53 protein-coding genes and 1 pseudogene (1 of these 54 running past the window's edge) are annotated in these 57,671 nt (G+C 31.4%); 13 read left to right on the top strand and 41 right to left on the bottom strand.

Annotated features, from left to right (window positions below; genetic code table 11):
• The 5 genes and pseudogenes from KTF99_RS06120 to KTF99_RS06100 form a co-directional block, all read right to left on the bottom strand.
• Positions 1 to 40 carry the 5' portion of a hypothetical protein gene (locus KTF99_RS06120; RefSeq protein WP_029481935.1) on the bottom strand. It extends 785 nt beyond the left edge of the window, so only the first 40 of its 825 coding nucleotides appear in the window; the start codon lies at positions 38 to 40; its stop codon lies beyond the left edge, outside the window.
• 1 nt (position 41) lies between these two features.
• Positions 42 to 728, bottom strand: a pseudogene (locus KTF99_RS06115) (ATP-binding cassette domain-containing protein); the annotation flags it as partial.
• Between the two features lie 79 nt (positions 729 to 807).
• The gene (locus tag KTF99_RS06110; protein WP_022008110.1) at positions 808 to 1,488 is read right to left on the bottom strand and encodes a response regulator transcription factor; all 681 of its coding nucleotides are present in this window, start codon (positions 1,486 to 1,488) and stop codon (positions 808 to 810) included.
• A 133-nt stretch (positions 1,489 to 1,621) separates the two neighbouring features.
• Entirely contained in the window at positions 1,622 to 3,400 is a 1,779-nt protein-coding gene (locus KTF99_RS06105) for an ABC transporter ATP-binding protein (protein ID WP_009008518.1), read from the bottom strand.
• Entirely contained in the window at positions 3,393 to 5,123 is a 1,731-nt protein-coding gene (locus tag KTF99_RS06100; RefSeq protein WP_003535104.1) for an ABC transporter ATP-binding protein, read from the bottom strand. Before KTF99_RS06100 ends, KTF99_RS06105 begins: the two co-directional genes overlap by 8 nt.
• An 82-nt stretch (positions 5,124 to 5,205) precedes the next feature.
• Here KTF99_RS06100 and KTF99_RS06095 point away from each other — a divergent pair, with 82 nt between their 5' ends.
• Positions 5,206 to 6,015 carry a MerR family transcriptional regulator gene (locus KTF99_RS06095; protein ID WP_003535106.1) on the top strand — a complete coding sequence of 270 codons (810 nt, stop codon included), beginning with the start codon at positions 5,206 to 5,208 and terminating at the stop codon, positions 6,013 to 6,015.
• A gap of 65 nt (positions 6,016 to 6,080) precedes the next feature.
• Here KTF99_RS06095 and KTF99_RS06090 read toward each other — a convergent pair whose 3' ends face one another.
• The 5 genes from KTF99_RS06090 to KTF99_RS06070 form a co-directional block, all read right to left on the bottom strand.
• Positions 6,081 to 6,833, bottom strand: a complete 753-nt coding sequence (locus KTF99_RS06090; protein WP_003535107.1) for a ChbG/HpnK family deacetylase — start codon at positions 6,831 to 6,833, stop codon at positions 6,081 to 6,083.
• Positions 6,811 to 7,497, bottom strand: coding sequence for a hypothetical protein (locus KTF99_RS06085; RefSeq protein WP_008792417.1), 687 nt, complete (start codon positions 7,495 to 7,497; stop codon positions 6,811 to 6,813). The genes KTF99_RS06090 and KTF99_RS06085 overlap by 23 nt, the downstream gene beginning before the upstream one ends.
• A complete protein-coding gene (locus KTF99_RS06080; RefSeq protein WP_217215492.1) occupies positions 7,494 to 9,332 on the bottom strand; it encodes a BglG family transcription antiterminator in 1,839 nt (612 codons plus the stop codon). Before KTF99_RS06080 ends, KTF99_RS06085 begins: the two co-directional genes overlap by 4 nt.
• A 65-nt stretch (positions 9,333 to 9,397) precedes the next feature.
• Entirely contained in the window at positions 9,398 to 10,681 is a 1,284-nt protein-coding gene (locus KTF99_RS06075) for a PTS sugar transporter subunit IIC (protein ID WP_029481952.1), read from the bottom strand.
• Positions 10,682 to 10,770: 89 nt separating this feature from the next.
• A complete protein-coding gene (locus KTF99_RS06070) occupies positions 10,771 to 11,088 on the bottom strand; it encodes a PTS lactose/cellobiose transporter subunit IIA (RefSeq protein ID WP_254210098.1) in 318 nt (105 codons plus the stop codon).
• A gap of 160 nt (positions 11,089 to 11,248) precedes the next feature.
• Between KTF99_RS06070 and KTF99_RS06065 the strand changes: the two genes are divergently transcribed.
• The 3 genes from KTF99_RS06065 to KTF99_RS06055 all read left to right on the top strand — a co-directional run bounded on the left by KTF99_RS06065 (position 11,249) and on the right by KTF99_RS06055 (position 14,047).
• Complete coding sequence (locus tag KTF99_RS06065; protein WP_008792420.1) at positions 11,249 to 12,664, top strand: leucyl aminopeptidase family protein; 1,416 nt, start codon at positions 11,249 to 11,251, stop codon at positions 12,662 to 12,664.
• Positions 12,665 to 12,791: 127 nt separating this feature from the next.
• Positions 12,792 to 13,421, top strand: a complete 630-nt coding sequence (locus KTF99_RS06060; protein WP_003535116.1) for a hypothetical protein — start codon at positions 12,792 to 12,794, stop codon at positions 13,419 to 13,421.
• Complete coding sequence (locus tag KTF99_RS06055) at positions 13,418 to 14,047, top strand: LytR/AlgR family response regulator transcription factor (protein WP_022008113.1); 630 nt, start codon at positions 13,418 to 13,420, stop codon at positions 14,045 to 14,047. Before KTF99_RS06060 ends, KTF99_RS06055 begins: the two co-directional genes overlap by 4 nt.
• Positions 14,048 to 14,153: 106 nt before the next feature.
• On the opposite strand, the gene KTF99_RS06050 is transcribed toward KTF99_RS06055, so the two are convergent.
• From KTF99_RS06050 to KTF99_RS06020, 7 genes are all read right to left on the bottom strand, one after another.
• The gene (locus KTF99_RS06050; RefSeq protein WP_003535119.1) at positions 14,154 to 14,633 is read right to left on the bottom strand and encodes a GNAT family N-acetyltransferase; all 480 of its coding nucleotides are present in this window, start codon (positions 14,631 to 14,633) and stop codon (positions 14,154 to 14,156) included.
• A 240-nt stretch (positions 14,634 to 14,873) separates the two neighbouring features.
• Positions 14,874 to 15,236: a transcriptional regulator Spx gene (gene spx / locus KTF99_RS06045; protein ID WP_003535121.1), complete on the bottom strand. Its 363-nt coding sequence runs from the start codon at positions 15,234 to 15,236 to the stop codon at positions 14,874 to 14,876.
• Positions 15,237 to 15,269: 33 nt separating this feature from the next.
• Positions 15,270 to 15,761, bottom strand: coding sequence for an HD domain-containing protein (locus tag KTF99_RS06040; protein WP_003535122.1), 492 nt, complete (start codon positions 15,759 to 15,761; stop codon positions 15,270 to 15,272).
• Positions 15,761 to 16,528: a nucleoid occlusion protein gene (noc, locus tag KTF99_RS06035; RefSeq protein WP_003535123.1), complete on the bottom strand. Its 768-nt coding sequence runs from the start codon at positions 16,526 to 16,528 to the stop codon at positions 15,761 to 15,763. Before noc ends, KTF99_RS06040 begins: the two co-directional genes overlap by 1 nt.
• An 8-nt stretch (positions 16,529 to 16,536) precedes the next feature.
• Positions 16,537 to 17,238 carry a 16S rRNA (guanine(527)-N(7))-methyltransferase RsmG gene (gene rsmG / locus KTF99_RS06030; protein ID WP_009008511.1) on the bottom strand — a complete coding sequence of 234 codons (702 nt, stop codon included), beginning with the start codon at positions 17,236 to 17,238 and terminating at the stop codon, positions 16,537 to 16,539.
• Positions 17,239 to 17,240: 2 nt separating this feature from the next.
• Positions 17,241 to 19,103: a tRNA uridine-5-carboxymethylaminomethyl(34) synthesis enzyme MnmG gene (mnmG, locus tag KTF99_RS06025; RefSeq protein ID WP_003535126.1), complete on the bottom strand. Its 1,863-nt coding sequence runs from the start codon at positions 19,101 to 19,103 to the stop codon at positions 17,241 to 17,243.
• Between the two features lie 64 nt (positions 19,104 to 19,167).
• Positions 19,168 to 19,719, bottom strand: coding sequence for a manganese efflux pump (locus tag KTF99_RS06020; RefSeq protein WP_003535128.1), 552 nt, complete (start codon positions 19,717 to 19,719; stop codon positions 19,168 to 19,170).
• A gap of 101 nt (positions 19,720 to 19,820) precedes the next feature.
• Here KTF99_RS06020 and KTF99_RS06015 point away from each other — a divergent pair, with 101 nt between their 5' ends.
• Both KTF99_RS06015 and KTF99_RS06010 read left to right on the top strand, forming a co-directional pair.
• Positions 19,821 to 20,447 carry a hypothetical protein gene (locus KTF99_RS06015; protein WP_008792424.1) on the top strand — a complete coding sequence of 209 codons (627 nt, stop codon included), beginning with the start codon at positions 19,821 to 19,823 and terminating at the stop codon, positions 20,445 to 20,447.
• A 609-nt stretch (positions 20,448 to 21,056) separates the two neighbouring features.
• Positions 21,057 to 21,305, top strand: coding sequence for a hypothetical protein (locus KTF99_RS06010; RefSeq protein WP_029481954.1), 249 nt, complete (start codon positions 21,057 to 21,059; stop codon positions 21,303 to 21,305).
• Positions 21,306 to 21,420: 115 nt separating this feature from the next.
• Here the strand turns inward: KTF99_RS06010 and KTF99_RS06005 are convergent, their stop codons facing one another.
• On the bottom strand, positions 21,421 to 21,750 hold the full coding sequence (locus KTF99_RS06005) for a hypothetical protein (RefSeq protein WP_003535133.1): 330 nt from the start codon (positions 21,748 to 21,750) through the stop codon (positions 21,421 to 21,423).
• A gap of 169 nt (positions 21,751 to 21,919) precedes the next feature.
• Between KTF99_RS06005 and KTF99_RS06000 the strand changes: the two genes are divergently transcribed.
• On the top strand, positions 21,920 to 22,831 hold the full coding sequence (locus KTF99_RS06000; protein WP_003535135.1) for an AEC family transporter: 912 nt from the start codon (positions 21,920 to 21,922) through the stop codon (positions 22,829 to 22,831).
• A gap of 281 nt (positions 22,832 to 23,112) precedes the next feature.
• Here the strand turns inward: KTF99_RS06000 and KTF99_RS05995 are convergent, their stop codons facing one another.
• Both KTF99_RS05995 and KTF99_RS05990 read right to left on the bottom strand, forming a co-directional pair.
• Positions 23,113 to 24,042, bottom strand: coding sequence for a G5 domain-containing protein (locus KTF99_RS05995; RefSeq protein WP_003535138.1), 930 nt, complete (start codon positions 24,040 to 24,042; stop codon positions 23,113 to 23,115).
• An 11-nt stretch (positions 24,043 to 24,053) separates the two neighbouring features.
• Positions 24,054 to 24,812, bottom strand: coding sequence for a TatD family hydrolase (locus KTF99_RS05990; protein WP_003535140.1), 759 nt, complete (start codon positions 24,810 to 24,812; stop codon positions 24,054 to 24,056).
• Positions 24,813 to 25,619: 807 nt separating this feature from the next.
• On the opposite strand from KTF99_RS05990, the gene KTF99_RS05985 reads away from it, so the two are divergent.
• From KTF99_RS05985 to KTF99_RS05975, 3 genes are read left to right on the top strand one after another with little or no spacing between them, the layout of a single operon-like run.
• The gene (locus KTF99_RS05985; protein ID WP_003535141.1) at positions 25,620 to 28,430 is read left to right on the top strand and encodes a cation-translocating P-type ATPase; all 2,811 of its coding nucleotides are present in this window, start codon (positions 25,620 to 25,622) and stop codon (positions 28,428 to 28,430) included.
• A gap of 14 nt (positions 28,431 to 28,444) precedes the next feature.
• Entirely contained in the window at positions 28,445 to 29,092 is a 648-nt protein-coding gene (locus KTF99_RS05980; protein WP_003535143.1) for a potassium channel family protein, read from the top strand.
• A 12-nt stretch (positions 29,093 to 29,104) separates the two neighbouring features.
• Positions 29,105 to 29,770, top strand: a complete 666-nt coding sequence (locus tag KTF99_RS05975) for a potassium channel family protein (protein WP_003535145.1) — start codon at positions 29,105 to 29,107, stop codon at positions 29,768 to 29,770.
• A gap of 293 nt (positions 29,771 to 30,063) precedes the next feature.
• On the opposite strand, the gene KTF99_RS05970 is transcribed toward KTF99_RS05975, so the two are convergent.
• From KTF99_RS05970 to KTF99_RS05925, 10 genes are all read right to left on the bottom strand, one after another.
• On the bottom strand, positions 30,064 to 30,825 hold the full coding sequence (locus tag KTF99_RS05970; protein WP_003535148.1) for an ABC transporter ATP-binding protein: 762 nt from the start codon (positions 30,823 to 30,825) through the stop codon (positions 30,064 to 30,066).
• Positions 30,815 to 31,798, bottom strand: a complete 984-nt coding sequence (locus KTF99_RS05965) for a FecCD family ABC transporter permease (RefSeq protein ID WP_029481958.1) — start codon at positions 31,796 to 31,798, stop codon at positions 30,815 to 30,817. Before KTF99_RS05965 ends, KTF99_RS05970 begins: the two co-directional genes overlap by 11 nt.
• Entirely contained in the window at positions 31,785 to 32,672 is an 888-nt protein-coding gene (gene isdE, locus KTF99_RS05960) for a heme ABC transporter substrate-binding protein IsdE (protein WP_008792429.1), read from the bottom strand. Before isdE ends, KTF99_RS05965 begins: the two co-directional genes overlap by 14 nt.
• Positions 32,650 to 33,552 carry a heme-binding Shp domain-containing protein gene (locus KTF99_RS05955; protein ID WP_003535153.1) on the bottom strand — a complete coding sequence of 301 codons (903 nt, stop codon included), beginning with the start codon at positions 33,550 to 33,552 and terminating at the stop codon, positions 32,650 to 32,652. The genes isdE and KTF99_RS05955 overlap by 23 nt, the downstream gene beginning before the upstream one ends.
• Complete coding sequence (locus KTF99_RS05950; RefSeq protein WP_029481961.1) at positions 33,543 to 35,063, bottom strand: NEAT domain-containing protein; 1,521 nt, start codon at positions 35,061 to 35,063, stop codon at positions 33,543 to 33,545. Before KTF99_RS05950 ends, KTF99_RS05955 begins: the two co-directional genes overlap by 10 nt.
• A 228-nt stretch (positions 35,064 to 35,291) precedes the next feature.
• A complete protein-coding gene (locus KTF99_RS05945; protein ID WP_029481962.1) occupies positions 35,292 to 36,104 on the bottom strand; it encodes a hypothetical protein in 813 nt (270 codons plus the stop codon).
• Positions 36,105 to 36,214: 110 nt separating this feature from the next.
• Entirely contained in the window at positions 36,215 to 36,991 is a 777-nt protein-coding gene (locus KTF99_RS05940; protein WP_008792433.1) for an ABC transporter ATP-binding protein, read from the bottom strand.
• Positions 36,991 to 37,965, bottom strand: a complete 975-nt coding sequence (locus tag KTF99_RS05935; RefSeq protein WP_008792434.1) for a FecCD family ABC transporter permease — start codon at positions 37,963 to 37,965, stop codon at positions 36,991 to 36,993. Before KTF99_RS05935 ends, KTF99_RS05940 begins: the two co-directional genes overlap by 1 nt.
• Positions 37,959 to 38,954: a FecCD family ABC transporter permease gene (locus KTF99_RS05930; protein WP_029481963.1), complete on the bottom strand. Its 996-nt coding sequence runs from the start codon at positions 38,952 to 38,954 to the stop codon at positions 37,959 to 37,961. The genes KTF99_RS05935 and KTF99_RS05930 overlap by 7 nt, the downstream gene beginning before the upstream one ends.
• Positions 38,947 to 39,855, bottom strand: coding sequence for an ABC transporter substrate-binding protein (locus tag KTF99_RS05925; protein ID WP_003535163.1), 909 nt, complete (start codon positions 39,853 to 39,855; stop codon positions 38,947 to 38,949). Before KTF99_RS05925 ends, KTF99_RS05930 begins: the two co-directional genes overlap by 8 nt.
• A gap of 134 nt (positions 39,856 to 39,989) precedes the next feature.
• Between KTF99_RS05925 and KTF99_RS05920 the strand changes: the two genes are divergently transcribed.
• On the top strand, positions 39,990 to 40,976 hold the full coding sequence (locus tag KTF99_RS05920; RefSeq protein ID WP_003535165.1) for a helix-turn-helix transcriptional regulator: 987 nt from the start codon (positions 39,990 to 39,992) through the stop codon (positions 40,974 to 40,976).
• A 100-nt stretch (positions 40,977 to 41,076) separates the two neighbouring features.
• On the opposite strand, the gene KTF99_RS05915 is transcribed toward KTF99_RS05920, so the two are convergent.
• The 4 genes from KTF99_RS05915 to KTF99_RS05900 all read right to left on the bottom strand — a co-directional run bounded on the left by KTF99_RS05915 (position 41,077) and on the right by KTF99_RS05900 (position 47,922).
• On the bottom strand, positions 41,077 to 44,424 hold the full coding sequence (locus KTF99_RS05915; RefSeq protein ID WP_217215490.1) for a hypothetical protein: 3,348 nt from the start codon (positions 44,422 to 44,424) through the stop codon (positions 41,077 to 41,079).
• A 214-nt stretch (positions 44,425 to 44,638) separates the two neighbouring features.
• Positions 44,639 to 45,523 (bottom strand): LysR family transcriptional regulator, encoded by an 885-nt coding sequence (locus KTF99_RS05910; RefSeq protein ID WP_029481966.1) that lies wholly within the window; start codon positions 45,521 to 45,523, stop codon positions 44,639 to 44,641.
• 46 nt (positions 45,524 to 45,569) lie between these two features.
• Positions 45,570 to 46,769: an MFS transporter gene (locus KTF99_RS05905; protein WP_009008499.1), complete on the bottom strand. Its 1,200-nt coding sequence runs from the start codon at positions 46,767 to 46,769 to the stop codon at positions 45,570 to 45,572.
• A 262-nt stretch (positions 46,770 to 47,031) separates the two neighbouring features.
• A complete protein-coding gene (locus tag KTF99_RS05900; protein WP_020994134.1) occupies positions 47,032 to 47,922 on the bottom strand; it encodes a MurR/RpiR family transcriptional regulator in 891 nt (296 codons plus the stop codon).
• 163 nt (positions 47,923 to 48,085) lie between these two features.
• On the opposite strand from KTF99_RS05900, the gene KTF99_RS05895 reads away from it, so the two are divergent.
• Positions 48,086 to 49,234 carry an MFS transporter gene (locus tag KTF99_RS05895; RefSeq protein WP_009299341.1) on the top strand — a complete coding sequence of 383 codons (1,149 nt, stop codon included), beginning with the start codon at positions 48,086 to 48,088 and terminating at the stop codon, positions 49,232 to 49,234.
• Between the two features lie 104 nt (positions 49,235 to 49,338).
• Here the strand turns inward: KTF99_RS05895 and KTF99_RS05890 are convergent, their stop codons facing one another.
• The 7 genes from KTF99_RS05890 to rnmV all read right to left on the bottom strand — a co-directional run bounded on the left by KTF99_RS05890 (position 49,339) and on the right by rnmV (position 55,278).
• Positions 49,339 to 50,295, bottom strand: coding sequence for a ribose-phosphate diphosphokinase (locus KTF99_RS05890; protein WP_029481970.1), 957 nt, complete (start codon positions 50,293 to 50,295; stop codon positions 49,339 to 49,341).
• A 9-nt stretch (positions 50,296 to 50,304) separates the two neighbouring features.
• Positions 50,305 to 51,684 (bottom strand): bifunctional UDP-N-acetylglucosamine diphosphorylase/glucosamine-1-phosphate N-acetyltransferase GlmU, encoded by a 1,380-nt coding sequence (gene glmU / locus KTF99_RS05885; RefSeq protein WP_003535179.1) that lies wholly within the window; start codon positions 51,682 to 51,684, stop codon positions 50,305 to 50,307.
• Between the two features lie 99 nt (positions 51,685 to 51,783).
• Positions 51,784 to 52,641, bottom strand: a complete 858-nt coding sequence (ispE, locus tag KTF99_RS05880; RefSeq protein ID WP_003535180.1) for a 4-(cytidine 5'-diphospho)-2-C-methyl-D-erythritol kinase — start codon at positions 52,639 to 52,641, stop codon at positions 51,784 to 51,786.
• Between the two features lie 4 nt (positions 52,642 to 52,645).
• A complete protein-coding gene (locus KTF99_RS05875) occupies positions 52,646 to 53,389 on the bottom strand; it encodes a sporulation peptidase YabG (protein WP_003535182.1) in 744 nt (247 codons plus the stop codon).
• A 26-nt stretch (positions 53,390 to 53,415) separates the two neighbouring features.
• Positions 53,416 to 54,222: a 16S rRNA (adenine(1518)-N(6)/adenine(1519)-N(6))-dimethyltransferase RsmA gene (gene rsmA / locus KTF99_RS05870; RefSeq protein WP_022008126.1), complete on the bottom strand. Its 807-nt coding sequence runs from the start codon at positions 54,220 to 54,222 to the stop codon at positions 53,416 to 53,418.
• Entirely contained in the window at positions 54,222 to 54,761 is a 540-nt protein-coding gene (locus KTF99_RS05865; RefSeq protein WP_051397582.1) for a hypothetical protein, read from the bottom strand. The genes rsmA and KTF99_RS05865 overlap by 1 nt, the downstream gene beginning before the upstream one ends.
• Positions 54,748 to 55,278 carry a ribonuclease M5 gene (gene rnmV / locus KTF99_RS05860; RefSeq protein WP_008792443.1) on the bottom strand — a complete coding sequence of 177 codons (531 nt, stop codon included), beginning with the start codon at positions 55,276 to 55,278 and terminating at the stop codon, positions 54,748 to 54,750. Before rnmV ends, KTF99_RS05865 begins: the two co-directional genes overlap by 14 nt.
• Before the next feature lie 961 nt (positions 55,279 to 56,239).
• Here rnmV and KTF99_RS05855 point away from each other — a divergent pair.
• Positions 56,240 to 57,583 (top strand): MATE family efflux transporter, encoded by a 1,344-nt coding sequence (locus tag KTF99_RS05855; RefSeq protein WP_003535189.1) that lies wholly within the window; start codon positions 56,240 to 56,242, stop codon positions 57,581 to 57,583.
• The last annotated feature ends 88 nt before the right edge of the window (positions 57,584 to 57,671 follow it).

The raw sequence follows: 57,671 nt of genomic DNA, 5'->3' as shown, positions 1-57,671 counted from the left end.
TAAAAATCCTAAATAAATCAGCTTTAATGATATTCAACATTCTATTCACCATCCCTAATAATATTTTTAAAATACTCTTCTAACGATACTCCAATTTCACTAATTGCATAAAGTTCAATTCCCTTTTCAACTATTGCCTTACTAACAATGTGTTGTGCATCTAAATAATCATATAGACGAATTTCTTGATCATTTAAGACTTTGTAATTAGCTGTCTTTAGTTCTTCTTCTAATAAGACACTAGCTTTTTTTATATCATTTACCTTGAGTAATAAACAACGACTACACTCATTATCTAACTGTTCTTTTGATAATTCTTTAACGATCTTACCACCTTCAAGAATTCCAAACTTATTTGCTACTAAATACAGTTCTGATAAAATATGACTAGAAATCAAAATCGTTATATTTTCTTGTTGTAATTGCAATAACGTTTCTCTAATCTCACTAATTCCTAATGGATCTAAACCATTGATTGGTTCATCTAAAATTATAAAATCAGGATTATTTAAAATTACCAAAGCAATTCCTAAACGCTGCTTCATTCCTAATGAAAACTGTTTAAATTTCTTTTTACCAGTATTATTTAATTTAACCTTTTCTAGTACTTCCTCAATCTTGTGACGATCAATAATTCCTTTTAAAATACAGTAATACTTTAAATTATCATATGCTGATAAATTAGGATAAAACGCTGGACTTTCAATCATACATCCCATCCTATTTTTACTATCCCTCCTACCCTTTTACTGTATAAAAAAAGAGTTAAATAACTCTTAATCAATTCTTAAATAAGTCTTAATTCCGTTATCCTTTTATTTTATAACCAATTCCCCAGACTGTTTCTATATACTCTTGATTTGGATTAGCTTGTTTTAACTTACTACGAATCTTACTAATATGAACATTTAGCGTATTATCATCACCTGAATCTTCGTGGTCCCAAACCATTTCAAATAAAATATCTTTTGTAAAAACACGAGTTGGACTTTCTAATAATATTTTTAATAGTTTAAACTCAATTTTAGATAAATTTATTTTTATCTCATTACAAGTCACTTTATAACTATTTTCATCAAGAATAATATCTTTATAAGTAATTAGAGCTGCTAGAGCTGATGAAAAAGCTACTTGCCGATGCTTTAATTGTATCTTTACTCTTGCTAAAAGTTCATTATTATCAAATGGTTTGATCAAATAGTCATCAGCTCCCAAAGCAAATAGGTCAAGTTTTGTATCCATTTTATCGATTGCAGTTAAAATAATCACCGGTAAATCTTTCTTCTTTTTGATTTCCTTAATTACTTCCTGACCACTAAGACCCGGTAACATCAAATCCAAAAGTACTAAATCTACATGTTCATCTAATAAAAGTAATGCCTCTGTCCCAGAATAAGCACTAACACTTTCGATACAATTTAATCTTAATAGATCATGGATCATATTATTAATATCATTGTCATCTTCTACGATCAATATTTTTACCATTGTTATACTACATTCCTTCACTTACACAGTGATAGTATAACACAATATACCTCTCCAAGACATATTGGTTTTAAGAGCTTATCTTTGTATTTCTAATAAGAAAAAGAAGTATCTAAGTTTAGATACTTCTGGATTATGAATTATGAGCAAATTGTGAATTATACAATTTTTCATACTCACCTTGTTTTGCTAATAATTCTTCGTGTGTTCCTTGTTCGACGATATCACCATTATTGATTACTAAAATCAAGTCAGCACTCTTAATAGTTGATAGACGATGGGCAATAACAAAACTTGTCCGCCCTTTCATAACCCGCTGCATTGCTTCTTGCAGCATTTTTTCTAAACGGGTATCAACCGATGAAGTCGCCTCATCAAGAATCAAGATTTGAGGATCTTTTAAGATTGCTCGGGCAATCGTTAATAATTGTTTCTCCCCTTGCGAGATGTTATTGGCTTCTTCATTTATATGTGAATTATATCCATCTGGCAGAGTTCTAATAAAATGATGAACATTGGCCATTTTAGCAGCATTAATAATCTCATCTTTGCGAGCATCCAAACGACCATAACGAATGTTATCATAAATTGTTCCAGAATATAGCCATGTATCCTGTAAAACCATTCCAAACATAGAACGTAACTCTTCCCGTGGTAAATCACGAATATCAACGCCGTCTATTTTAATACTACCACCTTTAACATCGTAAAAACGTAATAGTAAATTAATAATTGTTGTTTTTCCTGCTCCAGTCGGTCCAACAATTGCAACCATCTGACCACTTTTAACATTAACATTCAAATCTTTCATTAAGTTTTCTTCATAATAACCAAACTTAACATGTTCAAAATCAACATTTCCAGCCACTTCGCTCAAATGTTTAGGCGGATTAGCTTCCGGTACTTCTTCCGGTTCTTCCAATAACTCAATCACCCTTCCTAGTGCTGCAAAAGCAGACTGAATTTGTGATGATAAGTTAGATATTTGCGATAAAGGATCATTAATTTGCCAAATATAACGAATAAAAGCTTGTAACTGCCCAACTAAAAATGTTCCTGCAATTACATCAGCAGTTCCCACTACAGCAACTGCCCCAATTGCTAAATAAGTAACTAATGCATTTAAAGGTGCAATCGTTGATGAAACGAATTGTGCTTTAAAGGCATTTTCTTTTAAATTTTCATTAATTTTTTTAAATTTTTCAACTGATTCCACTTGTTGATTATATAATAAAATTTCATTATATCCTGTATACATTTCAGTTACAGTACTATTTAATTCACCAAGCGCATCTTGTTGATTTTTAAATAATTTTTGACTTTTTCCTACAACTAGCTTAGTTACTAATAGCGATAATGGAATAATCATCGTTCCAATAATTGCCATCTTAGGATTAATCATATACATCATTGTTAACGCTAAAGTAACAGTTAATACTCCACTGACGATCTGCGTAAAACTTTGTTGTAGAGCGTTAGAAATAGCATCAACATCATTAGTAATTCGACTTAAAACATCTCCAAAATGATGATTATCAAAATATCTTACTGGTAATTTACGAATCTTATTTTGTAAAGCATTACGAAGATCTTCCATTGCTTGCTGAATTGCATTCGTCAAATAAACTACTGAAATCATTTGAGCAACTGTTTTAATAATATAAATGACTACTAAACTAAGTACAATTTTAATAATTGCCCCAAAGCTAATATCCACACTTGTTAAACTACTGCTTTTAGCAACATCGCTCGCTAATTGAGTAGTGATCATTCCTTCAAATGTTGGTGCTAAAACCATTGAAATATTGAAAGCAAAAATCATTAGGATAGCAATAATAAATTGCCATTTATACGGCTTAATAAATGGTATTAAACCCTTTAAACTTTTTTTAAAACTATATTTTTTATGCATTTGCTAATTCCTCCTCACTTAATTGAGAAGTTGCAATCTCATGATAAATTTGACATTCCTTTAATAATTGATGATGTGTTCCTTTTCCTACGACCTTACCTTCATTTAAAACAATGATCTGATCTGCCTCCATAATACTAGAAATTCTTTGAGCTACAACTAGCATGATTGATTCGGTCATTTCTTTTTTTAACTCTTTCCTTAAAATTGCATCTGTTTTAAAATCCAATGCTGAAAAAGAATCATCAAAGATATAAATTTGAGCTTTACGAACTAATGCCCGAGCAATACTTAATCGTTGTTTTTGACCACCCGAAACATTTGTCGCTCCTTCACTGATTTCTTCATCAAAGCCATTTTCTTTTTCCATTATAAATGGATAAGCCTGCGCAACTTTAGCAGCATATTCTACTTCTTCATCACTAGCATCCTTTTTCCCAAAACGAATATTATCAGCAATTGTCCCACTAAATAATACTGCTTTTTGAGGAATCACACCTAATTTATCTCGTAATTCTAATACATCATAATCACGAATATCTTTCCCATTGATTTTAATACTTCCACTACTAACATCATAAAATCTTGGTACTAAATTCACTAATGTACTTTTACCAGAACCAGTACTTCCAATAAAAGCAATCATTTCGCCTTTGTTCGCTTTAAAAGAAACATCCTGAAGAACCGGCTCCTCACCATCAGGATAAACAAAAGTTACATGATCAAACTCAATACTTACTTTTTCATCAAAATCGCTATCTGCAGGTTTATTTTTAATTATTGGATCTAAATTGAAGACTTCTTCAATTCGTTTCGCTGACACCTCAGCCCGAGGATACATCATAAACACCGTACAGAAAAGCATAATCGAAAACATCGCATGGAATAAATAATCCATGAAAGCAACAAGCTGTCCAATTTCTAAAGAACCAGTAGAAATTAGATGAGCTGCTACCCAATATATTGACAAACCAGCAACATTCATCAGCATAAAGAAAATTGGCTGTGTCATGGTCATAATTTTAAATAATTTTTTTGAATATTTAGTAAAGCGATGATTTGTTTCTTTAAACCGTTTTTGTTCATATTGATCATTATTAAAAGCTCTAATTACTCGAATCCCGCTAAGATTTTCTCTCGAAATACGATTCAAGTCATCTAATGAACTTTGTTGATTTTCTGAAATTGGTTTAGTAATCTTCGCTACTACGACAACCCCAAGGATAATCAACGGAATTGTAGCAGCAATAATATATGATAACGGTAACGAAGCCCGCGCTGTCATAATAAAACTAAAAATAAACATAATTGGTGTCATCAAAGCTGTCCGAAGCAATACGTTAACAAATTGTTGAATTTGAAAAGCGTCATTATTCGTCCTTGTAATCATTGATGATGTCCCAATCTGATTAAATTCATTAGCTGTAAATTGTTGTACTTTAGCAAAGATATCATTTCTAATATCACGAGTAATTGCAGTTGATATTTTTGAACAACAATATCCTAGGGCAATGGTTCCACCCACACCGATAAGTGAAACTAAGGCAATACAGCCACCCATCATATAGATGAAGCTAACGTCTTTATTAGTAACCCCAACATCTATCATTGTTGCTACAATGGTCGGAATTCCTAATTCAACTAAAATAAATCCAAAAACTGAAATTACATTAAAAAAGAATAGTAATTTGTAGTTTTTTAAATACTTTAAGATTAATTTCATATTTTTCTCCTTTCATTGTATTGTGAAGCAACATATCATATGATAAACTATAAGGTAACCTTATAGTCAAGGAGTTATTTAAATGAAAGAAAAATTATTAACATGTGGAACTTTTGCTAAAATATGCGGTGTTGAAAAACATGTTCTTTTTCATTATGACGAGATTAATTTATTTAAACCAGCATATGTGAATGATAAAGGTTACCGCTATTACTCGTATCGTCAATATGATACATTTAAAGTAATTATTGCTTTAAAAAAACTCGGAATGTCGTTAAAAGATATTCAAATATATCTTGATCAGCGCAATCCCCAATTATTTTTAGAGTTATTGAATCAACAAGAAGCTAAATTGCTTGAGTATATTAATGAAATGCAGCAGATTCACGAAATGATCAAAAATTTTCAAACATTTACAACTGATGCTTTAAATGCTAATTATGATGAAATCAAAGTAACTTATTTAAAAGAAACTAAATTATTATTATCTGCTAATCTCGAAAACACTACCTCTAAAGGCTTCGCTGACTTTATGAATGATTACACATCTTTTATTGAAAATAATCATATTATTACTGGCGAATTCGTTGGGGTAATGATGAATGTCGAAAATATTCGTAAAAATCAATTATCTAACTACTCTTATTTATTTACAACAACTAATAATCTGAGTGAACAAATATTTGTTAAAAAGGGTGGTAATTATTTATGTGGCTATCATCATGGAAGTTATGATGGTCTCCGTGACTCATATCAAAGAATCCTCGATTATGCAGAGCTTCATAAAATTAAATTAGGTAAATATGCTTTTGAAGAATATATTATTTTTGATATTTGTGAAGCTTCCAAAGATGAATACTTAACTCGTATTACAATTGAAATAGCAGAATAAAAAAGTAGGTATAAGACTCCCAAGTTAAATAACCAATGGGCAGGAAGATCTTAAATTACCTACTTTTACTTATAATTTTTAAAATTTACTAATTCTATCTTATTTTTATTTAACCATTCACTTAACCAATCGGAACAAAGAAAATCACATTCCATAGGTCTAATAAGAGTAAAAGACGAATGTTCCAAAATATACTGATCTAAAAAACCAGGATGGAAAATAGCTACTGCACAAGGATTATTTTTAATAATATCTAAATGCTCTTCCATATATGTACGAGGATCATACAATCCATGTTCATCTAGGCTCATAAATCCTAATCCAGTAATTCCAAATTCTTTTTCCCACTCTTTATCCAAGCTAGGATTTTCAAAGAATAAATTATTTCTTTGAGCAACATTTTTTAAAGCAATAAAGAAATTATTAGAAAATACTGCATGACCTTCAAAATAATCTGGGTCTCTACCTGTGATTGCTCGAAACTTCGCTAATTGAGCTTCCAGCTCAATTTCACATTCAGCAACATTGATCGTATCTACTTGACGAGCCCGAATCTCTTTACTGGAACAAAAATTACCATTTTTCTGGACTAACGACGGAATCAATTTAGGATCACTCAACGGTTTTCCAACACAAATATTACTGTGCTGTCCTAATGCGATATCTAAATCTTTAACCAACTCATACCCATGCTTAGCACTTGCCATATTAGGCATCATTCCAACACTAGTGATTACACCATCTACTACACTTTTATAAATACCATAATTTACGCCCTCGCTAAACCCGAGGTCATCAGCTCTCATTATTAATTTCATATTTCTCAATACTCTCCTTTACTTTTTTTCTTTTTTTATCTATTTCCTGATTATAAACTCGTTTGATATAATCCAATACTTTTCGTCCGTCAAACGAAGCATATAAACTAATAGGCGGAACTGTTATAATTGTCAGATTCTCTTTTAAACGTCGCTCAAGATTTACTTCTTCATAACGAATTTGAGGCTCCAATAAAATAATGTCATAATTTTTATCCTCAAACTGCTCTGTAGTTAGCGATTCAATCTGCCAATCCTTTTCATCACCAATTACTTTTTTCTTCATATCTAGAACAATCAAATCAGACATTGCTCCAGCAACACTATGTAATAATAAAACTTTAAACGGATGTTTTTTAGTAAACTCATTTAATAACATAATTGCTTTATCTAACACAATTTTACCTGCCATCTTAGTATAATCATAACTATCAATCAGCATTAATGGAATATTAACTTTTTGACAGAGCGGCACAAATTCATTTTGTAAATATGCAATATGTGGAGCCAATAAAATAATATCATAATCTACCAGCAAAACTTGGCCACTGACAACATCACTACATTTAATTTGATATTCGTTATAAATGTCTGCTGCTTCCATTTTTTTTACCAAAAGACTAGTCGACATCCCACCACCACAAACCAAAAGAATTTTTTTCATAGCCTCTCTAACCTTTCAATGATTTCTTTAAAATACTGATAATTAGGATTATTGATTAAATTCCACTGAATTGTACTATCGCTAATAATATTGGAAATTATTTTATAAAAGTCATCTAATTCTTTAATTGCTTTATTTTCAATTGCAGATAATAAAATTATTCTAATTTTATGTTTCTTCCATAATAATGGTTTCTTTAAAATCGTAACAGCTACAAAAGTAGCATTAGAAACCGGTTTATTAGAATGCGGAAAAGCAATTAAATCATTGAATTCAGTTGTTGCCAACGCCTCTCTTTGAAGCACATACTGTTCAAAATCTGCAGGTAGATCATAACTTTTTTTGCACTCATTAATTATTTCATGAATTGCCTCTTCTTTGGAACTAAATGATTCATATGTAAAAAAGAGCTGTTCTGGAAAATAATCTAGTATATTAGCCTGATTTAACTGCTTTAAATTATTTGTTATTTTAATTGTATCCCTTTGATTAATAAGATTATTAATTAAAAAGATTGGAATATTTACTTTAATTGCTAAAGGAACTGTCGTAAAGATACAATCAAACTTAGTTAAACTAATGTTTTCCAGCTCATGCAATGAGCATACTTCAAGATGTTCAATATAATCATTGAAATTTTCTTTAAAGAAATATTCTAATAGACGCGCGCTCCCCACCCCGCTAGAACAAATGACCAAAATATTATTACGATGAAAATTATACTTTTTTTGTTCTAGAGACAAATTAATATGTAAAGCAAAATAAGCTATTTCATCTTCTGATAAAGTACAGTTAAAACGTTGATTGATTACAACACAAGCTTTAACCGCTAATTCATAAGCCATAATCAGCTTACTTTTAATCTCATCCTTTAATGGATTATGCATAAAGGTACCGTACTGAATCCGTTTTACTAATGGAATCAAATGCAAAGATAATGCTAATTGGAGATTTAAATCTGCTTGAAATGGAATATTAGCAACTTTTTCAATTATCATTAACATTTCTTTTACAATATCTAAGATTTCTTGATTTATATAATTATTAGAAAGTTGTTTACTGTTTTTACCACAAAGATGCATAGTTAGATAGGCAACCTCTTCAATTCGATACTCCATTGCCATTATTTTATTCATCAACTCCATAATTGCACAACCTAATGAATATTCTTTCTCTTCTTTAATTTCCTCAAGCCATTCAGAATCAATATTAGCATATTCTTTTTTCATGACCCGATAATAAGCAATATATAAATGCGCAACTAGGTTATCTAATACATCATCACTAATTACATAATCAGCATTTGCAATAGATGAAATTACAATATCTCTAATTCGCTGAAGAATATCAAAGTCCATTTGATACTCTTCGAAATGAGCAATTGCACGTCGTTTATTAATTTCATCACCTTCTAAGTACATACCATAATATGCTTTAGTTGCAATTGTAAGATCAAAATCATGTAAATATTCTCTTAATTCTTTTAAACTTTGTTTTAATTGTGTTCGAGATAAATAAAGTTCATCACATAGATCATCGATTTTAAGATAATTATTACAATCAATAAATCGATTAAACAAATAAGCTAATCGTGATTCCTCTTTACCATTTTGATCTCTTTGTAGATATGCTAAAAAAGTTTCTGGTGTTTCAATTGTTAAACGATAACCAAAACTTCCTGATTCTATTTTAGCACCGCAGATATCTTCATTAATATTCTTAATAATAGTGCGAACCGAACGAGTACTCATTTTAATTACGCTTGATAAATTTGAACCACTGACAGTTTCATGATTCATTAGTTCCAAAATTATCATCTTTTGATTCTTATCCATCATCCGCACCTCCGTTTATATTTTATCATAAAGTATGATAAAGAGGCTGGAAATCCAGCCTAATTTTATTCCTTGATCTGTGCTTCTTCTTTAAGAGCGATGTTATCTTGTGTTTTAAAAAATGGATAATATAAAATTGCAGATACAATAATTAAAACAATTTCTAAAATAATTCCTGATACTCCGCAAATTAACCAGCCATCTAATAATACCGGTGTTCCTGTCGCTCCCATTGCAATTCTTGGTAATGAAACCAGACCACTCTTCATTGCAAAATAAGTAATTAAAATATTAATTTGTGGTACTAAGAAATATGGTAAAGCCATAATTGGATTTAAAATCAGCGGTAATCCAAAAACTATTGGTTCATTGATACTACAACAAGATGGTAAAATTGCTAACCGTCCTAACGTTTTATAGCGATTACTTTTAGCAAGTAACATATCAATAGATAATCCAAGCGTATTACCAATACCACCTAACATTAAGAAATATAACAACCCAACAGTAATAATATTTTGCATTGGTGCCCCTGATGCAAAGGCTGCTTGATTTTCAACTCCAGCCTGCATAAATAGCATCATTGAGAATGGTATCGTTACTTGACCACCATGAATACCAAAGAACCAAAAAACAGACGCTAACAAAGTTAAGACCATATAAGTAATTAAGCTACCTGATAATGCTGATAATGGAGTCGCAATAATACCATAGAACCATTCACTAAACGTTACCCCTGTTAATGAAGCAAAAGTTCCGTTAATGATTAGAAATACTGTCGTTATAACAAAGCCAGGAATTAATGCATTAAACGATTTGGCAACTGTTGGTGGTACGCCCTCGGGCATTTTGATGATCCAGCCACGTTTAACAACAAACGTATAAATATAGCCAACTAAGATTCCTACGATCAAGGCCGTAAATAATCCCTTTGAACCTAAATAGTCAAAAGCAATATAACTTGTAGTTGTTTCTTCAACGACAATATTTGCTAGTGGTGTCATAATAAAGAAAGCTAAAATTGACAACAAACCGGCAGGTATGGCATCTGTATTCATGCCTTCATTTCTTATAAAGGCATACGCAGCAGTAAAAGATACATATACTGCTAACATATCAGTTGTAAATTTACCCACTAAACTTAAAACTGTTCCGACCCCCGAGTCAGCTAAAAATTGTTGATATGCATCTAGTGATAAAGTACTCAGCAGAGTAAATATTGCTCCTAAAATAATTAGTGGCATTATTAAATTAAAAGCTGTTGATATTGCTTTTAAAATTTTATTACTCCCTATCTTTGTTGCTAATGGTGCTAAAACATTCTCCATCTTGTCCATTAATTTTTGCATTAAAACTATCCCCTTTCATATTTACAATATCATTATATAATACCCTAATAAAACTAGAAGTCTGTTAATTTCCTGTTATTGTAGGAAAATTATATTTTCTTATAAATATCGATAAATTCTTTAATCAGTGATTTATATAACTGAACTGAAATTAACATATCTTCGGCATGCACTAATAATAAATCTAAATCACTTGAAACTGTTAAACATCCAGCATGAATCTTACTTGCTTCAAGTAATGTTTCGTTACCCTTAATTAAGTATTCATTAGCCTTGACAAAGTTTTGATCTTTGACATATGCTAAGATCTTTTGATAAGCTAGACTGCTTTGCTGGGTTAATTGTATGATTGATATTGTTTCCTGCTCGGTATTATTTATCATATTATCAACTCCTGCTTTTATCATACAAAACCTTCATTTGTATCTAAAGACAGGATATTTCCACTTAGGCGGAAATATTGACAAAGAACTTTTAGTAATTATTTTAATGATACCAAGAAACAAGCAGTTTACCTTTCATTTATTAAGAAAAAATGATAATCTTATAAGTACGGAGGTAACATACATGAAACAAATAAAAAATATAAATATTGAAACTTTAGAAAATAATTTAATTTATCCAATCTATGAAGATCAACTAATTGATCCACAATTAAATAAAGTTCTAGATTACAATCTTGATAAACTTGTTAATAAGAAGTTTAAAGAACTAACTGTAATTCATACTTTAGGAAAATATAAATTTGAAACAATTACATTTATTGGTTTAGGTTCTTCAAAAAAAATAACAAGCAAACAAATAAGAGATATTGCTGCTTTAATTAAATTAGATGAACATGCTACTATTTATCTTGAAGGGATAAACACTGATCATCTTGATATTCATACAATTACAAGAGCTTTTATCGAAAGTTATTTACAAAATTCATATCAAGAACATAAAATTGGTCATGAGCCAAAAGTAATTCATGAATTTGATATAATATTTAGCCAGGCTGAACTTGAAAATGATATCCAATTAGGGAAAGTTTATGGTGAGGGAATTAATTATGCGCGGATGCTTAGCGATACACCATCAAATTTAATGACACCTGATACCCTGGTTGATGAAGCGATAAAGCTTAGTCAAAAATATCCACAACTAGAATGCACAATCTTAAATAAAAGTAATTTAGAAAAAATGGAAGCTGGAGGAATTTTATCAGTTAATCAAGGCAGCAATATTCCTGCTTATATGATTTGTTTAAAATATAATAATAGTGACGATCCTTATACTGCTGTAATTGGTAAAGGCTTAACATTTGATTCCGGTGGTTATAATCTTAAAAGTGACAGTTATGGTATGAAATATGATATGTGTGGTGGTGCTGATGTTTTAGGAGTAATGCAAATCTTAGCAGCTAGTCAGGCCAAAGCAAATGTCTATGGAATCATTCCAACAACAGAAAATCTTGTTAGTGACAAAGCTTACAAACCTCAAGATGTTATTACAACCCTCTCTAAAAAAACAGTCGAAATCGTTAGCACTGATGCAGAGGGACGATTAATTTTATGTGATGCTATTACATATGTCCAACAACTTGGAGTGAAGAAAATCATTGATCTTGCAACCCTTACCGGCGCTTGTGTTTCAGCACTTGGTGATGTATATACCGGTGTTTTCAGTAATTGTGATGAATACTATGATGAATTTGTCCAAGCGTTACAGATTAGTGATGAAAAAGGTTGGCGCCTTCCGCTTGATCCTGAATATTTTGAAAAATTAAAATCAACTAGTGCTGATTTCAAAAACTCAGCTGGTAAACCTGGAGGCGGAGCTAGTGTTGCAGCGAACTTTTTAGAAGCTTTTATCGAAGAAGGAACACAATGGTTACATCTTGATATCGCCGGTAGTGCTGACAATGATGGAACCGGAGCTACTGGTGCGATGATTCGTAGTGTTGTAAATATGATTAACTTAAAAACAATCGTCAAAAAGTGAGCGTATCAAATAATACTCTCACTTTTTTTCTTAAAAACATTAATGCCATAAAAAAATACATTCGTGCCATACTCATTTTCTATCTTATGATTATTCATATAATGATAGATGTAAGGAGGAATTAAAAATGAAAGACAAAATTTTAATTGGTGAAAAAATGACGAAAAAAGGAGTGTTCCTTAACTATTTAGGTTTAGTATTTTTTGGAATTATTGCGGTAGTTGGCTATAATGGATTAATTTCTAAATATCTTCATCTAAATAATCAGCTTAATATTCTAATCATGATATTTATCTTTATTGCGGTTTTGCTATTCTTAACCCCAATCATCGGCTCTAGTGAAATAATTGAATTCAATCATAATGAAGTCCGCTACTTCCACACTAAGGGATATTTCCAACAATTTGCTGAAGTTATTAGAATTCTTACAGGTAAACAAGCAGTCCCTGATATTACTTTAAAAACAAAGGACATTGAACAAGTTAATTTATCATATGTACCATTTTTAATGATGTATGCTCAACAAGGTTATCAAATTAAAATAACTTTCCTAATGAAAGATGGAACTACTCTAGCATTTTTACCAAGTACTATTGATCAAATGGAAAAAGGAGATTATGAATCTGCATTTAAGATTTTAGAAACAAATGGTGTAGAAATTGTTGATAAATTAATGCTTAGAAAAGCATTGAAGATGAATAAGAATGATTTTTATCAATATGTTAATACGATTGAAAAAGGACGTAATAAAAAATGAAAGTTATTTTAGAATGTTCTCATCAATATATCAACACAATAAAGCGAAAACTTAATGCACATTTAGAGCAAATAACTTATTTAGATTCATTTACGGGTAATGATCTATCATTATTTATTAAAGAAGTAAAAAAACTTGAAGACATTGAAAACATTAAAAATATTAAAAGTATTTCAAACGCTAATATTGTTTGTCTAATTGACAGTGGTTTATTTATGTTTGAGCTTTTAGAATTTAACCCACTTGCCTTTATTCGAAGTGCCAATATTAATGCCGATCTTGATGAATTAATCAACCGGATTGAGTACCTCAATAAAGGCCTAGGGGTAATGCTTGAATTTCAATGTGGTTATCAAACAGTTAGAATGAATGTAAAAAATATTACTTATGTTGAATCATATGCTCATTATCTTTTAATTCACACATTAAATTCAACGGTTAAGGTTAGAGAAAAAATATCAGTGGCTTTACAAAAACTTGAACCCTTGGGTTTTATCCAAGTACATCGATCATATGTCATTAATCATGACCGGATTAAAAAAATAGATACTGATAATATTACGTTATCTGATGAAACTATCATTCCTATTGGAAAAAAATATAAGCAGGCTCTAAAGAATCATTAATTTTCCTATATTGTAAGTTATCTCTTTAAGAATAAAACATCCCCTTATTAGGAGGATGTTTTATTCTTAATTAATGTCATTTTCTTAAAAACTACTAATTATCATATTACGATTTATCAAAAATTGTTTCCATATGAACTTTCTGTGGTTTAAGTCCACATGATTCATAAAATTTCATCGCTGATGCATTACAGCTCCAAACATTGAGTGTTAAATTATAACATCCGCTCTTTTGGGCAAAATCTTTGGAATATTCATAAAGCTGCTTACCTATATGTTGCCCTCTTGAATTTTCATCAACACATAGATCATCAATATATAATGTTTTTACATCTGTTAAAATATTGCTATCTAAATATTGTTCAAAAATACAAAATACATAGCCTAAAACAACTTCATTATTATCAACTGCAACGAAGATTGGTCTATTATCATCTTTGATTATTTGCATAAGCTGATCATCACTATATTTTCTTGCCCCTTTTTTAAATAAATCCGGTCTTCCCTTATGATGCACAAGACAAACTTGTTTCAACAAATTATTGATCTGAGTAATATCTCTATTTTCTGCTCTACGAATTAACATGACTGCCTCCTTAAATAACCCTCAATTCTTAATATTATCCTTCATAATACCTATAGACTTATTTTCATTTATCAAATATTAATTATACTACTTTTTTACTAAATTATAATACTTTCAAATTAATTTCTTCAAAAATCCTCTTATTATCTCCCTTAATCAGTTTCTATAAATATTTAAAAAAATTATAACCATGCTCTTTTTACATAAAGTAAAAAGTCTAGATTTTAATATCTAGACTAACTATCCTCTTTGATGACGAGGAATGAATGTTCTTATTTCTTCTTCATTGTATCCAACTTGAAAACGATGCTCATCCATTAGAATTGGTCTTTTTAAAATTGAAGGATTGGCTTTAATGAAGGCGATTAATTCATCCATTTTCATATTATCAAAATCAATTTTATTTGATTTAATTATTTTACTATTTTTAGAAAGAATATCATCTGTTCCGTTTTCACAGCGCTCTAAAATTTCACGTAATTCATTAGCATGCAAATCAGACGAAAAAATATTTTTTTCAATAAAACTCAAATTATGCTCTTTTAACCAGGCAATAACTTTTCGACATGACTGACTTCCTGGAGCTGTATATACTCGAATCATAATAATCCTCCATCTATAAAATAAGGACTATTACTAGCCCTTCATAAACATTGTCCTACAAATTCTTTTTCCCATATTTGTTTTAAAGATTTTTTGATAAGCACTGTTAATCGCCATTTCTTCACTTTCGCTTTCAAAAAGATTAACTAAAAAATCTGCTTCAACCAAAATTTGATAATCTAAACCATCTATTTCACTATAAGTATGATGATGACCAACAAGATAAGCAACTCGTTCTATTAAAGCTTCATCATAATTTAAACGATTTAGCAGCTTAATCGCTTCTGCCGGTCCTAACTCTTCTTGATACTTACCATTAGAACTATTATATTTTTCCCAAGCAGGTTTAATTCCAATATCATGAACAATTGCGGCAACTTCCAATCTTTCTTGTTCTTGTGTAGATAACCCCTCATCAATTCCGATTACTCTAGCAAAGCTGTGGACTTTAATCAAATGCTGAATTTGTTTAGGGTGCCCTTGATAAAAATCAATCATCGCTAATATTAAATCATTTATCTTCATTATTTTTTTACCCTTAATGTAATAATATATTCATCGTCAGCTTCTTCAGTTTCACTAATAACTTCAATTCCCGATTTTTGAATCAATTCTGTAGCTTGATTGATTGTATTGATTGCGATTTTAAAATTACGAGATACTTTAGTTGGACCTTTTTTATTTTTAGGTTTTGTTTTAACTGGTTTACTAATCAAAGACTCTGTTTGTTTTACATTTAATGATTTTTTTAAGACTTCTTGCAATACCGTTTGCTGTTTATCAGCTTCCAAGCCAATCATTGCACGGGCATGGCGCTCTGTAATCTGTTTTGATTTTAAAGCATGTTTAACATCATCTGATAACTTTAATAACCGTAATTTATTAGCAATCGTCGACTGTTTTTTCCCTACTTTATTAGCTAATTCGGTTTGATTCATATCATATGTATCAATCAATGTTTTATATGCATTAGCTTCCTCGATCGGTGATAAGTTTTCACGCTGAATATTTTCAATGATTGCTAATGTATCAACTTGTTTATCATCAATATCTTTAATAACGCAAGGCACTGTTTTTAATCCTGCTAACTTACTTGCTCGATAACGACGTTCTCCTGCAACAATTTGATATCCACGATTATATTTACGTACAATAATCGGCTGGATCAAACCATTCTCTTTGATTGAAGCTGCTAATTCCTCAATCTTTTCATCATCAAAAACAGTTCTTGGTTGATTTTCATTCGCTGAAATTTTTTCAATATCAATTTGTTTATATACTTTCTCTAACATAACTTCTCCTATAGGGGTTGTTTTTTTATTTTTCCAAACATTCGTGGATATTTGGCTGGAGTATCCCTTACCTTTTTTATAATGATATTACTTCGATGATTATCATTTGTTAAAGTAAAATCAATTGATTTTTCCACTTGACCACCTAACAAAACAATGCCCTTACCAGCTTCCTCTAATTCTTCCGTAGCCTTTAACCCTTTAAGGGCTAAAAAGTATCCTCCTACTTTCACTAAAGGTAAGCACAGCTCATCAAGAATATTTAAACGGGCTACTGCGCGCGCCATAACAATATCACATTTTTGGCGATGATCTTTAGCATAATCTTCTGCTCTTGCGCTAATAGCTTGACAATTACTTAAATTTAACTCTTTAAATAAATGATTTAAGAATGTGATTCTTTTTGTTAGTGAATCAACTATAGTAATTTTTAACTCAGGATATACAATTTTTAATGGTACACTAGGAAATCCTGCCCCAGCACCCACATCAACAATACTTTGATCAGTAAAATCAAAATCAAAAGCAATCGTTAATGAATCATAAAAATGTTTTAAATAAACCCCTTCTTCATCAGTAATTGCTGTTAAATTCATTTTTTCATTCCATTCAACCAATATCTTAAAATATTGTTTAAATTGATTGACTTGTTGGGGGGTTAAAGTAATTCCTTTAGTTTCTAATTGTTTAATGAATTCTAATTCATTCATGTCTATTCCTCATTATATTTCTGTTTTAAATAGATTAATAAAACGGATATATCCGCAGGATTGATTCCGGAAATACGTGATGCCTGTCCAATCGTTAGTGGCCGAATTTTTGATAACTTTTGCTTTGCTTCTAATGCTAAATTGCTAATATCTTCATAATCAATATCTGCCGGAATTTTCTTTTCTTCCATTTTGACTTGCTTGTCAGCCTGACGTCGAGCCTTATCAATATATCCCTTATATTTAATTAAAATAGTCACCCGTTTACGTTGTTCTTCACTTAGTTTTGGAGCTTCAACATATGGTAAGATTTTTTCATATGTTAATTCTGGCCTTTTGATTAATTCTTTAGCACTAATGCCTTCCGTTAAACGTGCTGAACCAAAATGCTCCAAAGCATCATTGATCTCATGTTTAGGAGTAAAACGAATCGTATCCAAACGATCAATTTCTGCAAAAATTTCTGACATTTTATCAAGATAAGCCTGGTATATTTGATCACTTACTAATCCCACATCATGTCCATACTTCATTAGTCTTTCATCTGCATTATCATGACGAATCAATAAACGGTACTCAGCTCTACTTGTCAACATTCGGTATGGCTCATCAGTTCCTTTAGTCACTAAATCATCAATCATTACCCCAATATAAGCCTCATCGCGTTTTAAAATCAATGGCTCTTTTCCTTGATTTTTTAAAGTTGCATTAATTCCTGCAATCAAACCTTGACCTGCCGCTTCTTCATATCCACTTGTTCCATTAATTTGACCAGCAGTAAATAGATTTTTAATTATTTTTGTTTCCAATGATGGCCATAATTGTAGTGGATCTATAGCATCATACTCAATTGCATAAGCATACTTTAAAATCTTACAATTTTCTAATCCTGGGATAGTCCGAATCATTTCTTCTTGAACATCATGTGGTAATGAAGTTGAAAAACCTTGCACATAAATCGTATCCATCTCTGCTGATTCAGGTTCCAAGAAGATTTGATGTTGTGGTTTATCCGAAAATTTAACAATCTTATCTTCAATCGATGGGCAATAGCGTGGTCCAATTCCTTTCACAATACCACTGTACATACTTGAACGATGTAGATTATCACGAATAATCTGATGAGTTTTTTCATTAGTGTAAGTCAGATAACATGGTGTTTGTTCTTCAATAGGAATAAACTCATTAGTTTGATAACTAAATGCCAAATTAGCATCAGTTCCTGGCTGTAAACTTGTCTTTGAGTAATCAACACTATTAATCTCTACTCGAGGTGGTGTTCCCGTCTTAAGCCGTTGAATCCGCATCCCTAAATTAGCTAATTTTTCTGATAAATATTTTGATTCTTTCTGCTGATCAGGACCACTTGCATGCTTTTGATCACCACATAAAATCTCTGCTTTTAGATATGTACCAGTTGTTAAGATAACCATCCTTCCTTCAATAGTTTGGCCATTATCCAAAATAACTCCTTTTACACAATTATCTTCAACAATCAAATCCTCTACCATTCCCTCAATGATATCAAGATTCTCCTGTTTTTTTAATACTTCTTGCATATATCGAGGATATACTTTTTTATCAGCCTGAGCCCGTAAGGATTGAACCCCTGGACCTTTAGCGGTGTTTAACATTTTCATTTGTAAGTAGGTTTTATCAGCAGTTTTAGGCATTTGTCCTCCTAATGCATCTATTTCCCGGACAATAATTCCTTTAGCTGGTCCCCCGATTGATGTATTACAAGGAAGGCTTCCAACATTATCAAAGTTAGAAGTAACTAAAACTGTTTTCTGATTCATTCTCGCTGGTGCCAACGCTGCCTCAATTCCTGCGTGCCCACCACCGACTACTATAATATCGTACATTATATTTCCCTCCTTAATCCTAATCTATTGTACTACAAATTTCCTATTTTTAAAACAATAATCATTAGATTGTCAATTCATACAAACCAAGGATAATTAAAATAATTCCTGAGATTATATCAGCGTATTTTCCCTTAAAATTTAATCGCTTAAATTTTTGACCAGTTCCAATAAAAACATAACTACAAACAAAGGTTGTTAAAGAAGTAATCAACTCCGGCATTCCAGTAATACTTGCACCAATTCCTAAAGCTACATTATTAATGGTTAAAACCAATGATAAGACTAAAGTTTCTTTTAAAGAAATATTTTTTACTGCTGATAAATGATTAGTAACAATGATCTCATCACACTCTTTCAATGACTTAACAACAGTATAGATTCCTATTAATAGTAACAGACTGCTTCCTAAAAAGTCTGCCAATGATAAAGAAATATAATTAGTTAAAAAATGTCCAAAGCGCATTGCACCATAAGTACCGATCATTGTAATAAATGCAATCATAAAATTTTTTTGATGATTAATATGTGTTTTTTTGATCCCATAAGCTATTCCGATGCTTAGAGCATCGATATTCGCGGATACAGCATAGAGAACTGCTGAAAATATATGCATAAACTCACCCCATCTAATTTATGCATAATAACCATTTAGCTCTGGGCATCAGGAAATAAATTTAGTAATTATGGTATACTATAATAAGGAGTCGAATAATTATGAAAAATAAAAAAACTAATTTTATTTATAAAAGCTGTATTTTAATCTATCTTATTTCTCTAGTTTACGCTTTTTATCTTAACTGGGGAGGAAAATATTTTAGTATGACAATCGTTGCTTGTCTTACCCCATTCATTATGCCTTTATTAATGAAATTGTTAAAAATAGAAGTTCCTCAAGAATTTTATATTATCAATATCATTTTTGTCTATTTTGCAAGTTTGTGGGGGAGTTGTTTAGGGGGTTATCATCTTCCATATTTTGATAAGTTCACCCATTTTTTCAGTGGAATTATTTTTTGTGAGATAGCTTATATCTTTTATAAACACTTTTTACCTAATGAAAAAAGAAAATTTTTGATGTTTATTTTCATTAATGCCCTTAATGCGATGATTGCCTTATTTTGGGAATTTTATGAATATGCTCTATTGATCTTTTTTAACTATGATGCAATTAATCATTACTCAACAGGCATTCACGATAGTATTACCGATATGCTGGTAGCTGTAATTGGTAGTTTCATTTTAAGCTTATATCTTACTCATTACGATCAGCGTAATGATAATCATTTTTTTATTAAATTAGCTAAAAATATTAAATTTAACAAAACTTCTCATCCTAACTAATTTCATCTAAGGAGGAAGCTGTGTATCAACTTAATGGTGTTTGCATGATTTGGCATACGACAAAAAGCAATATATTACTACGACACCAAGGTTTGATAAAGATATCCTATGATATTCATAGTAGAAAAGTGATTAATGATAATAATGTTAATTTAATCAAATACACCTGTTTTTATCGTTAATCTGATTATTCTATTCTCCAACAATTATTAGAGATATTTTGTATTAAAAAAATAGCTGTTAGAAAATAAATTAAACAACTATCAAAGCTAGCAGTAAATAATTGAAAATTTCATTGCTGCTAGCCAAATAAATTTTGATTATAACTCACACACAGATTCTCTTCATTTGCATTTAACTGGTACTTGTCAACCTTACACTTTACATTGTAGTAAAGAAAAATATCGGCTAATTAATCTTTGACTCATTTAGCAACAATAGGCTTTTTGATTCATTTCTTATTAATCATTATTTATAATCTAGGAGATCACTAAACGTTCTATACAATAAAAACAATGACCGAGAACTGCAATATTATAATACTGGTATTTTATCACCTGCTTTAAAAAATGGTAAAATCGAATCTATACGGATAAAGAAGTTTTAATCATGAATCAAATTAAGTTTCATAAGCGTCTTGGTCTTATACTCGATGAAATCTACGATATTTTTAATCCATCTACTCGTCAAGAACAACTGAATGCTTTATTATTAAAAAAACTCACTGACTCAAAGCTTAAAATTGATTCTTGTTATACATCACTTGATAAAAGTAACTCTCTATTAAATTATGATTATAAGGATATTCCTACTTTAAAACACTATTTTAATAATTATCTCGTTTCATCAGTTTCTTAAATTATTTTTAATTTAGTCATCTACACCAGAATATTTAAAACAATCAGTCAGCTTATTTAAGAATTAATAAAGCACTCCCAGATTTGGTCATTCAAATCCCGAAGTGCTTTTTTCTTTAAGCTTCAATCAATTCATCATCAACATTATCATTTATTTCTTCAACAATCTCTTGCTTTGGGGCTCTAGGTTTAATAATACTAATTACCTTACCAAAGAAAACAAATGTCATTGCGTAAAAGAAATAACTAAATGTATTTGACATAAAATAAGCAACGATCTCACCAAAGTTTGCGCCCCACGAGATACTTCCTGCTTCAACATATGAGACTACAGATTGATAAGATATATTTACAGTATACCCAAAATAACAGATTATCAATAAAGCTATTGCATAACAAATTAGCGTAAACGCTGGTTTATAAAACCAATTCTTAATTTTTTCCATTTTTAAATCCCTTTCTATTTTTAAGATATTTTAACGAGAAAATACCGAATAAATATGTGATGAATACCTAATTGTATGGTTACACTAAAAACTTATTTCACTAATTGAAAATATTTTAAATTATTTTGTCGTAAATGCTATGATAAAGCCAATAAAGGAGTTGAATTGTATGATTGATATTTTAATTAAGGCCGGTGGCTTTATTTTAATTATTATGTTAGGATTTGCACTAAAGACAAAAGGGGTCTGTACCCGTGAACACGGAAGTTTTTTATCAACAATCATTATGAATATAACGCTTCCATGCTCATTACTTTCATCAATTAATAACCTTGAGATTACCCCCATCCTATTAGTAGCCCTTGCTTGTGGCTTCTTAGGCAATGTTATTACTAACCTTTCTGGTTACTTGATTCAAAAAAAAGAATCACCCATGACCAGAGCTCTATCGATGATCAACTCATCTGGCTATAATATCGGAACTTTTACTTTACCATTTGTTCAAAGTTTCTTTCCATCTAACTTGATTGGTTATGTTTGTCTTTTTGATACCGGCAATGCTTTAATGTGTTTAGGAGGTACTTATAGTGCTGCTAGTACAGTTGTAGCTAATGAAGAAAAACAAAGCTTTAAAACTGTTGCTAAAAAATTATTTTCATCAATTCCTTTTTGCACTTACATCATTTTGTTTTTCTTATCTTTATTTCATATTGCAATTCCTACACAAATTTTAACAGTTACTAGTATTGCTGGTAATGCTAATGCTTTTTTAGCAATGTTAATGATTGGAATTTTATTGGAAATAAAATTAGATTTATCACAAATCAGACTGATTAAAAAAATACTTTTAAACCGCTATGCAGTTACTTTGGGGTTATCCTTATTTGTATATTTTATTTTACCAATTGATTTAACTGTTAAAAAAATGATTATTTTATGCTTATGTTCGCCAATATCAGCTGTTGCCCCAGTTTTCTCAAATCGTTTAGGAAGTCGTTCCCCAGTTCCTTCAGCAATCAACTCTTTAAGTATTATTATTAGTATTTTTATTATGACGATTTTAATCTTATTTATGGTTTAATAAACCGGTATTTCTTTATGTATTGATTAAATTAATGATTTGTCGTATTTATTTAATACTTGATACAAAGGGATTCTCACAATACTTCTTACAGCCACATCAACAAGGCGAACCCCTTTTTCAATATCATTTGCTAATCGCTCTTTTAAACTTTTCTCATCTACTAAAAGCAAAATACGCTTTACTTCACAATCAATAAAATCTAATCATTCTAAACACATATCAATAATTTTTTGTTCATGTATCACCTAACAAAAAAACTAGTCATTAATTTGACTAGTTTATTTCCAGAAGTTTTTTCCACTTCCTACTGAGATAATTTTAAATTGGGTATTCTTTGATGTTCCACCAGTAAAATATTTACCAGCTTCAGTCCCATTAAAGATATCAATCTTGTTACCTTTAATTGCACCACCACGATCTACAACAATCCCATATGCAGTTGATTCAATACTTAAATTATGATTAGTAATTTCAATAATTGTTCCAAAAGGAATTGAAGGATCTGCAGCTAAGCAATAATATGAACGTCCATTATATGTTAATTTAGGACTGTTTGATCCTTGTACTCCAGAAATCGGACTTAATTTAATGCCGGTTGATGAAGTTCCATTTCCTCCAGCACAGTCGCCTCCATAAGTAGTCAGTCTTCCAGTAAAGAATGCTCCTTCTTGGACTGCACCTGTTTCAATTATTGTATCAGTAGCTTGTGATACCACCTGACTACCAATTAATTCTCTTCCTACTTCATTACCATTTTCATAAGTTACGCGGTAAGTGTTTTTCACTTGCCCGTTTTGCCCTTGTTGCGCAACTTTCGTAGTAAATAACTCTAATCCAGTTGTATTTACCGTATTTGATTCTACTGTAATCATCTCGTCTATATCCGCTTGATTAACTCGAGTGATTTGTATTAAATCACCTTTATTTACAATATAATTTAAATCTAAATTTAAAATATCTTGAGGATTTACACTGATTTTTAAATCATCAAGAACACTTGATACTGACGCTTGTCTAATTAAATAGTCCTTTTGGTCTTGATTTCCATCTTGAACTTTTACATCAATTGTTTCCACGTAGTTATCAATTTGGTTTGTTGCTCCAGCATTTAATGTTGTCGCTACAATTCCAATATAGGCAATCATTACTACAAGTAACCCTTTCATTCTGGGGTCTGCATTAATAATAGCCTCTTTAATTTTTTTCATTAATTTTCCTCCTATTTAATACCAAAAAGTTTTTTGGCATTAAACGTTGTCGCACTTGCAACGTTTTCTATCTCCATGTTCTTTAGCTTAGCTATTTCCTGGGCAATATACACAACATTTGCAGGCTCATTTAACTTTCCCCTAAATGGATGAGGTGTTAAATAAGGACAGTCAGTTTCAATTAATAAATTCTCTAAGTTAATAGTTGCTGCCACATCTTTTGGAACTCTTGCATTCTTAAATGTCACCGGACCCGCTAAAGAAATGTAATAACCAAGTTTTACAAATCTTTCTGCCATTTCAACAGAGCCACTATAACAATGCATCACTCCAGGATGTCCATTCCGTTTTAGTACTTCGTAAGTGTCCTCATAGGCGTCGCGACAATGAATTACAACTGGCTTTTGGTGCTTCTTAGCTAAGTCCATCTGCCATTGAAATACTTCCATCTGCTTTTCCTTAGGAACACTGTCCCAATAATAATCGAGACCAATTTCTCCGAGTGCTACTACGCAAGGTTCTTCTAAGTACTTGTCGATGATGTTCATTTGATCTTTTGTTGTGTTTAAGCAATCGTTTGGTCCGATACCAACTGCAGCATATACGAACTCATATTGTTTAGCTAATTCGATTGCAATTTGAGACGACTTTAAGTCATAGCCTACGACAACCATATTGGTAACATTGTTATCTAGGGCTTTTTGAACAAACACATCGTGATCTTCATATAATTCATCACTATTCAAGTGACAATGAGTATCAAAGTACATAAATCTCACCTCCGCTGTATATTAACAAAATCAATTACATTTGTCAAATATCTAAACTCCAAGGCACTAGCTGCAAAGAAAAAACTATGATAAAATCGATATTTTTTTATTACTATATTCCTTTTTCCACATATTTTAACATACAAATTTCGATAAAACATAAATTTTTTAAGAAAAATACCATGTTTTTGTAGAGAAACGTAATAAAATAATCAAGTTGATTTTACATCCTAATTTTTGACAAAGTAATCATTTTTATACTAATATCACAAAAAAACAAGCAGAGGGAAAGCTGCTTGTTTCAAGTAATACAGATAGAGGGAAAGCTATCTGTTTTTATTTAGATATCAGGGAAAGGATATCATGAAGAGTAATTTATTGTAGAAAGAATTGTTATCTTTACTACAATTAACAGTATAGTAAGTAAATATCGTTAGATTTAATCAAAAATACCTAAAATTAACTATTAAATATGGATAAATATGTTAATGGATAAGAGTATAAAATACAATTGTTATGATTTGGTTACGTTTGATTAGTTTCGTTGACTCCTATTATTGCCTATGCTATTATTTTGGCATCGAATAAGTGGTGGAGTCTGTCATAAAGCAAAATGCTTTATTTATTCGATGTAAGCTTACGATTAAAAGAACTATTTTGATAGTTAAGTAAATTACGATTTAGACAGATTCAAGAAAGAATCTGTCTTTTTTATTTTGACAGGCCTTGAGGAGGGATAACGGGTATCGTTATAAATATATTTTTTGGTTTTTAATTTTAGGGAATGAGTATTAGGAGAATTGTCGTATGAATATTAATGAAGATAATGAATTGAATAATTATCAAATAATGTATGTGACCCCGGTTGAGGCCTATACCTTAATGGAAAGTAGTATGGACGGTTTATCTGAAGAACAGGTATCACATCGTCTCAAAAAGTATGGTAAGAATGAGATTTCCAAAAAGAAACAAAGTTCAATGTTTAAAAAACTAATTTCTAATTTTACTAGTCTAATGGCATTACTATTATGGGGTGGAGGATTACTAGCTATCCTTTCTGGAACAGTCGAATTAGGAATATCGATTTTCTGTGTCAATCTAATTAATGGCTTCTTTTCTTTCTTCCAAGAATTTAAAGCAGAAAAAGCAACTAGTGCGTTGCAAAAGATGATGCCATCTTATGCCCGAGTAGTACGTGATGGTAAAGAAGTAAAAATATTTGCTGAGGACATTGTTCCTGGTGATATAATGATTTTAGAAGAAGGTGACCGAATTTGTGGGGATGCTAGAATCTTACGTTGTAGTGATTTCCAAGTAGATCAATCAACTTTGACAGGTGAAAGTAATCCAATTAGAAAGAATTATGAGGCACTGCAAGAAAAAGTTTCATACTTAGAAGCTGAAAATATGATCTTTACCGGTACTACTGTTGCTTCTGGTACTTGCCACTGTGTTGTTGTTGCAACTGGAATGGATAGTGAATTTGGGAAAATTGCTAATTTAACTCAAAATACTGAAAAAAGCTTATCTCCATTACAAAAAGAACTTAATGTTCTAACTAAACAAATTGCAATTATTGCATTAAGTGTTGGAATCGTGTTTATGCTGATTGCTGTATTTGTAATTAAGGATCCCTTATTGGAGTCATTTATTTTTTCTTTAGGAATGATTGTTGCTTTTATTCCTGAAGGTCTTTTACCCGCTGTTACGTTATCACTTGCTTTATCTGTTCAACGAATGGCTAAAGATAACGCTTTAGTAAAGAAACTATCGGCCGTAGAAACTTTAGGATGTACAAATGTTATCTGTTCTGATAAAACTGGTACTTTAACTCAAAATGAAATGACGGTTAATCATCTTTGGACTCTTGATAGTCAAATGGATGTCAGCGGCGAAGGATATGTTCCAAATGGAAAAATCTATGTTGATGAACAAGAAATTACCGCAAAGAAAAGTAATGTTTTAAGACTATTATTAAGTGGTGCAGTACTTTGTTCAAACGCTAAGTTAGTACCACCACAAAATAAGAGTGTTAATCCACGTTATACAGTTTTAGGTGACCCTACTGAAGCATGTTTAGAAGTTGTAGCTAAAAAAGCTGAAATTGATCTTGATAAATTGAATAGTCAATATCCACGAATTTTAGAATTACCTTTTGAATCTCGACGGAAGCGAATGACAACGATCCATCAATTAAAAGACTCTTTTGAAGGCAATCAGAGAATTGCATTTGTAAAAGGGTCTCCAAAAGAAGTTATGGAATTATGTAATCGTTGTTTTAAAGGCAGTAAAGCCTGTCCAATCAGTGAAGAAGACCGCATCAATATTATGAAAGCAAACGATATGTATGCTCGTGAAGGGTTGCGAGTTTTAGCAGTAGCCTATCGTACTATTGCTCATAATGATAAAAAACTTCCTAGTTCAATTCGCGAATATACACCTGAATTAATTGAACAAGATCTAACTTTTTTAGGCTTGATTGCAATGCAGGACCCTCCACGAAGTGAAGTCAAAGAAGCTGTGGAATTATGCCATAGTGCCGGAATTAAAATCGTTATGATTACCGGAGATTATGGTTTAACAGCAGAAAGTATTGCTCGCAAAATTGGGATTATTAAAAGCGATACCGCTCGAATAGTTTCTGGAACAGAATTAAGCAAAATGAATGATCAAGAACTTAAAAACGTTTTAGAAGGCGAAGTGGTCTTTGCTCGAATGGCACCAGATCAAAAATATCGTATTGTTTGTGCTTTACAAGAAATGGGAAATATTGTAGCTGTAACTGGTGATGGTGTTAATGACTCTCCGGCTCTAAAAAAAGCGGATATTGGTGTTGCTATGGGAATAACTGGTACCGATGTTGCTAAAGAGGCTGCTGACATGATTTTAACAGATGATAATTTTGCCTCAATTGTTCGTGCAATCGAAGAAGGTCGTGCTGTTTATAATAATATTCGTAAATTCTTACGTTATATTTTTGATAGCAACACCCCAGAAGCTGCTGCCCCTGCTCTATATTTGCTTAGTGGCGGTTTAGTCCCAATGCCCCTTACAATCATGCAAATTTTAACTATTGATATTGGAACTGATATGATTCCTGCGCTTGGTTTAGGGGCAGAACATCCTGAAGATAATATTATGAATCAGCCACCTCGTCGAATCGATGAAAGATTACTTAATAAAAAAGTAATTTTAGTAGGTTTTATTTGGTATGGCTTGATTATAACGCTATTTGCCTTAGGAGGATATTTCCTTGTAAACTATTTGAATGGTTGGCCTCATAATCCATTGGCTCCAGAAGGAACTGCGCTCTATAACGAAGCAACGACGATGATGCTAGTTGGGGTTGTTTTTTCACAGATGGGAATGGTCATGAACAACCGAACTGAAAAAGAATCAGTATTTAAACGCGGAATCTTCTCCAATCATTATATTAATTTAGGATTAGTTGTAGAGTTTGTTATTTTATTAGCCGTAGTCTATATTCCTTTTTTAAATGGTATCTTCAATACTGCGCCAATTGGGTTAATAGAATGGCTATATGCTTTGCCAATTCCTTTTATTGTTTTTGGAATTGAGGAATTAAGAAAGAAAATATTAAGAAATAAAGACAAATAGGAGGATGGAAACCTATGAAAATTATAATCGTTGGGTGTGGAAAATTTGGTACCCGATTAGCAAATTATTTAAATAATCAAAATCATGATGTCACTATAATTGACAATCGTGAAGAGGCTTTTAATAATCTTGGTGGTAATTTTACCGGACGGACAGTATTGGGAATGGGGTACGATAAAGATGTTCTAGAAAGTGCCGGAATCAAAGTTGCTGATGCTTTGATCAGTTGTTCAAGCAGTGATGCTATTAATGCTGTTGTTAGTAATATTGCTCATAATATTTACCATGTTAATAATGTAATCGCCAGAATGTATGATAAATCAAAGGCACGGATTTTTCGTTCAATGGGAATTCATACAATTTCAATTACTGATTTGGGTGTTGAAAGGATCTTAGATTATTTTGACAGTAATCGGCTTCAAGTAGTTAAAAAAATTGGTGAAGACAGTGAAATAAAAATTATTAAAATTAAAGCATCCTTATCTTTAATAGGAAAAACAGTCGATGAAATTTCTCTTCATGGTGAGTTTGAAGTTGTCGCAATTGAACGACATGATATTACAATGATGCCTTTAAAAGATACTAAAATAAAAGATAATGATACGATTTATTTTTCTGTACTAGAGGAATCATTATTAAAATTTAAAGAAATTTTGTATTAAGAGGTGAAAAAAATGAAAATAATTATAGTAGGTGGAGGTCAAATTGGTTCTTATATCACAAGTTTACTACTTAAAAATAACCATGAGGTCCGTGTTATTGAAAATAGAACTAAAGCACTTGAAAACTATAAAAATGCCGGACTACCAGAAGAATGTTTAGTAATCGGCGATGGAACAGATATTGAGGTTCTTGAAAAAGCAGGCGTTAGAACTTGTCAGGCCTTAGTCTGTGTAACTGGATTAGATGAAGTCAATTTAACTACTGCCATGGTTTCTAAATTTGAATATGACGTTCCACGAATAATTGCTCGTGTTAATAACCCTAAAAATGCCTGGTTATTTAATTCTGGAATGGGAGTTGATGCTAAAATCAATCAAGCTGACATTATTGGTCATATGATTGCTGATGAAATGAATTATCAATCAATTATGACCTTAATGAAATTATCTAAAGGTGATTTTTCAATCGTGCGAATTCGAGTTGATTATCAATCACGATATGCCGGCAAACAAATTTCTGAAATTTCTTTACCAAACAATGCTCTCTTAATTGCGATTTACAATGATGATGAATTAATGATTCCTCACGGAGATACGCTAATTGAAGCCGGACAAGATATTCTCGCTTTTGGCGATGAGCAGGCAATTGGAAAATTAAATGAAATATTTGTTAGTTAATAATTAACACAAAAACAGCCAATTAACTTTTCTATATAGCAAACTCTATTTACTTTAGGAAGTTTCTATAAAAGATTGTTTAATGGCTGTTTTTCATTTTGAGTACAGATAGTGGGACTCTATCTAAATTTATTGATATCCGGAAAGAATATCATGAAGAGTAGTCATTTGGAGAAGGGATTGAAAAACTATTTAAACAATCCTGACTACATTCCTTAGTATAGTAATTAAATATCGCTAGATTAAATTATAAATATCTAAGATTAACTTCTAACAACGGTAAATTATGTTAGCTATTGATAATTTAATACTATTTTTTGATGATTATAATCAATCACTGATAAATCATAATCATATAAAGACTTTAATGATGCTGAAGTTATTACTTCCTCAGGAACTCCTTGAAATAAGATTTTCCCATCTTTCATTGCAATGATTTCATCACTATAATTGATTGCTTGATTAATATCATGATGAACCATAATAATCGTCATTTGATATTTTTTATTTATTTCTTTTATTAAATTAAGTATTTCAATTTGATATTTAACATCTAAATATGTAGTTGGCTCATCCAGTAATAAAATAGGTGTTTTTTGAGCTAAAGCCATTGCCAACCAAACACGCTGCTGCTGACCACCAGACAAATTCGCTAACAAACGATTTTCGTATTCTTTTAGATTAGTTGTTGCAATGGCCCAATCTATAATTTGATAATCTTCCTCGCTTAGATTTTGATGATAACTTAAATATGGTAAACGTCCATAACCAACAATTGTCTTAACATCTAAATCCCCATAAATCTGATTCTTTTGGTGAACTACTGCAACGTTTTTAGCAAATTCCTTGATCTTATAGTCCCAGACATTTTTATCATTTAATGTTATTGTTCCATCTTTGGCTTTATAAATACGACTTAAAAGCATTAATAAAGTCGATTTACCACTACCATTAGGACCAATGATTGATGTAATCTTATTCTTTTTAAATTTTACCGAAAGTTCTTCAATAAACGGTTTATCTTGATAACTAAATTTAATTTTTTTAACTTCCATCAACATCAATACTCCGTTTCAATAAGATAATAAATAAAGGTCCACCAATGATAGCCATAATAATGGCTGCCGAGATCTCATAGGGAGCCATAATAATTCTTCCTACCGTATCCGCAACTAACAAAACAATTGCTCCTATCAATATACTAATTGGTATCAAATGTTTATGTTCAGTTCCCACTAACAATCTTGAAATATGAGGTACTAGCAGACCAATAAAGCCAATTACCCCAACTACTGCTACACTAATACTGCATAATAAAACTGCTAATAATGATAAACCAAAGCGATATACATTCACATTTACTCCTAGCGAAGTAAGGGTTCGATCTTCTAACCCTAATAGATTACATGCCTTCGCCATAAATAAAGTAATGATTATTACAGGAACCAAATAAATTAATAAGGTCATAACATCTTGCCAAGTATACAAGGAAATCGTACCCGTAGCACCACTTGTGATTGAAGCAGTTGCACTATTTGCGAGGGTAACAAGAGCACTGATAGTATAGTTGATTGCCACCCCAATCAAAATGATTCGAGTTGTTTTAAATCCAGCTTTCCACGATAAACTATAAATAATTGCAAATGTTATTAAACCTCCAAAGAATGATAGTAAAGGAGCAATCGCAGATAGTTGAGGCAAAAATAAACCAACTAGTACACTAACTAAACTCGCCCCATTAGCAATTCCAATGATTCCCGGATCAGCTAACGGATTCTTTAAAACAACTTGAAATAAAAGTCCAGATAATGCTAATGCACCACCTACTAACATGGAGATGATAATTCTTGGAAAGCGAATACTATATACACTTGCTACAACGACATCGTATTCAATAAATAACCCTTTAAACAATTGAACAATTGAAACTTGAATACTTCCAAGATTTATTGCGATAAAAAAACAGATAAATAATACTAATATTAAAAAGATTATAAATATTCGCGGATGTTTTTTAATTAGTTCCATATAAAATTCCTTCTAAATTTTCTAAGCCTTTTTGATAATTAAAATTAGCACTCATCCCAAAATAATTATTATCTAAATTATAAACTTTTCCATTTTGAACTGCACTGAATTTACTCCAAATATCATTTTGAGCAAATTCGGTTTCAAAATTCTTCATTACTTCCTCTGGCATCGCATGACTAGTTCTCAAGATAATATCAGGATTTTGTTGTAACATATCTTCAGCATTGACATTGACAAAATCCTGACCATTACCATTACCATAAACATTTGTTCCACCAGCTAATTTTACTAAATCACCAACATAGCTAGATTCTGTAGCAACAAGGTAGCTGCCACCTGGCAAACCCATCAAAATTAAAACCCGTGGACTTGCTGTGTTCTGGTATTTAGCTCTAAATTCAACCATATAATTAACAAATTCATCTACTAATTTATTTGCTTTTTTCTCTTTACCTAATAAACTTCCTAACTCCTCAATACTTTTAAACATACCTGCTACACTTTTAAGATTTAAGAAACTAGAACTTACACCAATTTTTTCATATTTAGAAGCTAAATCACCCTCCAATGAATTAGGGCTTAATACTAGCGATGGTTTTAAAGTTGACAATACTTCCATATCTGGCGACATTGCAGTTCCTAGTTCTGTCGCTTTTTTATATTTCTTTGGTACTGTATAACTTTCAGTCGTCGGAATGCCAATTACCTGATCAGCTGGAACATCCAAAGCTTCTAAAATTTCCGTAACAGCTACCGAAGTTGCTGCAATCGTCAAATTATTATTATCACTTTTTCCACTTTGATCTACACAACCAATCATTGACAAAGCAAGGACAAGAACAAGAAAACTATTTTTTAACTTTTTTAACATAATAATATGCTCCCCCTCCTGCTACGACAGCTATAACCGCTACAATTCCAATAATCAACAGCGTATTATTACTACTATCCTTTTTTTGCTCACTTTGTTTTAATAAATTTTTAACTGTCAATTTCTTCTTTTCATTAACTTTGCCATTTGTATCAATTACATGGCTAGATAAGCCAGAAATACCATCAAATAAACTTTCACGTGACACTTCCCCCACTGTAGTTACCGGCGTTTCTACCACTGGTTGTTCTTCATTTGTTGTCGTATCACTAGTTTGATTAGAATTCGTACTTGTATTATTGCTGGTGCTATTATTAGTAGTTGAATTATTATTTACCGAATTTCCATTATCGGCAGTGGCTGGTACCATGGTACTAGTGTATACACCTGTTCCCGGAGTAATAGATCCTTGATTTAATTTAATAAAAAATTGCACATCACGCCCCATTGGAGCGACATACATGATAGGACTAATATAATCATTTAATGAATTAATTTGAATTCGATAATGATTTACCGTGTCACCATTAGCACTACTACTTCCTGTTTTAGTAGCACTAACACTATTAAAAGAACCACCACTATTCATGATTTTAAATCTTACATTTGAAACATTTGAAGCTAATCCCAAACCAACAGTAATATAATATTTACCACCAGTTTGCTCTAATAACAAATTGCCTTCTACAATACTTGAAACCATGCTATCACCTAATGTAATATTAGTACCACCATCTTCGGTGTTACCAGTTAGAGGATTAACGTAAGACGTGGAGCGTCCAATTAAGTACGCTCCATCGTCTAGGGCAAAAGCTGGTTTAATATTAATTGTCATCGTTATGATGGCAACCAATATTAATAATACTTTTTTTATTTGCATAATCTTTTTCTTGTTAAATATGCCACAGCCACTAATGATGAAACTAATAATCCTCCCATTAATTCCATATTAGCATTATCTCCAGTTTTCACTGAACTACTTGATGTTCCTGTAGTTTGGTTAGTCGTTGGAGTTGTTGTATTTGGTGTATCGTTTGTATTATTATTTGATTCACCATCTACCTTAGGTGCTTCAATTGAATCAGATACAAATTTTAATGTGCTATAATCAACTTTCATTCTTGCTGGAATATCACTATTCCCCATCATAGCTACATGTGGATTTACCACAACATCAAATAATTCTTCCTCATTTGGTAAAACGAAAGACCACATAGTTGCTTTACCATCAGCATTTTTACTTACAATAACAGCTGGATTTGATTTATAATCATCAGTTGATGAACCAATGTATAATTCCTCTAACCATGCTTTAATTGTTCCCATAGTCATTTCTTTAGTTGTGATATACATTGTTGCTACACCATTTTTAACTACTACTGTAGCTTGACTGTCAATTGCACCCGCTGCCATTGAAGCCTTATCTTGAGTCGCATTCCATAAAGCAACATCTACTGTATATGTACCATCTTTAGCAAATTTGCTTGTACTTTCTGGTACTACTAGTGTTGGATTATCCAATCCTAAAGATAATCTCGCCTCAGAACCATGAGTACTTCCACCATAGTAGAATTTTACATTTGTTAATTTTGTATTTTTTGCTAATGTAAATTGCATTTCACTTACATTTCCATCACTATCACGTCCTGTGATATCAGCTACCTTATAAACTCCAGCAGCTTGCTCAACTTCCATTTTATCAACGTATGCAGTTTGACCATACACAGTAACTGCACCCATTTGTAATGTTACTAATAAAGTTCCATCTTTTGAAGTAACCGTAGCGCTCTTGACCGCTTGGGCAGCCATTGATTGTACATCTTCATTTGCTTTTAATACATCGCTAGTCACAGTATAAGTACCATCAGCTAATGTATATTCAGGTGCTTCTGGTTCTTCAGGAATAACAATATCCGCTGTACTATATTGAATATACGCATCAACTGTCGTATCCATCGCGTCAACAAACATTTCAATATAAACACCCTCACTGTTTACCGCTACAGGTATTTTAACTTTTTCTACTTGTTGCTTTCCTTGATCATCTTCGCGATAACTAATAACTTCAGCAGCATGTTTTTCTGATTTTGTATCAGTTTCATAATATTGGATATTTCCTGCATTACCAACTAAGCCCATTAAATTTAATGTTTTAAATTCAGCAGTTAAATACCACTTTCCTTCCTCTACTGATAATTCTCCATTTTCTGCTAATGCTCCAGCTGCCATTGAATCATTTGCAATATTACTTGCATTCTTCAATTTTGTTGGAATAGTATATTTACCATCTGGTAAATCGCTTACCTGGGCAGCATCTACATTACTTAATGTGGCTATCTGAATTCCAAATGCCAGCATTAAAACTAATACTACTTTTAAAAGTTTTTTCATTTTCTTCCTCCCTCTTTTTCTTTGTTAGAAAAGACTAACTATTTAGTTAAAAAATATAGAGAATATATTCTCTGCTAATGTTAGCTAAAACTAACTACATCCATTATTTTACATACATCTAATCTTAAAACAACTACTAATTTTGTTGCCCCCATTGAAACAATCTTTTCAAAAAATATCTTTTTTCTTTATAAATACAGCATTTTTTGATGTTTCATCGATGAAATACTATTTTATAATAACGTTCATAATTGCAATACTCTCAGGCATATGAATTTTACCAACCGTTGGTTTAACCTTTATCTTTACACTCGTTTGCAATATCCGTTCTTCCTTTGAATAATGAAAACGTAATTTTGAAATAGGAATAATATAATCATCCTTGATCATACGACATTCGAGATAGTCTTCTCCTACTTGGTATTTTAAAGAACTCAGCTTCCCTTTAAGAACCATTTTCCCCATCATCGATTCTCGTTCAACTTCTTTTGACTTTAAAACTAATCCTCCATGTCCCATTTTTATATCCAATATTCCTGGATGAAAGAAACCATCATTAGCCATTGATATTTCCATCTTATCAGCTTTATAAACAGTAAAAGCAAACAAGTATTGACCATCATCAAGATTAGCACTAAGCATATCTCCACTAATTTCTTTTACATTATCAATCAATTCAAATAATCTTTCTTTACTAGTGTTGTTAACAAGTTTAGCACGTGCTTTAGATGATAGTGTTAAAACTAATGATAGTGCCTCTTGATACGCTTCTTCATCATCAAAATTAGCTGTATATTTTAACCAATCAGATAATTTATTAATATCTTTTAAATATTCCCTTGCCATTCTACATCCCTGGCATGATAAAATTCCCTTCCCTTTTTCAGTCGTTAACCCCTCCTGATAGAAGGTATTCAATACTCGGCTAAACGTTGATTTTGATACTCCGACCTCTTGCGCTAACCGAGTAACTGTGTAATCCATTTCTCTTTGTTTATATAAAAATAATAAATATGATAGTTTTTCTTTTGTTAGCTGCATAATCCCCTCCAAAGTTAGTTTATGCTAACATATTATCGTATTTATTCCTTTAAAACAAGATAAAATAGCTATATTCATGATGAACATAGCTATTTTTAACTACTTATTACTTAAAGATCATATGAAAAACACACTGGGCAATTATGTTCTTTATCAAAAATAATTTGCGTCTTAACACCATAAAGTTCCTGAATCACTTCTGAAGTTATTATATCTTTTGGGCTTCCTTCTTTAAAAACTTTGCCTTCTTTCATAGCAATGATCCAATCACTATAACGTGAAGCATGATTAATATCATGTAAAACCATGACAATTGTCTGTTGTTCTTCCTTATTTAATTTACTCAATAATTCTAATACTTCTAATTGATGACCAATATCTAAGTATGTTGTTGGTTCATCTAGTAAAATTGTATTTGTCTGCTGAGCAAGTACCATCGCAATCCACACTCGTTGTTTTTGACCCCCAGATAAATCATGAACCAACATATCCTTTATCTCAAAAGTTTGGGTTTCTTTCAAAGCCCACTCAATAATCTTTTGATCTTCTTTAGTCGATGATATCCTCTTATATGGATAACGACCATAACTAACTAACTCATAAACACTTATTCCTTCAGGGGTATTTAGAATTTGTGAGAGAAAACCTATTTTCTGAGCTATTTCAGCTGTTTTCATAGTTTTCAAATCTTTTCCATCAAGAATTATTTTACCATCTTTTAATGGTAATACCCGAGCCATTGTCTTTAACATGGTTGATTTCCCACATCCGTTTGGTCCTAAAATAACGGTAATTTTATTTTTAGGAATTACAATATTTTGATCTTTCAAAACAATCTTTTTACCATAACCGGTGCTTAACTGTCTAGCTTCAATAATTCCCTTCATCATGCTCTCTCCTTTTTTAATAGATAAATAAAATACGGCACTCCAATCAATGATAAAATAATCCCTGTTGGAATTTCACCAGTACTCATCAGACTTCTTGATAAACTATCACCGATAATAACCATAAGGCTTCCCATTAACATACTGACCCATAATGAATAACGATGATTGCTACCAACTAACCTTCTTGCAATATGCGGTGCGATTAAACCTACAAAAGGAATAGAACCTCCAAAAGCAATGGTAAAAGCTGCTAAAAATCCGGCTAAACTAATTAAAATAATTGTTTGTTTTTTTAAATCAACCCCCAAGGTTATTACACTTTCCTTTCCTAACGAAAAAATATTTAGAACATCTTGATATTTCCACAATATTACTCCAATAATCACTAATATTGTTATTAATAAAGCTATTTTTAGCCAGTCTGTTCCTGTTAGAATACCAGCATTCCATAATTGCACATACGAAAACTTTTGACGATTCAGCTTTGCTGAGAAGAATAGAATTAACCCTTGGAATCCTAAATTAAGAGCTACCCCACATATAGTCATCCGAATTGGATCTATTCCACGTTCTTTTTCATAAATCAAAAACATTAGTAAACCAATCGTTATTACAGCACCAATCATTCCAGCTAAAGGCATCCAAACATAATCTAAAAATATATCTGTTCCACTAACTAAAATATATAACAAAACAAAGAATGAAATTCCTGAGTTTATTCCAATTACACCCGGATCAGCTAAATCATTTTGTAATACTGTTTGTAAAATATGTCCTGCCAAAGCCATTCCACCACCTACTAAAATGGCACATAACAAACGCGGTAACCGAAATTGAAAGATTACTAATTGTGTATATGGATCAAATAATTCACTTAATTCAATTTTCATCTGACCTATCGTGAATGACAAAAAGCTTGATACTAATAAAATGATTATCAGAAAAATGATTATTCTTTTTTTCTTTAACATTTTTTATTTATGCTCCTTTCCATAAAAAGGAAAAATGGAACACCAATCAGTGCCATAATTATTCCTAGTGGTGTTTCATAAGGTGGTTGTAGATTTCTAGCAATAAGATCGATAAGAATTAAAAAGACTGCTCCATATATCGCAGACATAGGCAAAATAATTTGATAATCCTCCTTTTTAACTAATCGTCTTACCAAATAAGGAACAATCAAACCAATAAATCCAATTGACCCAACAATACTAACTGCCATTCCCGCTAAAAGCAGTGCCACTAAACATACTAGTATTTTACAACGAGGAACGTTTACCCCTAAACCAACAGCAGTTTCTTCACTCATTGAAATAATCGTAATATTTTTCCCTTGCCTCAAAAGCAAAAATAGACCAGAAACAAATAATAATGTCGCTAAAATAAGTTCTTGATATCCAATATTAGCAGTTCCGCCTACATTCCAATATGTTAATTCTTGACCAATTCCAAAATAAATTGCTATAAACTGGCTTAACGAAGTAAAGAAAAGTGAGACTGCAACACCAGCTAATAATAATCGTTTAGAATTATTAGTATACTTCCCTTTTCCCATTGTCATCGTTAAAAATAAACCTAATCCTGCTCCGACAAAAGAATACATCATCATTAAAAGAAAATTACTGCGACTGACCAAAGCAAAGCAAATTGCTAACATAAAAGAAGCACCCGCATTGATTCCTAAAATTCCCGAATCAGCTAAATGATTTTTAGTCAGTCCTTGCATTGCTGCTCCAGCCATCGCAAATGCACTACCGACGATTCCAGTCGCTAAAATTCGAGGAAATCTAAGATTAATAATAACTTCATAATCATTTCCATTACTCTTTTTACCTAAAATGATTTTAAAAAAATCTTCCCATCCTATTGTCACCGCACCAAATTTTAATGAAAAGAAAATGATGATAGGTAATAGACATAGTCCTACTATCAGCCATTTTCTTACTTGTTGGTTATTCATACAGTGCTAAAATACTTTGAGTAATGTTTTTTAACTGTTCTTTTGTTGATAAAATATCTTGATAGATATATGCACTTGAATCATATGTAATTACCTTTTGGTTTTTTACAGCTGGAGTTGAGTTCCATACACTATTATTTCCAACTAAATCCATAGGATCTTCTTGCCAGCCACCAATCATTATCATATCACCGGCATACTCATTGATTGCTTCTAATGAAATAGAACGATATTGTTCACCATTAATAATTTCTTTTTGAACAACTTCGGGTGCTTTTAATTCTAATAAATCGTATAAAACTTCTCCACCACGACCTTGTTTATTTCCATATACAAATAATTCTTTACTATATGTTTCCATCAAAGTTATCGTCTTGTTAGATATTTTAGCATCCTGTAACTGCTGCTTATATCCAGCAACTTCTTGATTGAAATCAGCAAGCAATTTTTTCCCCTCCTCTTTCTTATTTAAAACATCAGCCATCCAAGTGATTCTTTCGGCAGTTGACATATTTAAATAATCAACTAGTACCGTTGGTGCAATCTTAGATAAATTATCATAATCAGCCTCAGAATATGTAATAATTAAATCCGGTTTTAATTTTGTCACTGCTTCCATACTATACTGCCCATACGCATCATCACCATTAATTGAAGGTACATCTTTCAAATCTTCTTCAAATACAGAATCTTTGTATACATATGTAGTTCCAACCGGCTCCACTCCTAGCGCAAGTGCATCTCCAACAAAATAATCTATTACAACACGTTTAGGCTCATTAGGAATCTCTATTTTTCCTTTTACTGTTTCAACTGTTCTTATTGTATCTTTAGTGGCAGCTGAACAACCAGTTAAAATAAATAAACTTAACACTAATATAGTTGATAGTACTTTTTTCATTTATATCTCCCTTCTTAGTTAGTTTTAGCTAACTTATGTTGTGATTCTAGCATGCCTTAATTTCTTTTACAATATTTTCACTAATATTATGTATTTTTACATTTATTTTATGTATAATTTAACTGGTGATAATTATGATATGTAGAAATTTGACAGAGTACTATAATATTTTCTTTAATAAACTAGCTTTCCAATACTATCAGTATGATAACTTTTCCTTATATATAAATCCTCAACAACCTGAAGAATTCATTATTCATGTGCATATTGCAGATATGTATGAACTTTTTGTTGGTGATTTTACTGCACCCTATGATATTGAAATATCATTTGAAATAAGTGAAACATATCTACAGCTAGGAATGCTTCTAACTGGTGAAATTGAGTATGATTTAAAAGAGAGTCATAATAATCATTTAGAGCCTTCTAGTTTTTATTTAAATGGTTCAAAGCGTAGTGGATTACAAGTTTGGAAAAAAAATCAACATTATCATTCTACAGATATAATCATAAAAAAAGATTTTTTCGAAAAAAAATTATCGGCATATGGATATTCCTATACAACACTAGAAAAAATTGAAAAAAATAAAATATTTCGACCACTCCCCTCTAAACTTTTACAATTAATGCAAGAAATATCTGACACTTTAAGAAATAAAGCAATCTCACAACTATATCTTGATGCTCAATTAATGAAGATCGTCTACTTTCTGTTACCTCAAAATAATATTCTATATCCCCAATCTAAAACTATTACAATTAAACTAAAATGCGGTCGAAACATCTTACTAAATAATGATGATCAAGAAATAATCCAGCAGATTCACAATGATCTAACTGTTAACTATCAGCATCCCCCAACAATTAAGGAGCTGGCAAAGATTCACTATATTAGTGAGCAAAAACTTACAGCTGGTTTCAAATACTTATATCATTGTAGTATTCATGACTATATTAGTAATTTACGCTTAAATATGGCTAATAGTATGCTGTTATCTGAACAATCTACAATTATTCAAATTGCTAAGACTTTAGGTTTTTCTAATGCTAATTCTTTTATCTATTTTTACCGTAAAAAAACTGGTATAACACCTAAACAATTCCAATTAACACAACGCTAAAGGGGCTGTTTTTTCTCAATCAAATAGAAATTATTATCAACCTCCCATATTATCTTATATACCCTTTTTCCATAAAAAAGTACTCTAACAAGAGTACTTTTTAATTATATTTTTTTCTAGTTAATAATAAAATTATTAACATTGTCCCACCCAATAAACTATAACCAATGATTTTTGAATCATCACCAGTATTAATACTATTTTTTATTGATGAATTAGTTGTCTCGATCACATTACTATTATTTTGATTATTTACATTATCTTGATTTGGCTTGTCAGTAGTTGAATTATCAGCTTTTTGACGATAATCATATGTCATTAACATTCCATCAAACTTTCCACGATTTAGATTCTTGAAATCTCCATCATTTGATTCACTATACACCAGTAATGAAATTTGATAATCATTTAATACCATAATCTCTGAAGCATAATCAGCTTTTGAACCACCAATATTTTCGATTGTTTTCAAAGTACCATTCTTTTCATAATTTGCAATAAAAACATCCATACTTCCCTTATTAAGACCTGTTACATCATAGTCTGTTCCTCTTGATTGACCAATAAATACATATTGATTTTCAAGTTCTATCGCACTTATCATTTCACTAGCTTCACTACTCTTGATCACATTGACCCATTCTGTCTCACCAGTTTCATTACATTTTAAAACATATGCATTGTCATACCCTGTTCCAATTGGAGCAAATGTGTCAGTAGTTGATTTAGTGTTACCCATTAAAATGAATCCACCATCACTAGTAGCTAAGACACTATTACAATAATCATTGCGATCGCCACCATAAGCTTTAGTCCACAATAATTCACCAGTAGCACTAATTTTTGCAGCAAAGCAGTCAAATATATCTCCATACCAGTCAACATCTGCAAAATCACCACTTTTTGAAGAAAGACTACCAGCAACAATAAAACTGCCATCACTTAGAATATCTAATCCCGAACTTGAAGTTTCAATATTTTTTCCACCTAAAACTCGTTGCCAGACTTTTTTACCATGAGCATCATATTTAACTATGACTAAGTCATATAATCCTCGATTTTGATTTTCCATATCGCCATCATTTGAATTTGTTTCTATTAAAACAGCAATACCGCCATCATCCGTAGCTTTAATTTGTTTAACTTGATCGTTGGCTGAGCCACTAAAATTACTCATCCAGATCAGCTTACTGTTAGAGTCATATTTAGCAATAAAAGTATCCATTTGACCATGAACGGTACCAGCAGTATCTAACTGTGCAAAATCACCGGTTGGAGCCACATACACCCCTTCTTGATATCCACCACTAACTACAAAACCACCATCATCTAGGCCACATACCTTAGCTGCATATGCAATTGAGTCGTACTCTGTTCCTCCTAAAGTAAGAGTTTTTAAAAGTTCTCCTTTTGGATCATATTGATTAATATAAGCTATTGAACCACCTTTTAACAGATTTTGAAAATCACCATCATTTGAGTATGATTGCCCTACAGCAACAATATTTCCATTTTTCAAAACTGTCATATCATCAGTATAATCATAATCACTACCACCAATATTTACTTTCCAACTAGTTTTAAAGTCTGGCTGTTCTACTTCAACTGGAGCAAAATATGGCGGATTGGTAGTTTCTACCATATCTTTACTAGAGAAAGATAAACGTATATCTCCCATTGCTTTATCGATATGTAATTTGACCGGTGTATCTAAATCATCAACTTCAAGCGTAACTGTTTTTACTTGTGTTACTTCATCGTACTCATCTTTCAACACCGCTATCATTTCACCATTTTTTTCATAACTAACTTCCCCTAATGTTGAAGCGCTAACTTGAGTTCCCATAATTGTTGCGTTAGTAAAATAAATTGTTACAGTATACTTAAAGCCAATTTTTTCAACATATGCATCTTTATATAATAATGGTGCCATCATTGAAAGACTATCTTCATTAGCTTTCCAAGCTTCTACCGGCACTAAATACTTTTCTTCTGCATATTGCTCTAGTGTTGTTCCCGCTAAACTAGCTAAAAAGCCATCATACTTACCTTTTAATTTTCCTTCAAACAAGCCACTATTAGAATTTGTATTACCATAGACGATATAGTCATCATTTGCTCCAGGAATAATTCCTTCTGGATTATCTTTTCCATCTCCACCATAGCTTGAAATATTTAAACAAGTGCCATCCTTTGAATAGTGGGCAATATAAATATCTTCTTTACCGTATGTCTTTATCCCTGTAAAATCTTGATCATTAGTATCAAAGGTTCCAACCGCTAAAAAACCATCACTAATCGCTAAAAGATAATCTCCTGTTGTCTTACTATTATTAGCAAGGCTTGTAGTCCATTCAACTTGTCCATTTGAATCAATCTTTAAGGTAAATGCAACATTATTTTCCTCTTCATTTCCAACAATACCACTATTTGAGTTAGTCGTTCCTGTTAATACATACCCATTATCAATATCACTGCTTGATATTTCTGTTTTATCAGTAGATACTTTTTTATTATGAGCTCTAATTATATGATTAAAAACATCATCTCCAGTTCCACCAAAAGCTTTTACCCATTCTTTTGTTCCATTTTCATTAAACTTAACAACAAATGCATCTTTACCACCATGAGCTAATCCTTCGAGATCTCCATCACTAGAACTCGAATAACCAACTGCTAAATAACTACCATCGCCATAGTTAGCAACTACTGAAGTAAATTCATCCATTTTCTTGACTGCTTTATCACCGCCAGTTCCACCAGCTCGATTAATCCATTCAATATTTAAATCTTGGTCAATCTTTACAATAATTGCATCGCGATCAGTTTCAATCTTATTCAAACCGTTCATATCTAAATCAGTAGAATGTGAATAACCTGCAACAATAAATCCACCATCGCCAGCTGGTTGAATAGCCTTCAATTCATCCGCATCACTACCCCCAACGGTAACAACCTTAATTAAAGTTCCATTTGAATCTAGCTTAGCGATTATTCCATCTTTTCCCCCCTTATTAAGATTGGCTAAATTACCATCATTAGACTGGCTTACCCCTACTGCAACATAACTGCCATCATTAGCTTCAGTTACAGCATTAAAACTATCTGCTGCACTCCCACCTATTAAAGTTTCCCACTTTATTTGGCCATTTTTGTCATATAGCATAACAGCACCATCACTCTTTCCTTTAGCCTGTTCAATACCTGTTACCTTATTGCCATCAAAAGTTCCTGTTGCAATAATATCACCATTGATCAGTCTTTCAGCATCATTGACTGTATCTGGAGTAATACTATTATTACCATTATCTCCATACATCGTAACCCAATTAGCCACATTATCTGTTTCAACCGCATTAACCGTTATCGAGCACATTGAAACAATCATTCCCAATGAAAGCACCGATATGAGTGCTTTATTTAAATTTTTTCCCATTTTACTGTCCATTTTTCCTTTCTCTTTTTTTAGTTAGCCTTAACTAACCCATATTAAAAATTTATCACATGGAATGATTTTCGACAATTATAAATTTCGTTGCAGTAATGCAACATTTATTACTTTTAGTGCAAAAAACAATGATTTCATTAACTAATCATCGCTTTTCAATAATGCAACAAAATATAAAAAACATATCCTATTAAAGAATATGTCTTTTATATTATTACTGATTTGATGAAATCAATCCCTTCGCACAAACAATAAATTTCTCTAGTGCTTGATTAGTCACTACCCCTTTTTTCCAAATCAAACACGATTGTGAAACAATTTCTGGTTCTAATAGTCGGTACGTTAAATTTGGATAAGCATTACTTTTGAAAACTCCATCAATCGAGATTCCATAGCAAAGACCACTTTCTACTAATAAAGCTAAATTTGAATTAATATCATAATTTAAAATCGTTTGTGCATTTATCTCTTTACCTAACCAGTTTTTGAAAGTTTCTTTAACTTCTAATCGATTTGCAATTCCAAGAACTAAATTAGATACTACGTGATTTTCAATTGTTTCATATTCTTTCAATAAATCATCTTTTTTCATTACCAAGCACCATTTATCTAAATAAGGCAACTCCAGGTATTGGTAATAGTCTTTATCGATTGGTTCTAAAACAATTGCTACATCAATTAAACCCTCGTTGATCTTTTCCTTATTTTGATTACTACCAGCCGTATAAATATTATATTTAATTTTGGGATAACGTTTTGAGAACTCCTTTAAAACTACTGGTAAAAACTTATTTCCACTCGATTCACCACATCCTATGGTAATTTCTCCCGAAATATCATACTCACTTTTTCTAATTTCTGCTGCTGTTTTATCTTGCAAATCTAGCATTTCCTTCGCACGACGTTTTAAAATTATGCCACTATTAGTTAAAGTAATTTGTCTACTCCCACGAATAAACAAACGTGTGCCATAAATTTCTTCTAACTGCTGTAATTGTCTTGTTAGCGTCGGTTGTGTCAAGTGTAGTTTTTGGGCTGCTTTAGAAACATTACCTGATTCAACTACTGCCAAAAAATATTCTAGAACTCTTAGATCCATCTTTATCACCACTTTTTATTATACGAGTTATTTATCTATAATACTATTATTCTAAAACTTTTTGAACGATATTAACTGTTTTTTTATTTTTTATAAGGGTAATAATTAATGTAATTGTACTTAAACTGATAAATCCTATAGCATTAGCAATAAATAAAGCTGGTAAAGCTTCAGTTCTCATAAGACTTTGGATTACAATACTGCCATAAGGAGAGATAAACACCCCTAAATTGAATCCAACCAATAATAATGAAGTAGCTAACGTAGTATTTGGAATATTTGAATTATTAATTTTATCAATCAAACTTGGCATAAAAATTTTAAAACCAAACCCCGTTAAATATCCACCAACAAACGTTATAACTAAATTTTGACTTAATCCTAAAATTACCATTGCTAATGCTAAAATAATTAATCCAATCGATGTAGTAAGCTGATTAAAAACCTTTAAGATTTTTCCAAATAATAGTCCTGCGCTAATTCCACCTAATGATAATAAAATAATTACTAAACTAGCATCACTCGCTGTTCCATATCCCTCACCAGTCATTAAAGAAGCAATCTTAATACCCATGATCATATATAACATTGCAGCCATAAAAATTAATCCAACATAATAAACCACTGGCAAAAAGCCGGCACTTTTATGGCTTTCTTTTTTTATTTGATCCCCACCATTAGCCTTAATCACATCGGCTGTTTTTACCTGAGGGACGAACTTAAAATAAATAAAGAAAACAGGTATTGCAATCATATAAGCAATAAACGGAGCCTGCCAATTAATCTTTAATAACTGACCAGCGATAAAAGTAATCGCAATTCCTCCTGCCCCTTCAAATGCTGATTGTAATCCATACATTGATGAACGCTCTTTAGCATCATAAAAATAATTGATCATCGATACCAATAGTGAATTAAACAGACCAACACCAAATCCCAACATTGCACGACTAATCAAAATAATCATAAAATTATCAATTAATAACGGTACTATCCCTGCAATCATAACAATTCCCAGCCCAATAGTAATTGTTTGCTTATACCCAACTCTTTTAGCAATTAAAGAACTTGTTAAAACGGAAATCATCAAAAATAATGACGGTACCGTCGTTAACATTTCTACCATTGATAATGGTACTTGATCAAAATGTTGTGCCATGGCCGGAATATTAGCATTAATCGCTGCAGCACTCCCCACTAATAATGATGCTGATAATAAGGCAAATCTAAGTATTTTTTTATCCATAATAATTATCCTCCTTTGATTACACTTTCATTATAATCAATTGCATTACTATGTCTAATACTTATATTTTATTTATACTATTCGTTTTATGTATAGTTTTATTTGAAATAAAAAACACATCCTTAAAAGAATGTGTTTTCAACATTACATATTCCCCGACACTTAATTACTTAAGCGGAATATGTATCCGTCGGCTCTTTGATATCATAACAGATATACTTAGAATGTCAATAAGAGAATTAGATATCTAATCGTGTTAACTTTACTCATCATCTTTCTCAGCTATAATTTCATTATTAATAATAGGAGCATTTTCTATTTTTTTAGCAATATCAAGTTTATAAGTCAGATTATCATGGTAATTTAATGAAAATAAACAAGCATATAGGGTGTTTAAAACTATACTGATAGATTCTAATGATGAAAATCCAGCAATTTTTGAAAATGATTTTTCCCTTGTCGTAACACGCAAAGTAACCGTAGCTAAATCTGAAAGACTATTATTCCCAATACTCGTAATAGCTATAATTGGACAGTTATTTTCTTTTAATATCTGAGCGGTCTTCACAATATTAGAAGACTCACCTGAATAAGAGATACAAATAGCACATTCATCAGGTGAAGACATTGCAGCATCATGAAATAGATTATCTTGTATAGGGTGAATATAGGCTTTTTTATGAATTCGATTTAATTTAAATACAAATTCTTCTCCAGCAAAATTTAGATTTGACATTGTAAATACCCGTATCTCTTTACTTTGGTGTAAAATTCGTACTGCTTTTTGTAATGAATCATGTTGGAACAAAGACAAAGTATCTTTAGCACTTTCAATGTGTAAATTTACGATTTTACTAGCTATTGTCATAATAGAATCTTGGTTACTGAACGGTAAATTAGAATCAATATTACAAAAATGGCTATTTAAATAATTTGCTTCTTCTAAATAGGCGTCTTTAAATTCAACCCAGCCTTGAAAACCCAGCTTCTTCGAAATTCTAATCAAAGTTGATGGTGATGTAAATGTTGCATCAGCAATCATTTTAACAGAATAGTCTTTAATATTAATCTGTTTATCTAGAATATAATCAATAATTACCCGTTCATTATGTGAAAAGGGGTAGGCTTTCATTTGTTCTTTTAACAACATCATCATTACCTCCTAATATCTTCATTATATAGAATGAGAATATTATTTACAAATTTTAATAAATATTGACTATTAATTGTGAACATTATGCCTAAATAATATTTAAATATTTAATCACGTTCATAGCTGTGATATTTTGATTATATTATTAAAGGGGGCAATTTAAATGCAGTATCGAGGTAGTTACTTAAGTTATTTATTAATGTATTTATTCTATTTTTTATCACTGGCGTTATTATCAGGCCTGATTTCTGTTTATCTGCTAGATCGTGGATATAGTGCTTCACAAGTTAGTCTGGTAGTAGCATCTTCATACATTGTTTCAGTAATTTTACAGCCTCTAGTAGGCTATCTAAATGATCACTTTAACTTAAAATGGGTAAATAGTGTTGTTTTAATTATTGCCGCAATTTTAGGAATAGCTCTAATTTTTGCAAAACATCTTTTTAGTATTACTTTATTGTACAGTCTTACTTTAGGGCTCTTTAACAGCACTAAACCGGTTATTGAAAGAATGGCCACCTTATCTAAATATCAATATGGAAAAATTAGAATCTGGGGAACAATTGGATATGCTATTGGTTCACAAATCGGTGGTCTTATATATCAATACATTTCACCTGAAAGTATGTATTTCTTTTTTTCTATTAGCCTAGGAATTTGTCTTCTAGGTATTATCGGTACTAGAAACGAACATAAAAATTCTGATATTCATGGTGAAACGACTACACAACACCTAGGCTTATGGAATAAAAACTTTATCGTCTATTTGATTATAGTTTGCTTATTCTATGCGATAACTAACCTAAATACGACCTATTTACCAGCAATGTTTCAGCATCAAGGGATTTCAGTTGATAAGGTTTCTACAATTATTTTATTGATTACTATTTCAGAATTACCAATTATTTATTATTCTCATCGTTTTATGAATAACATTTCAAATCGTCATATGTTAATAATTGTTTTTATCTTATTAATCATTCAGTTTGGTACATATTGTTTTATTCCTTATAATATCATACATGTGATTATATCTATCGGTACTAAGGCTGTATCAACCGTAATCTTTATTATGCTCAATATGAAAATCGTTGTTTCTATAGTTGATTCTGATTTACAGATGAGTGCTCTTGCATGGGTTTCTACATTCAATAGTTTTTCTTCAATTGTTGGTCAAGGTCTTGGTGGAAAAATACTTGATACTTATTCTTATACTGATTTTTACTTAATTTTATTTTTAATCGCTGTAATTGGTCTAGGAATTTCTTACTTTTATCATCTTCCTTCTGGGCGTAAATATCATCTTTTCTAAAATAATTTGTAACTAAAAAAAGATAAAAGGATATAATCTTAAAAATTATATCCTTTAAATTTATCCAAATAGACGACTCTAGTTTCATTAAGAAACACAAAATATTATTTATCAAAATCAAACATTTCAAAGACATCAGAAACTGGTAAACAGTTTTCAATGTTTTCGATTGTTTTAGCAAGTAAACCTGCTACAGAAACTGTCTTTAATTTAGGGAACATTTTATCTTCAGGTAATTTGATTGTATCTGTTACAACAACTTCATCAGCAGATGAATTTTGTAATCTTTCAACTGCAGGTCCAGAGAATACTGGGTGCGTACAAGCAACATGAACTGATTTAGCACCTTTTTCTTTTAACATCTCAATACCAGCAACAATAGTTCCTCCAGTATCGATCATGTCATCAACCATAATACAGTTCTTCCCGGATACATCCCCTAAAACACCCATGATTTCAGCCACGTTTGGTTTAGGTCTTCTTTTATCAATAATTGCAACTGGGGCATCTAAAGCTACTGCTAATTTACGAGCTCTAGTGGCACCACCATGGTCAGGAGAAACCACGCAAATATCTTCCATATCTTTCTTCTTAAAGTAGTTTGAGATAAGTGGCAATGCCTGCATTTCATCAACTGGAATATCAAAGAACCCTTGAATTTGAGCTGCATGCAAGTCAACTGTTACAACTCTAGTTACACCAGCTACAGTTAATAAGTCAGCTACTAATTTAGACGTAATTGGTTGTCTTGGTTTAGCCTTACGATCTTGACGAGCATATCCAAAATATGGAATGATTGCTGTAATTTCTTTAGCAGAAGCTCTTTTTAAAGCATCAGCTAAAACTAAGATTTCCATTAAGTTTTCAGTGACCGGATTAGAAGTAGATTGGACAATAAAGACATCCTTACCACGTACTGATTCATCAATTTCAACTAAGATTTCTCCATCAGCAAAATGATGCACTTTACTTTTTCCTACTTTTGTTCCTAATTTTTCTGCGATATCGATAGCTAATTCACCACTAGCTGATAATGCAAAGACAGTTATTTTATTTTTCATTTTCTTCTCCTATTTTCCTTTTTGATTTCTTTTTTCTTCTAATACTTTGGCATATCCATCTTTATTAACTTGGCGAGCCCGAGCAATTGCAAAAGCGGAATCTTCAACTTGATCTGTAATAGTTGAGCCCGCTGCAACATAGGCATTAGCACCGACCGTTACTGGAGCAACTAAATTACTATTACATCCAATGAAGGCATTGTCACCAATAATAGTTTGGAATTTATTTTTACCGTCATAATTTGAAGTAATTGTTCCACATCCCATGTTTACATTACTTCCGACAGTTGCATCACCAACATAAGTTAAATGTGATGCTTTACTTCCTTTTCCAAAGACTGCTTTTTTCATTTCAACGAAGTTACCCATATGAGCATCTTCTAAAATATGGCAGTTAGTTCTTAGACGAGCAAATGGTCCAATATCTACACCATTTTCGATAATCGAATCAGAGATAACTGAGAATTTAATTTCAACATTATCCTTAATTTCAACATTATCAAATTCGCAATAAGGCCCAATATGGCAATTGCTGCCAATACTTGACTTACCTTTAATAATACATCCTGGTTCGATTGTCGTATCAGCACCAATCGTTACATCAACTCCAATATAAGTATTATTAATATCAATAATGTTAACACCATTTAATAAATGTTGTTTATTTATTTTTAATTGTAATGATTTAGTTGCTTCCGCAAGTTCAACCCGATCGTTGATTCCCCCAACTTCAGCTAAATCAGCAATTTTATATCCACCGACTTTAAGTTTATCATTATTCATGATTTCTATTACATCAGTGATATAATATTCATTTTGAGCATTATCATTAGTTACTTTTTCTAACGCTTCAAATACTGCAATGTTATCAAAACAATATTCTCCGCAGTTCATCTCACTAATTTGAACTTGCTCTGGAGTACAGTCTTTAAATTCGACAATCCCCGTTACTTGATCATTATTTCTAATTACACGACCAAATTTTTTATCTAAATCACAATCACATGTCATGATCGTTCCTTTTAATTGGTTATCGTTATGATAAGCAATTAAATCTTTTAATGTTTCACTAGTAATTAGTGGAGCATCACCATTTAACACCACAGTTGTTCCTGCTTTACCTGCCAAAGCATCTTTACATTGCATTAATGCATGTCCAGTTCCTAACTGTTCTTTCTGATAAATAATATTTACCCCGTCTAACAGTTTTTCAACTTCTTCTGCTTTGTGACCAACAATTACGTAGATTTCATCAACACCAACTTGTTTCAATTCATCAACAATATGATTGATCATCGGCTTGTATAAAACCTCATGGACAACCTTTGGTTTATCTGACTTCATTCTGGTACCTTTACCAGCCGCCATAACTACCGCATAAGTTTTCATTTTCACACCTCTTCATTAACAACAACATAATAACAAAAAATTTACATTTGTTAAAGGAAAAAAAGATAAAATATGTCGTAAAATTGAAAAGAAATTGATTTAATCAATTTCCTCATCATTCAATATTTCTGTTTTCCTTACAAAATAATATTTTCCCTTAAAATACTTCATTCCCTTTTCTAAAATAATATTATTACGTGTCAAGCCAAAAACACACGATCCACTTCCAGACATTAAAGCTCCATCAAATCCAATTTTCATCATTTCCTCTTTAATCTTAGCAATCTCTGGTACCATCTTGATTGACGGCTCTTCTAAAGTATTTTGAAGATTGTCGATAACTATTTGATAATTACCATCTTCAATTCCTGTCGCCATTAATCGACAGTCTTGATGGCTAGCTTTACTTAAATCTAAACTAGTGAATGATTTTTTCGTTGATACCCCTCGTTTAGGTTTAACTAATAATACTTTACATTCAAAAGAATTCTTTATAAATTCTAATTTTTCACCAACACCACTAACTAAAGCAATTTTTTGATAAATACAAAAAGGAATATCTGCCCCAACTTCTTTTCCTAATGCAGCCATTTCCTCATTGCTCAGATTTAAATAAAATAATTTATTCATTGCTTTAATTACCGCCGCACCATCAGCACTTCCTCCCGCTAAACCAGCTTGAGTAGGAATATGCTTATAAACAAAGATCTTAACCCCTTTTTTGATGTTATAACGTTCTTTCATTAAAGCAACAACCTTATACATAATATTTCGTTCATCCGTGGGCATGATTTTGCTATTTGAATCAATTTCAATTCCGCTAGCAATAGTATTAATATAGATTAAATCATGTAAAGTAATTGGAGCCATGATCATTTCTAATTCATGATATCCATCTTCTCTTTTTCCGATTACATCAAGTGCTAAATTTATTTTTGCGTATGCTTTTACTTTCATTACTTCACCTACTTGTCGGATATATTTTTCGTGCTACTCCTCTTGTGTCGATCCCTCCAACGCCTAAATGCTTATTTGAAGTTTTAGCCACAATTTTCTCTAAGTCAACATAATTTTTGATACTCGCATTAGCAATCTGACTTACTACAAAAACCGGATCAAGCGCATGAATATTTTTTCTGCTTGGACTAGAAGCAAAATTAGCTCCACTAGCTAATAAAAGCTCATAGTACGATTGACACGCTCCAGCAAAAATAATCAAACTATCTTTGTCATCCTCATACAAACGTGCTCGACGAATTGCTTCTACAAAATCTTTAGTATGCAAATAACTATTAATATCTTTGCGATTACCATTTTTCTTCATTGCATCATGACCGGTTATCACCAATAAATTAGGGCGATGTTTTTCTAATAAAGGAATAATTTGATCTTTAATTTCATTTTCTTTCATAAAATAGCCATGAACATTGATATTAAATTCTTCATATTTTTTCAAACACATGTCAAGATAATGTTTATCTCCATCAATATGCAGCACACTACCTTTTAAACATGGTCGACTTTCTACTATTATATCACTTTTCTCACTACTAAAATCACTTAATTCCAAATCACTCTCATCACTATCAGCTACTAACCGATATTCAATTCCAGTCAAATAATAAACATCATCTTGAATATCGGTAATTTTAAAACAGATATCTTTGCCATATTTTTTTCGACAGACAATATCACCAATTTTCATTTATATCACCATGATATTATATGTAATTAAATCATTTTGGTGATATTTTTAAAATCCGCTAATTCTAATTCTTCACTTCTTTTTTGATTTTCAATTCCCGTCTGCAATAAAATTTCTTCAGCTTCCTCATAACTTTGCTTTAAATTATTTAAAATCGTTTTTCGTCGCTGTTTAAAACAAATATTTAATACTTCATATAATTTCAAATCCGGTGCTTTTTTTAACTCAATTTTTAAAATTGCTGAATCAACATGCGGAGCAGGCATAAATACATTTTTATTAACAGTAAATAAGTATTCAATTGTCCCCATATCTTTAATCATCAATAATAATGGATTTTTATAAATACCCGTCATTTTTAAAGCTACTTCTTTTTGAACCATAACAATCATTTCATCGATTCCAAAATTTCCTAACACAACTTTTTCAATTATTGCCGTTGTAATATAATATGGAAGATTAGCAACTAAACATACTTTTTGATATCTTTGCTTTAACTGATCAACGATCGGTTTAATATCCTGTTCCATAAAATCACCAAAGATAATTTCAATATTATCTTGATTTAAAAACTCCTGATACACAGGCATAAAACGCTCATCAATTTCAAAACTAGTAACTTTTCCACTATAACGCCCTAATACTTGTGTTAATGCGCCAATTCCCGGTCCTACTTCAATAACCGCCGTTGTTTGATCAATCTTTGCACTAGTCACGATCTTATTTATTATATTTACATCAATTAAAAAATTTTGACCATATTTCTTTAACGCATTCAAATGATATTTTTCTAAAATATATTTTGTTGTCGAGGGAGTTGCGATTTCCTTCATTACTGATTCACCTTGATTTTAAAAATCTTTCCTGTTCTTTTAAATTCACCATTATCACTTAGTGTTTGATACGACCCAATCTCCTCACCCAAACGTTGATAAAGACTAAATGCTTTAGAATGTGATGACTTTAAATACAAATCTTCTTTATCTTGATAATGAGGAATAATTACATTTCTTAACCAATAATTCCCATTTCCTCGTGCCTTTGGTGAAATATGGAAATAATTAAGAACAATTGCATTAGCCCCTTGTTCAAAGACTGGTTTATCAAAATATTTTGAAGAATTAATATTCCCCGTTGTTACCATCGCTAAACCAACACATTGATCATACTTATACATAACATGATAATCAACATTAACATTAGGGTCATCTTTTAAAATATGTACTAGCTGATTACAATGATATACTTCATCATAGTCATCATAAAAATCACGATACTTCACTTTTAAATTATCAATAATCGGGACTAGATATTCCCCTTTAAATTCATTACTTACTTTAAATGTATAACCATTATGTTTACCTAGATCCATCATTTAACCTCCCTAACACCTGTTCTTTAGTGATTCCAACCATATTTAATCGTTTAAAAAGTGTTTTGACATTCCCATAACCCAAATTAAATGCCTCATACACCATCAATCTTCTTTGCTTATTACCAATAATATCTAAAGCAACAAATTCACTCCAAGTAATGCTTTCTCGATTAACATCAAAAGAAACTACATTTTCTAATGCTTCTATCACAGCTTCTTTATTAGCTTCAGCAATACCTAATTTCTTCTTACCTCTAGCATCCTTTTTAGCAACAAAAGCATGTTGACAGTTAGGGACAACTGCTTGAATTTGATCACGAATTTTTTTCCCTGGAAAATCAGGGTCTGTCAAAACAATAATTCCTCGACTTTTACTTGCTTCTTGAATTAATTCTAATGTTTGTTGATCCAATGCTAATCCGTGTGTCTCAATCGTATCTACTTCAAATAATTCTTTTAATAAGGCTGTGTCTGTTTTACCTTCAACAACGACTATTTCTTTAATTTTTTTCATAATTTCACCTAACTCTAATTATAACGATATTTCACTTAAAATAAAAGGTATAATCTTGGGGCTACCCATAATAACGATTTTATCTAACCAATATAAATCAACACCATAATATTCTTTTTATACAATTAATTAAATAATCAAAAGGACAATTCAATGAAAGGATTAACTAATAGTTAAAGAAAATGGTTCTAGATTACTTTTTGTGCAAATAGCATTAAGGCAGTTCGTTACCGAATCCTGCATAGTGTCTTTGGTGCTTTAGATACTCGAGACGCCACAGAAACTTACGTAATATTATCTGGTTGAAAAAACAAACTATCGATCCCTAGTGATATTTTAATAATTCCCCAATCACAATACAATATCCTTTTCAAATTATTAAAGCTACTGTTTTTAATTGTACAGCAATAATGAGTTATATTATCATAAAAAGCTAATCACTATGTTAAATACAATCATGACAATACTTCAAGCTAAAGGTTAACATACCAAAGAACATTGCATTTGAGTTCAAAAATTAGCAATGAAAGTTGCTCATGAGTTAAATATGTCTGATACCAGATTAAATAATTTCTTCCATACTTCACAATATTGAAAAATTAATATTCCTACAAGTATTCTGCTTAAAACAGGTCCTTTAACAACTGCTGAAAAAAATCATAAATACTCTCTAGAATCCTATAAAATGATCAATGATATTTTTGGTAAAGAAATTGGTCAAATGGTTTTACACTACCATGAACAGAGCAACGACTCAGATTACCCATTTCTATCTTGATTGTATCAACGCTTTGATCAAGTCTTAAAAAAGATAAAATTATCTAATTGACATCATGATAAAATTACGTTATGCTTGATGTGCAAACTTAATAAACCGCTTAAATAATAAGCTATAGCTTTTCCACGTTTCTGAGTTATAAACGGGAGGTTATAGCTTTTTTTTGCGAAGGAAGGAGAACTTATGAATCAAGAATATGATATGATGGCTCACAAGCCCATCTTCCCATTATTAATGAAAATGGCAATTCCCCCGATGATTTCAATGTTAATTCAATCAATGTACAATATTATTGATAGTATTTTTGTTGCTAAATTGGGAGAGGAAGCATTAACCGCCTTATCATTAGCATTTCCACTTCAAAACCTGTCATTAGCTTTTTCAGTAGGTCTCGGGGTAGCAATTAACGCATTGATTGCTAAAAGTTTAGGTGCCAGTGATGAAAAACAAGCTAATTATATTAGTGATCATGGGATTTTTTTAGCTATTCTTCACTCTTTATTATTTGTTTTTATTGGTATCTTTTTAATGAAACCGTTCTTTTTGATGTTTACTACTAACCCAACTGTTTTAGATTATGCAATTACATACGGGTCAATCGTGATTACCTTTACCTTTGGTTCTATTATTCATATTACTATTGAAAAAATGTTTCAAGCTACTGGGAATATGATGATTCCCATGTTTTTACAAGGAATTGGAGCAATTGTCAATATTATCCTCGACCCTATTTTAATTTTTGGAATAAACGGTTACTTAGAGTTTGGGGTTGCTGGAGCTGCAATTGCGACAATCATCGGTCAGATGACTGCCTGTTTACTAGCAATTATCTTATTTAGAAAAACTTCACGTATCAAAGTATCTTTAAAAAATTTTAAACCAAATGCACAAATTATTAAAAATATCTATTCAATTGCAATCCCATCAGGGGTGATGACATCATTACCATCTATCTTAGTTGCTTTACTTAATAGTTTGTTAGCGACAGTATCACAAACGGCAATCGCTTTCTTTGGGATATATTTCAAGCTTCAATCATTTATTTACATGCCAGCTAATGGATTGATTCAGGGAATGCGACCATTAATTAGTTATAATTATGGAGCTAGGCATTTTGATCGTGTTAAAAAGATTATCAAAGTTTCAATTATCTCTACTGCGGTGATCTTATGTTGTGGAACAATTATTTTTATGGGATTGCCAGAATTAGTCCTATCATGGTTTAATGCAACTGAACAATTATTAGAAATTGGTATTATTGGTCTTCGAGTGATTTCACCATGTTTTATTCTTTCTACAATGGGAGTCGTTATCTCCGGAGTTTTTGAATCTTTAGGTAAGGGACGTCAATCATTGACGATTTCACTATTGCGACAATTTATTATTACTTTACCTTTAGCCTATATTTTATTGAAAGTAATAGGGCTTAATGGAATTTGGCTTTCATTTGTTATTGCCGAAGGAATTGCCAGTGTCATTGCAGTAATCTTAATAAAAAAAGAACTTCATAACTTTAAGGTGGATTAACGATCCACCTTTTTAATAAATATCCACCGGCTAAGCCGGTGGTTTTACATTTGCGGGCATAGCCCTGCTCTCAGAGCGCATGTCTCAA

Origin of the sequence: Erysipelatoclostridium sp. MSK.7.34 (assembly GCF_019041935.1) — a bacterium.
GTDB lineage: Bacteria > Bacillota_I > Bacilli_A > Erysipelotrichales > Coprobacillaceae > Thomasclavelia > Thomasclavelia ramosa.
Note: the sequence above shows the minus strand (reverse complement) of the source record. Positions and strands in the feature narration are given on the sequence as shown.

What these genes read in the sequence shown, in the direction of transcription:
- noc (WP_003535123.1), bottom strand. Translation starts at nt 16,528, where the DNA reads ATGTTAGAGAAAGTATATAAACAAATTGATATTGAAAAAATTTCAGCG.
- KTF99_RS05970 (WP_003535148.1), bottom strand. Translation starts at nt 30,825, where the DNA reads ATGGAAGTTAAAAAAATTAAATTTAGTTATCAAGATAAACCGTTTATT.
- ispE (WP_003535180.1), bottom strand. Translation starts at nt 52,641, where the DNA reads ATGAAAGTAAAAGCATACGCAAAAATAAATTTAGCACTTGATGTAATC.
- rnmV (WP_008792443.1), bottom strand. Translation starts at nt 55,278, where the DNA reads ATGAAAAAAATTAAAGAAATAGTCGTTGTTGAAGGTAAAACAGACACA.
- KTF99_RS05965 (WP_029481958.1), bottom strand. Translation starts at nt 31,798, where the DNA reads ATGGAACTAATTAAAAAACATCCGCGAATATTTATAATCTTTTTAATA.
- rsmG (WP_009008511.1), bottom strand. Translation starts at nt 17,238, where the DNA reads ATGAATGAATTAGAATTCATTAAACAATTAGAAACTAAAGGAATTACT.
- KTF99_RS05995 (WP_003535138.1), bottom strand. Translation starts at nt 24,042, where the DNA reads ATGAAAAAAATTAAAGAGGCTATTATTAATGCAGACCCCAGAATGAAA.
- KTF99_RS06090 (WP_003535107.1), bottom strand. Translation starts at nt 6,833, where the DNA reads ATGAAATTAATAATGAGAGCTGATGACCTCGGGTTTAGCGAGGGCGTA.
- KTF99_RS05875 (WP_003535182.1), bottom strand. Translation starts at nt 53,389, where the DNA reads ATGAAAATTGGTGATATTGTCTGTCGAAAAAAATATGGCAAAGATATC.
- KTF99_RS06005 (WP_003535133.1), bottom strand. Translation starts at nt 21,750, where the DNA reads ATGGAAAAAATTAAGAATTGGTTTTATAAACCAGCGTTTACGCTAATT.
- KTF99_RS05915 (WP_217215490.1), bottom strand. Translation starts at nt 44,424, where the DNA reads ATGGACAGTAAAATGGGAAAAAATTTAAATAAAGCACTCATATCGGTG.
- KTF99_RS06070 (WP_254210098.1), bottom strand. Translation starts at nt 11,088, where the DNA reads ATGATAAAAGCAGGAGTTGATAATATGATAAATAATACCGAGCAGGAA.
- KTF99_RS06050 (WP_003535119.1), bottom strand. Translation starts at nt 14,633, where the DNA reads ATGTTAATTCGTAGAGCAGAAAATAGAGATATTACTCAGATCAATAAT.
- KTF99_RS05855 (WP_003535189.1), top strand. Translation starts at nt 56,240, where the DNA reads ATGAATCAAGAATATGATATGATGGCTCACAAGCCCATCTTCCCATTA.
- rsmA (WP_022008126.1), bottom strand. Translation starts at nt 54,222, where the DNA reads ATGAAGGAAATCGCAACTCCCTCGACAACAAAATATATTTTAGAAAAA.
- KTF99_RS05930 (WP_029481963.1), bottom strand. Translation starts at nt 38,954, where the DNA reads ATGAATAACCAACAAGTAAGAAAATGGCTGATAGTAGGACTATGTCTA.
- KTF99_RS06065 (WP_008792420.1), top strand. Translation starts at nt 11,249, where the DNA reads ATGAAACAAATAAAAAATATAAATATTGAAACTTTAGAAAATAATTTA.
- KTF99_RS05905 (WP_009008499.1), bottom strand. Translation starts at nt 46,769, where the DNA reads ATGGATAAAAAAATACTTAGATTTGCCTTATTATCAGCATCATTATTA.
- KTF99_RS05925 (WP_003535163.1), bottom strand. Translation starts at nt 39,855, where the DNA reads ATGAAAAAAGTACTATCAACTATATTAGTGTTAAGTTTATTTATTTTA.
- KTF99_RS05910 (WP_029481966.1), bottom strand. Translation starts at nt 45,523, where the DNA reads ATGGATCTAAGAGTTCTAGAATATTTTTTGGCAGTAGTTGAATCAGGT.
- isdE (WP_008792429.1), bottom strand. Translation starts at nt 32,672, where the DNA reads ATGTTAAAAAAGTTAAAAAATAGTTTTCTTGTTCTTGTCCTTGCTTTG.
- KTF99_RS05985 (WP_003535141.1), top strand. Translation starts at nt 25,620, where the DNA reads ATGAATATTAATGAAGATAATGAATTGAATAATTATCAAATAATGTAT.
- KTF99_RS05980 (WP_003535143.1), top strand. Translation starts at nt 28,445, where the DNA reads ATGAAAATTATAATCGTTGGGTGTGGAAAATTTGGTACCCGATTAGCA.
- KTF99_RS06075 (WP_029481952.1), bottom strand. Translation starts at nt 10,681, where the DNA reads ATGCAAAAATTAATGGACAAGATGGAGAATGTTTTAGCACCATTAGCA.
- KTF99_RS05940 (WP_008792433.1), bottom strand. Translation starts at nt 36,991, where the DNA reads ATGAAGGGAATTATTGAAGCTAGACAGTTAAGCACCGGTTATGGTAAA.
- KTF99_RS06020 (WP_003535128.1), bottom strand. Translation starts at nt 19,719, where the DNA reads ATGCATATATTTTCAGCAGTTCTCTATGCTGTATCCGCGAATATCGAT.
- KTF99_RS05950 (WP_029481961.1), bottom strand. Translation starts at nt 35,063, where the DNA reads ATGAAAAAACTTTTAAAAGTAGTATTAGTTTTAATGCTGGCATTTGGA.
- KTF99_RS06040 (WP_003535122.1), bottom strand. Translation starts at nt 15,761, where the DNA reads ATGAAGATAAATGATTTAATATTAGCGATGATTGATTTTTATCAAGGG.
- KTF99_RS06085 (WP_008792417.1), bottom strand. Translation starts at nt 7,497, where the DNA reads ATGAAAAAAATTCTTTTGGTTTGTGGTGGTGGGATGTCGACTAGTCTT.
- KTF99_RS05935 (WP_008792434.1), bottom strand. Translation starts at nt 37,965, where the DNA reads ATGTTAAAGAAAAAAAGAATAATCATTTTTCTGATAATCATTTTATTA.
- KTF99_RS06060 (WP_003535116.1), top strand. Translation starts at nt 12,792, where the DNA reads ATGAAAGACAAAATTTTAATTGGTGAAAAAATGACGAAAAAAGGAGTG.
- spx (WP_003535121.1), bottom strand. Translation starts at nt 15,236, where the DNA reads ATGATTCGAGTATATACAGCTCCAGGAAGTCAGTCATGTCGAAAAGTT.
- KTF99_RS05975 (WP_003535145.1), top strand. Translation starts at nt 29,105, where the DNA reads ATGAAAATAATTATAGTAGGTGGAGGTCAAATTGGTTCTTATATCACA.
- KTF99_RS05945 (WP_029481962.1), bottom strand. Translation starts at nt 36,104, where the DNA reads ATGCAGCTAACAAAAGAAAAACTATCATATTTATTATTTTTATATAAA.
- KTF99_RS05865 (WP_051397582.1), bottom strand. Translation starts at nt 54,761, where the DNA reads ATGGATCTAGGTAAACATAATGGTTATACATTTAAAGTAAGTAATGAA.
- KTF99_RS06055 (WP_022008113.1), top strand. Translation starts at nt 13,418, where the DNA reads ATGAAAGTTATTTTAGAATGTTCTCATCAATATATCAACACAATAAAG.
- KTF99_RS06015 (WP_008792424.1), top strand. Translation starts at nt 19,821, where the DNA reads ATGAAAAATAAAAAAACTAATTTTATTTATAAAAGCTGTATTTTAATC.
- KTF99_RS06080 (WP_217215492.1), bottom strand. Translation starts at nt 9,332, where the DNA reads ATGGATAAGAATCAAAAGATGATAATTTTGGAACTAATGAATCATGAA.
- KTF99_RS05900 (WP_020994134.1), bottom strand. Translation starts at nt 47,922, where the DNA reads ATGATGTTGTTAAAAGAACAAATGAAAGCCTACCCCTTTTCACATAAT.
- KTF99_RS05920 (WP_003535165.1), top strand. Translation starts at nt 39,990, where the DNA reads ATGATATGTAGAAATTTGACAGAGTACTATAATATTTTCTTTAATAAA.
- KTF99_RS05955 (WP_003535153.1), bottom strand. Translation starts at nt 33,552, where the DNA reads ATGCAAATAAAAAAAGTATTATTAATATTGGTTGCCATCATAACGATG.
- KTF99_RS05890 (WP_029481970.1), bottom strand. Translation starts at nt 50,295, where the DNA reads ATGAAAAATAAAATAACTGTCTTTGCATTATCAGCTAGTGGTGAATTA.
- KTF99_RS06105 (WP_009008518.1), bottom strand. Translation starts at nt 3,400, where the DNA reads ATGCATAAAAAATATAGTTTTAAAAAAAGTTTAAAGGGTTTAATACCA.
- KTF99_RS06095 (WP_003535106.1), top strand. Translation starts at nt 5,206, where the DNA reads ATGAAAGAAAAATTATTAACATGTGGAACTTTTGCTAAAATATGCGGT.
- KTF99_RS06100 (WP_003535104.1), bottom strand. Translation starts at nt 5,123, where the DNA reads ATGAAATTAATCTTAAAGTATTTAAAAAACTACAAATTACTATTCTTT.
- KTF99_RS05990 (WP_003535140.1), bottom strand. Translation starts at nt 24,812, where the DNA reads ATGTACTTTGATACTCATTGTCACTTGAATAGTGATGAATTATATGAA.
- glmU (WP_003535179.1), bottom strand. Translation starts at nt 51,684, where the DNA reads ATGAAAACTTATGCGGTAGTTATGGCGGCTGGTAAAGGTACCAGAATG.
- KTF99_RS06000 (WP_003535135.1), top strand. Translation starts at nt 21,920, where the DNA reads ATGATTGATATTTTAATTAAGGCCGGTGGCTTTATTTTAATTATTATG.
- KTF99_RS06010 (WP_029481954.1), top strand. Translation starts at nt 21,057, where the DNA reads ATGAATCAAATTAAGTTTCATAAGCGTCTTGGTCTTATACTCGATGAA.
- KTF99_RS05895 (WP_009299341.1), top strand. Translation starts at nt 48,086, where the DNA reads ATGCAGTATCGAGGTAGTTACTTAAGTTATTTATTAATGTATTTATTC.
- mnmG (WP_003535126.1), bottom strand. Translation starts at nt 19,103, where the DNA reads ATGTACGATATTATAGTAGTCGGTGGTGGGCACGCAGGAATTGAGGCA.
- KTF99_RS06110 (WP_022008110.1), bottom strand. Translation starts at nt 1,488, where the DNA reads ATGGTAAAAATATTGATCGTAGAAGATGACAATGATATTAATAATATG.